Raw genomic sequence first — 41,160 nt, forward strand, 5'->3', positions numbered from 1 at the left:
GTGTCGTAGGCGTGCCGGGTCCGGAGCCGGCGCGGCCGGCCGCGCAGCACCTCACGGAAGGTCGCGGCGGAGCCGACGACGACGGTCGCGAGCATCAGGATCTGGATCCACACAGGACTACCTCCGTACGGTTCTCCCTGCGGCGGTGCGTCCTGCAACCCGCCGATGACCAGGATCCGCCCGGCCCGCGGGAGCGGACAGAGGCAGGAAGGACAGCGGTCCACCAATTCCTGCCACGGCGTTCGGCGGCGACCGGCCCACCCGTTGGAGGGGGTCGGGCCGCGACCGGATCCGACAGGATGGCGCCGGGAAGGCCCGTGGCTCACGTCACATCGAGGGCTCGACGTCACTGCGAGGGTCGTGGAGGACCGGATGGCGAACAAGATCGACGGAAGCGCGATCGACCAGCTGCTGCAGACCGCCGTGCAGGACGGCGCGGTGCCGCACGTGGCCGCGATCGCGGCCGACCGGGACGGGATCATCTACGAGGGCGGCGCCGGCCCGCGGACGGTCGGCGAACCCGGCGACGTCGACACCGGAACCCAGTTCCGGATCATGTCGATGACCAAGATCATCGCCACCACGGTGGCGCTGCAGCAGGTGGAGCGGGGCGCGCTGGAGCTCGACGCCCCGGTCGACACCTACCTGCCCGAGTTCGCCGACCTGCAGGTGCTGGAGAGCGTCGACGGCGACACCCCGAAGCTGCGGCCGGCCGGGGCCCGGGCGACGGTGAAGAACCTCATCACCCACACCAGCGGCCTGGGCTACTGGTTCTTCAACGAGAAGCTCGCGCGCTTCGAGCAGGTCACCGGGACGCCCAACGTGCTCGGCGGCGCCGGGGCGTTCGGCGCCCCGCTGCTCGCCGACCCGGGCACCACCTTCGAGTACGGCATCAACACCGACTGGCTCGGCCGGGTCGTCGAGAAGGTCACCGGCAAGGGCCTGGACGTGCTGGTCAAGGAGGGCGTCACCGGCCCGCTCGGGATGAACGACACGATGTTCCTGCTCGACGACGGCCGCAAGGCCAACGCCGTGACCGTGCACGTCCCGGCCGAGGGCGGCGGCTGGGCGTCGGCGGGGGAGCTGCTCCCGCAGGAACCGGAGTGGTGGGCGGGCGGCCACGGCCTCTACTCCACCCCGCGCGACTACATCCGGTTCGAGCGCGCCCTGCTGCGCGGCGGCGAGCTGGACGGCGAGCGGATCCTGTCCCAGGAGACGGTGGACGCCGCGTTCACCAACCAGATCGGCGACCTCGACTTCCCGGCCGAGATCCCGACCGCCGACCCGCCGATCACCGCGACCTTCGCGCCCGGCCCCGGGTTCAAGTGGGGCTACGGGCTGCTGCTCAACACCGCCGACGTCCCGGGTGCCCGCCGGGCCGGCACCGGGGCCTGGGCGGGGCTGTTCAACACCCACTTCTGGGTCGACCGCAGCACCGGCGTCTGCGCCTCGATCTACACCAACTCGCTGCCCTTCATCGAGGAGGGCGCGCTCACCCTCTACGGGAACTTCGAGGGCGCCCTCTACGCGGCCCTGCGGTAGCGCCGCACGTCCCGGCCGCCCCCGGATCCCGGTCCGGGGGCGGCCGTGGTGTGTCCGGACCGTCCCGGCGCGCTTCCGGCGGACGCGTCCCGGCGCCGTTAAGGTTGCGCCGCACAGCGCCCGGCAGGACCGGGCCCGGTACGAACGGGGTGGGGAAGATGGAGTCGCGGTCGCAACCGGCCGTCCGGGGGACGGGGCAGCTCTCCCCGCGCAGGGACCCGGCGGGAGGATCGGTGCTGAGCCCGGCCCCGGTGACCGCCTTCGCCAGCCGCGGGACGCTGATCGGCAACGGCCTGACCTGGATGGCGGCCTGGAGCCTGCGGCTCGCGCTGATCGCGGTCGGGTTCGTGCTCATCGGCTACGTGATCGGCAGCTTCTGGGTGGTCGCCTGGCCGGTGCTGCTGGCCATCCTGCTCACCACGGTGCTGCGCCCGCCGGCCGCCTGGCTGATCCGGCACAAGGTGCCGCCGGCGCTGGCGTCGATCATCGTGCTGCTGGTCGGGATCGGCGCGATCACCGGGCTGTTCGTCGCGATCGCGCCGTCGGTCGTCGGACAGTCCCAGCAGATCGTCGACGGCGTGATCGCCGGCCTGGCGCAGATCCAGGAGTGGATCTCCGGGCCGCCGCTCAACCTCGGCGAGGGCCAGATCGGCGATCTCGTCGCCCAGGTCACCACGCAGCTGCAGCAGAGCGCCAGCGCGATCGCCGGCGGCGTGCTCACCGGCGTCTCGACGATCGCGTCCGGTCTGCTGGCGATCGTGCTCGCGCTGGTCCTGACGTTCTTCTTCGTCAAGGACGGCCCGCGCTTCCTGCCCTGGCTCACCTCGATCACCGGCCGCACCGCGGGCGGGCACCTGACCGAGGTGCTGTCCCGGATGTGGGCGGTGCTCGGCGGGTTCATCCGGGTGCAGGCGCTGGTCAGCCTGATCGACGCCGTGTTCATCGGCATCGGGCTGGTGCTGCTGAGCGTGCCGCTGGCGCTGCCGCTGGCGATCCTGACCTTCCTCGGCGGGTTCATCCCGATCGTCGGTGCGTTCGTCGCCGGCGCGCTCGCCGTGCTGATCGCCCTGGTCACCCAGGGCTTCACCACCGCGGTGCTGGTGCTGATCCTGATCATCGTGGTGCAGCAGGTCGAGGGCAACGTGCTGCAGCCCTTCCTGCAGGGGCAGAGCCTCAAGCTGCACGGCGCGGTCGTGCTGCTCGCGGTGACCGCGGGCGGCTCGCTCGGCGGCATCGCCGGGGCGTTCCTCGCCGTGCCGGTCGCCGCCGTCGCCGCCGTGATGCTGCGCTACCTGGGGGAGCAGATCGACCGGCACGACCAGCGCTTCGCCGAGCACACCGCCGAGCACGCCGCTGGGTCCACCGACGGTGCTGCTGCGGTCGGGGCCGCCGAACGCCCCGCGCTCGGCGCTGCTGCCGAGTCCGCCGACGGGGCTGCCGGTGAGTCCGCTGGCAGTGCTGCTGGCGGCGCTGCTGACGGGTCCACCGAGAACGGCGCTGCTGACGGGCCTGCTGACGGGCCTGCTGACGGGTCCGCCGAGGACGGGTCTGCCGAGGGGCCCGCCGGGGACGCGGCGGGCCGGAACGGCTCGGCCGGGGAACCGGACGACGGGGACACCGCCGGAGCGGCCGGGAAGGCGCGCCCGGGCACCGACGGCTGATCCGGCTAGGACCCGGTCGCCGCGCGCACGGCTCCCGGCCGCGGTCGCCCGGACCGCGCCGGGCCGGCCCCGGTCAGCGCCGCCCGGGGAGCCGGTCGATCCCCAGCACCCGGTCCATCAGCCGGAACCGGTAGGTCACCCACAGCACCACGAACCAGGACGCCAGCGCCGGGAGCACCACCAGGAACACCGGCCACGCGGCCCCGGTCAACCCGAAGTACGACGACAGCGCCGGGGTGAACAGCACCCCGGCGAACACGACGGTCAGCGCGAGCACCAGCCAGGCCGGTCGCCGGTCGGTGACCGGGCGGGTCCAGGCCGCCAGGAACCGGTGCGGCGGCCGCAGGAACAGGATGAGCCCGAACGAGGCGAGGCCGATGAACGTCGACAGCCCGGTCTGGGCGCCGATGGTGGCGGCCGCCTCGGCGAAGCCGGTGTCCTCGCCGTAGGTGAGCCCGGTGTAGCTCTGGAACTCCGCCAGCACCTGGGCCGGCGTCCGGCCGCTGCTGAAGCCCTTGAGGATCTGCTGGTAGAGCGCGGTGTAGACGACGGTGCCGATCCCGGCGGTGACGACGGCGGCCGGGATGACGAACCGGCCCAGGCTGCCGAGCAGGTTCGGGTCCGGCTCGTCGGGTTTCGCCCACATGGTCAGGAAGAACGTCGGCACCCCCACCGTCAGCAGGGTCAGCCCGACCTGGGTCGGCGAGTAGGGGAAGCCGAGCCCGAGCATGGTGACGGCGAGGATGACCAGGCCCTGGGTGGCGACCCGGGACAGGAACACGTACATTGACAGCGCGATGCCGTCGATGATCCGCCTGCCCTCGGCGCGGGCCGGCAGCAGTGCCGAGAACGAGTCGTCGACCAGCACGATGTCGGCGACGTCGCGGGTGACCGGCGATCCGCTGCGCATCGCGACGCCCACGTGGGCGCCCTTCAGCGCGCGGGCGTCGTTCACGCCGTCGCCGAGCATCGCCACGTAGCTGCCGCGGCGGCGCAGCGCGGCGACGATCCGCTCCTTCTGCTCGGGGGCGACGCGGCCGAACACCGACGTGCGGGCGACCAGACGCTCCAGTCCGGCGTCGTCGAGCTCGTCGAGCTCCGGCCCGGCGACCGGCTCGCCCGGTTCGAGACCGGCCTGCACGGCCAGCGCGGCCACCGTGCGCGGATCGTCCCCGGACAGCACCGCGACCCGCACCCCGTTCTCCCGGAACCGGGCGATGCTGTCGACGACCTCGGGACGCAGCTCGTCGGCCAGCGCGACCAGCGCGACCGGCTCCAGCCGGGGCAGCGACGGGCGCCCGTCGGCGGCCCGCAACCCGGCACCCGGGTCGGCGGCGCGGGCGAACAGCAGCACGCGCAGGCCGCGCCCGGTGCGGGCGGTCACCGCGTCCGCGGGCAGCGCGGTCTCCAGCTGCGGGGCCAGCGCGCCGGGCGCGCCGAGCACCCAGGCGCCGTCCTCGGTGACCTGCCCCGACCAGCGCAGCGACGAGGTGAACGCGATCTCGTCGCGCAGCTCCCACGGGCTCCCCGGGAGCGCCCCGGCCAGCGCGGCCGAGGTGAGGTTCGGATCGGAGACCGCCGCCGCGAACCGGGCCAGCGGCTGCTCCGGATCGGCCGGGCCGAGCGGTGCGAGCTCCTCGAGGCGCAGCGCCCCGGTGGTGAGCGTGCCGGTCTTGTCGGTGCACACGACGTCGACGTGGGTCACCGACTCGACGGCGTTCACCTGCTGCACCAGCGCCCCCTGCCCGGCGATCCGGGCGGCACCGCGGGTGTAGGCGACCGCGATCAGGAAGAACAGGCCGTAGGGCACCAGCCCGGACAGCACCGCGGTGATCTGGACGACCCGCAGCAGCGAGAAGCCCTCCAGGAACGCCTGCGCCAGGATCGCGCCGCTCATCAGCACGACCAGCGCCATCGTCAGGCGGACCACGAAGTCGATCCGGCGCTGCAGCGGGGTGGCGTCGGTGGTGGCGCGGCGGGCGTCCAGGGTGAGCCGGCCCGCGTAGGAGTCGGCGCCGACGCCGTCGGCCCGCTGCCGCGCCTCCCCGGCGATGCAGTGGCTGCCGGAGCGCAGCACGTCACCGACCGCCTTCGGGACCGGCTCGGACTCACCGGTCAGCAGCGACTCGTCGGCCTCCGCGTGCCCGGCCAGCACCGGCCCGTCGACGACGATCTGGTCACCCGCCCGGACCACCAGGATGTCGCCCGCGACGACGTCGGTGGCCGGGATCCGGATCTCGTCACCGTCCCGGACGACGGCGACGTCGGCCTCGTCGAGCAGCTGCAGGTTGTCGAGCTGGCGCTTCGCCCTCGCCTCCTGGACCGCGCCCACCACCGCGTTGATCAGGCCGAGGCCGACGCTGATCAGCGCGTCGTTGTACCGGCCCAGTACCAGCAGGATCGCGCCGATCGAGAACAGGATCGAGTTGTAGAACGAGAAGACGTTCGTCCGCAGGATCGAGGTGTAGCTGCGCGAGCCGCCGGTCACCGGGGAGTTGACCCGCCCGGCTCGGCGCTGCTCGGCGACCTGTGCGGCGCTGAGACCGCGCTCCTGCGACGTGCCTACCGTGCCGGTTGCCATCGACGTCCCCCGGGTGCTGTGCGACCGGCCGATCATGGCACCCGGCGCTGTGCGTGAGCTGGGAGGTGTCCTGTCGGGCCGGCCCGCCCCGCGCCGGGTCGGGGGCGGTGGCTCGACGGAGGCGGGCCGGCCCGGGCGACCCGGCCCGGAGGAGGATCGCGGGTCGCCGCACCCAGCGTCCGTCGGCCGGTGCGCCGCACCCAGGGGCGAAGGTCCCCCGCGGTCGTGCGCGACGGAACATCCGGTGCGGACGTACTGTTGTACGGGGCGAACCCGAGACAGGAGGCCGTGAGATGACCGAGACCGCGATCCTGGCAGGCGGCTGCTTCTGGGGAGTGCAGGAGCTGCTCCGCAAGCGGCCGGGCGTCGTCTCCACCCGGGTCGGCTACTCCGGCGACCCGAACACGCCGAACGCGACGTACCGCCGGCACGGCGACCACGCCGAGGCCGTCGAGATCGTCTTCGACCCGGAGCAGATCAGCTACCGGGAGATCCTGGAGTTCTTCTTCCAGATCCACGACCCGTCGACGAAGGACCGGCAGGGCAACGACATCGGCCGCAGCTACCGCTCGGCGATCTTCTACACCGACGACGAGCAGCGCCGGGTCGCCCTGGACACGATCGCCGACGTCGACGCCTCCGGGCTGTGGCCCGGGCGGGCGAGCACCGACGTCGAGCCGGCCGGCGACTTCTGGGAGGCCGAGCCGGAGCACCAGGACTACCTGCAGAAGTACCCGTACGGCTACACCTGCCACTTCCCGCGGCCGAACTGGGTGCTGCCGCGGCGGGCGGCGAGCACGAGCTGACGCTCCCACCACACGGCCGGGCCCCGGGGGACATCCCCCGGGGCCCGTTCCGTTGCCGGTCCCGTTGCGGTGCGCCGGATCAGCGGCCCTCGACTCAGTGGCCCTCGACTCAGTGGCCCTCGACTCAGCGGCCCTCGACGTGGCCGAGCACGACGTTCCCGGGATCGCGGACGACGCCGTCCCCGCCGACCGAGCCGATCCGGACGCCGCCGAAGTCGCGGACCTCGCCGCGCTCGTCGGCGATGCCGATCCGCACGCCGGAGTAGTCGACGACGACGGTGCCGGAGCTGGTGGATGCGGTCATGGTGTCCTCCCGGTGGCTGGTGGTGCGCTCAGCCTGCGCGCACCGGTGCCGCCCGGCCAGGGCGGAACGGCCCGGGCCGTCCGGCGCGGGCCGGAGGTCCCGCGCCGCACGGGCCGTCGGGCCGCTGTGCCGCGCCGCCGGACCGGCCACGGTGGCCGGGAACCACACGGACGGGAGCGCCATGAACGGCGACGACGACGACGACGGCGGGCGGCGTCCGCGCGCGCGGGCCGGGAACGAGATCGCCGTCGGCTGGGACGGCTCGCCCGGCGCCCACGCGGCACTCGCACTGGTGCACCGGGTGCTGCCCGGCCGTCCCGTCGTGACCGTCACGGTCGGCGACGCACCCGGCCCGGACGATCCCGCCGTCGTGCGCCGGGTGATCGTCCCGGCCCCGCCCGCCGTGCCCGGGCGGATCGGGCGGGCGGTGGCGGTCGCGCTGGTCGAGGGCGCGGACGGCTGCGACCTGCTGGTGCTCGGGGCCCGCTCGACCGGGCGGGCCGACCTGCTCGGGAGCACGGCGTCGGCGGTCGTCGAGCACGCCGGGATCCCGGTGCTGGTCGCGCCCGTCCCGCCCGGCACCGGCGGCGGTTTCGTGCCCGCCGAGACCCGCACGGCCGTCACCGACCTGCCGCACCCGCGGACCGCCCCCGGCGCCGCGCCCGGCGGCACCGGCCCGGTGGTGGTCGGCGTCGACGGGTCGGCCTCCGGCCGGGCCGCGCTGCGCTGGGCGGTGGCCGAGGCGGCCCGGACCGGGCGGACGGTCCGGGCGGTCCGGGTCTGGGACCCGGCGCCGCTGCCGGTGGACGCGCCGCTCGCCGGGCTGCGGTCCGCGGAACGGGCCGCGCTGGCCGCCGACGTGGCCGGCGGTCCGGTCGTCGCCGAGCTCCGGGAGGGGCCGGTGGCCGCCGAGCTGTGCCGGGCTGCCGACGCCGCCGCGATGCTCGTCGTCGGCAGCCACGGCCGCGGACGGCTCGGCCGGATGCTGCTCGGCTCGGTCAGCGCCGCCTGCCTGCAGCACGCCCGCTGCCCGGTCGTCGTGCTGACCCCCGCCGCGGCCGGTGCGGATCCGGCCGCCGACCGGCCGGCGGCCGCGGCACCGGCGGGCTGACCCGATCCGCTGTGCACCGTTTCACCAGTGATCCTCGTCCCGACCGGCTGTCGTGGCAGCGCATCGCGGGTACTTCTCGGTGCACCGGCCACCACCGTGGGTCGTGACGGACCGGCGGACCAGGAGATCCCGGCGAGGAGAAGCGATGCGTACAGCGGACGACCACGGGCGGTCCGGGGCGCGCCCGGCGCCCGGCCCGGCCGACCGGCTGCGGCGCAGCGCCGCCCGCTGGGAGGACCTGCTCTCGGTCGGTCTGGGCCTGCTGGTCGCGATCGGCCTGGTGCTGGCCTGGCTGGTCGGGACGGCGGCGTACGGGGCCGTCGCCGAGCGCGGCGCCGCGGAGCACTCGGAGCGGGCGGCGACCGAGGCTGTGATCACCGAGCGGGCCGCGCCGATCGGCGACCTGCAGGCCGGGATGCAGGCCGTGACCGTCCGGTGGACCGCGCCGGACGGGACCGAGCGGACCGACCGGACGTCCACCCCCGGCCTGCACGAGGTCGGCGACCGGATCACCGTCTGGGTCGGCCCCGGCGGGACGCTGACCACGCCACCGGCCACCGCGGAGGACGCCGTCACGGTCGGTTTCGGCGCCGGTTTCATGACCGTCCTGCTGTGGGGGGTGCTCGTGCTGGGCGCCGGGTTCCTCGCCTTCCGCTGGACCGCGGGCCGATTCGCCCGCGCCTGGGAGCTGGACTGGGCCGGCGTCGAACCGCAGTGGACCGGTCGCCGCGCCGGCTGACCGCCGGCGGCGGCCCCGGTGCGCCGCGCCGGCCGGGGGTTCCCGGCCCGCGAAATGTCAGGCTGATTGACGCTCCGAGCGGCCGCGGATAGCGTCCGCGGTTCGTGGACCCGAGCCCCCGGATCAGCGCCCCGACCGCCCGGCTCGCCAATCTCGACCTGAACCTGCTCGTCTCGCTCCGTGAGCTGCTGCGCGAGCGCAACGTCACCCGCGCCGCCGCCCGGATCGGGATCTCGCAGCCCGCCGCCAGCGCCGCGCTGTCCCGGCTGCGCAGGCACTTCGACGACGAGCTGCTCGCCCGCCGCCCCGGCGGCTACGTGCTCACCCCGCTCGCGTCCCAGCTGGTCGACCAGGTCGAGGGCGTCTGCTCGGCGGCGGAGCGGCTGTTCGACACCGGGCACCGGTTCGACCCGGCGACGGCCCGGCGCGGCTTCACCCTGCTCGTCGCCGACTACACGGTCGCCGTGCTCGGCCCGGCCCTGTCCTCGGCGCTGGCCGCCCGGGCGCCCGGGGTGGAGCTGCGCCTGCGCCTGGTGCGCGAGTCGTTCTCCGCCGACATCGGGGAGACCATCCGGCTGATCGACGGCATGATCGCCCCGCACGCGGTCCGGTTCGAGCGGCCCGAGCTGCACTCCACCGGGCTGTTCTCGGACCGCTGGGTGTGCGTCGTCGACCGCGGCCACCCCAGCGCCGCGGCCGGCGAGCTCACCCTCGACGAGCTCGCCGCGATGCCGTGGGTGGTGCCGTTCGCGCCGGACCGGGGCATGTCCGCCGCCGCGCCGATGACCCGGCAGCTGAACCGGCTCGGGCTCGAACCGGACATCCGGGTCCGGGTCGAGAGCTACCTGTCGGTGCCCTACCTGGTGGCCGGCACCGACCGGGTGGCACTGCTGCAGGAGCGGCTCGCCCGCCAGGTCGCCGACCGGCTCGGGCTGGCCGTGCTGGACTGCCCCGGCGAGCCGGGACCGATCGCCGAGCGGCTCTGGTGGCACACCGATCTCGACGCCGACCCGGCCCACCGCTGGCTCCGCGACGTCGTCGTCGAGATCGCGGCAGACGTCGGGACGCCCCGCTGAGCAGGAACTATTCGTCCGGTCGATGATCCGCAGGCGGAAGCTCTATTTCCGGAGCCCCGCGTGCCGTGCCTAGCGTGTGAGCCATGCCTCATCCGCTGACCGACCTGCCGGTGCGCACCGTCGTCCGGGACGCCCCGGTCCGCGCCGGCGATCCGGCGGAGCACGCCGTGACCACCGACGTCTGCGTGGTCGGCTCCGGCATCGCCGGACTGTCGGCAGCCGTCGAGTCGGCCCGGCTGGGCCGGCGGGTGGTGCTGGTCGACGCCGCGCCGGTGCTCGGCGGGCAGATGGTCAACTCGCTGATCGGGCTGTTCTGCGGGGCGTTCGGGAACGCGCCGGAGCACCGCAGGCTGACCCACGGGATCCTGGACGGGATCTTCACCGACCTGGAGGCCGCCGGCGACCTGTTCTACCGGGTCGGGCACACGGTGACGGTCGGCTACGACGAGGTCCGGCTCGGCCGCTGGGTGGAGGACACCGTCCGCGAGCACGGCATCCGGGTGCTCACCAACGCCACCCTCACCGGGGTCGAGCGGGACGGCGACCGGCTGCAGGCCGCCCGGTTCGCCACCCGGTACGGCTCGGTCGAGGTCCGCGCGTCCGGCTTCGTCGACGCCAGCGGGGACGCCGCGCTGTGCTGGTCGGCCGGGCTGGCCTGCCGGCTGCCGGAACGCGAGATCTACGGCAGCCAGCAGCTCGTCGTCGAACACCTGGACACCGACGCCGCACCCGAGCCCGCCGAGCTCGCCGGGCGGGTCGCGGCGAAGGCCGCCGAGTACGGGCTGCGGCGCCGCGACGGCCTGGCGTTCTACTTCCCCGGGCGGGGGACCGCGGTGCTCAACATGACCCACATCGAGGCGCCGCTGGACCCGGTCGCGGCGGCCGACGCGCAGCTGGAGGGCAAGGCGCAGGCCGACCGGGTCGTCGGGTTCCTGCGGGCCGAGTTCCCGGAGGTGTTCGGCAAGGCCACGGTGCGCTCCTACGGCCTGCCCGGGCGGCGGCAGACCCGCTGGCTGGCCGCGGCCCACCAGCTGACCGTGGACGAGGTGCGGGCGGGCACCCGCTTCCCGGACTCGGTCGCCCGCACCGCCTGGCCGATCGAGCTGCACGACACCCCGGACGGCTACGTCTGGGAGACCTTCGGCCCCGACCACCTGCACTACGTGCCGCTGCGCTCGATGACCCCGCCGGACGCGTCGAACGTGCTCGCCGCGGGCCGCTGCGTCGACGGCGACGCGGCGGCGCTGTCCAGCGTGCGGGTGATGGGGCCGTGCGCGGCGATGGGGCACGCCGCCGCGCACGCACTCGACCTGGCGGGCCCGGACGGCAGCGTGCACGACGTGGACGCCGCCGAGCTCACCGGCCGCATCCGGGAGAACGTCGACGACTGATCCGGCCCCACCGTCCCACCACGAGGAGACCGGCAACGATGCCCAGTCCCAGCACGAGCGAACCCACCGCGGCAGGTGCGGCGTGATCCTCACCGACGACGAGCGCAGGATGCGTGACGGCGCGGACGGCCCGGCCGTCGCCGCGGCGATGGACCTGCTGATCCGGTACGCGGCCGCGCTGGCCGCCGAGCGGCTGTGCACGGTGCGCAACGTCGCCGGGACGACCACCCAGCCGTCGCCGCTGAAGGCCCGGCTGGTCGCCGAGGGTGGCTGGGACCGGGCGTTCTCGGTGATCAACCTGGACGCCGACGAGACACTGCCGATCCCGCCGATGGCGGTCCCGACCTGCCAGCTGCAGCAGGGGTTCGGGCCGGACTCGGCGGGCGTCGTGCCGTACCCGGCGGAGTTCGTCGCGCTGCAGAGCGACGCCGAGGTGTTCTACGGCGGGCGCGGCGTCTCGGTGCTCGCCACCTGCACCCCGTACCAGGTGGGGAACCTGCCGGTGCGCGGCGAGCACTGCGCGTGGATGGAGTCGTCCGCGGTGGTCTACGCGAACGCGGTGCTGGGCGCGCGCACCAACTGCGAGGGCACCGCGTCGACCGGCGCGGCGAGCCTCACCGGCCGGGTGCCCTGCTGGGGCAACCACCACGACGAGCACCGGCGCGGCACCCACCTGGTCCGGGTGGACACCCCGGTCGCGACGTTCCTGGACTGGGGCCTGCTCGGGTACTTCACCGGCGACGCGGTGCAGGAGGCCCGGCCGGTCGTCACCGGGGACCACGCGCTGCCCGACCTGACCGATCTCAAGCACTTCGGGGCGGCCGCGGCGTCGTCCGGCGGGGTGGAGATGTACCACGTACCGGGCGTCACCCCGGAGGCGCCGACCACCGGGGCCGCGTTCGGCGGTGCGGGCGTCCCGGAGCCGATCGTCTACGGCGCAGCGGAACGCCGGGCGACCTACGAGCGGCTCAACGACCAGGGCGGCAGCGAGGACGTCGACTTCGTGCTGCTCGGCTGCCCGCACGCCTCGCTGGACCAGATCCGCGACGCCGCCCGCGCGCTCGACGGCCGCCGGCTGCACCCGGGCACCGAGCTGTGGATCATGGCGCCGCGTGCGCTGGCCGCCGTCGCCGAGCGGTCCGGCTACACCGCGGTGATCGAACGCGCCGGCGGGCGGGTGCTCACCGACTCCTGCCCGGCGATGTCGCGGGCCGCGCCGGAGGGCACCCGGGTGTTCGCGACCGACTCCGCCAAGCAGGCCCACTACCTGCCCGCGATCCTCGGGATCGAGGCCTGGTTCGGCAGCACCGCCGAGTGCGTGGACGCCGCCGTCACCGGCCGCTGGCGGGGTGAGCTGCGGTGAGCGCGGCGCGGACGGTGCTGCGCGGGCGGACCGTGGTGCCCGGCGTCGTCGAGGGCGAGGCGCTGGTGTCGGCCGACACGATCTCCGGCTGGGGCGGCATCGATCCGGCGACCGGCACGATCATCGAGGCCCGGCATCCGCTGGCCGGGGTGTGCTTCACCGGCCGGATCCTGGTGTTCCCCGGGGCGAAGGGCTCCTCGGGCTGGTCCGGCTTCTTCCAGACGACCCGGCTGCTCGGCACCGGGCCGCTCGGGATGATCTTCACCGTCACCACCACGAAGGCCGCGCTCGGCGCCGTCGTCACCCGGGTCCCGGCACTCGCCGACCCGGACGGTGACCCGGTCCGGCTGCTGCGCACCGGCGACCTGATCCGGCTGGACGCGACCGCCGGGACCGTCGAGCTGCTGAACCGGACGGTCCCCGGATGACGCTCCCCACCACCCACGGAGGTACCCCGATGGCACGCACCACCACCGGCCGGCTGGCCGCCGCGCTGCTCGCCGCGGGGCTGGTGCTCGCCGGCTGCGGCGGGTCCGGCGGCGACGGGGGCGCCGACGGCCCTGATGAGATCACCTTCCTGAACATCCTGCCGATGGAGTCGCTCGGCTACGCGGCCGAGATGGTCGCCGACACGAACGGCCACTTCGCCGAGCACGGGCTGGAGGTGAACTTCGAGGCCACCCAGGGCTCCGCGCCCGCCATCCAGACGCTGCTGGCCGGATCCGCCGAGATCTCCCGGATCGGCGACATCGAGACGATGGTCGCGGCGGGGGAGCGGGGTGCGCCGCTGGTCGCGATCGGCTCGGTGGTGCACCGCGGCCCGATCCGGATGATCTCCGCGGAGCGCGCGCCGGTCACCGCGGCTTCCGACTTCGCCGGGAAGCTGGTCGGCACGCCGTCCGAGGGCGGCACCAGCTCCATCACCCTGGACCTGGTCGCGGGCTCGGCCGGGATCCCGGCCGAGGACGTCCGCCGGCAGGTCGTCGGGCTCAGCCCGGGCGTCTTCGAGCTGGTGCAGGCCGGCCGGGTGGACGCCTTCATCGTCTCCCTCGACACCGCGATGGTGCTCGACGCCACCCGGCCCGAGGCCGTCGTCTACGACCCGAACGACGCGATCTCCGCCGGCTCCCAGGTGTACGCGACGTCCGCCGCGATGCTGGACGACCCGGCCGAGAAGGACAAGCTGCGCCGCTACCTGGCCGCGATCGCCGACGCCACCCGCTTCATCACCGAGGACGAGGCGAACGGGTTCGCCGAGACCATGCGGCTGATCGGCTCCGCGTACCAGGTGCCCGCGCTGGCCGACCCGCAGGTGGCGACGGCCGCGCTGTCCGCCTACGTCGAGTCCTACAACGCCGGCGACGGGCCCACGGGGATCTCCCCGCAGCGCTGGCAGGCGACCTACGACGAGATCGCCGGGATCGGTCAGCTCCCGGCCGGCCTGGACCCGGCCGACTGGCTGGACGGCTCCGTCGCCGCGGCGGAGGCCACACCGTGACCACCACCGGGAGCGCTCGCCCCGAGGAGGAGAGGGACATGACGCAGGAGACGGCACCGCGTGCGGCGGGGGACCTCGCGTCCCGGGCGGTCGGGATCCGGGTGTCCGGAGTGGACAAGATCTACCCGACCCGCCGCGGCGAGGTGCACGCGCTGTCCGGGATCGACCTCGACGTCGGCCGCGGCGAGTTCGTGTCGCTGGTCGGCCGGTCGGGCTGCGGGAAGACGACGCTGCTGCGCATCCTGTCCGGCCTGCTGGCGCCCTCGGCCGGCACCGTCGAGGCGGGCGGCCGCCCGGCGTGGGTGGCCGGTCGCCGCGACGACGCCGTGTTCGCCGAGTTCGGCCTGGTCTTCCAGGAGGCGAACCTGTTCCCGTGGTTCACCGTCGCCGAGAACGTGGGCCTCCCGCTGAAGCTGCGCGGGGCCGGACGTGCGGCCCGGCGGGCCCGCGCGCTGGAGCTGTGCGCGACGGTCGGGCTGTCCGGGTTCGAGGACTCCTACCCACGCGAGCTCTCCGGCGGGATGCGGCAGCGGGCGGCGATCGCGCGGGCGCTGGCCTGCGACCCGTCGGTGCTGCTGATGGACGAGCCGTTCGGCGCGCTGGACGCGCTGACCAGGGACCGGATGAACCTGGAGCTGCAGCAGATCCACGCGGTGTCCGGGGCGACCGTGGTGTTCGTGACGCACTCGATCCCGGAGGCGGTGTTCCTCGCCGACCGGGTGGTGCTGCTGACGCCCCGCCCCGGACGGATCCGGTCGATCGTGCCGGTGGGACTGCCCCGGCCGCGGTCGGCCGGTGTGGAGTCGCAGCCGGAGTTCGGGGAGATCGTCGCGGAGCTGCGGCGCGAGCTGGACCGGGAGGACTGAGGCGCGATGACGACGGTCGAGCGGGGTGGGCAGGTGCAGGCGGGGCCGCCGGGGGCGGCCGGCCCGGGCGCCGACGGTGGCGCGGGACCGGACGGGGAGTCGGTGTGGATGCGCCGGCTGCCGTGGGTCTCCGGGCCGCTGATGCTGGTGCTGCTGCTCGGCGGCTGGCAGTTCGCGGTGTCCGTGGTCGGCGTCTCGGAGTTCATCCTGCCCGCCCCGGCCGCGGTGGCCTCGGCACTGGTGCAGCTGTTCTCCGGCCCGGAGATCTGGGGGCACGTGGGGATCACGCTGTTCGAGGTCCTCGCCGGGTTCGGGATCGCGCTGGTCGCCGGTGTGACGGTCGGGGCGGTGCTCGGCCGCGTGGTCTGGCTGCAGCGCGCCGTCCAGCCTGCGCTGGTGGCGTTGCAGGTCGTGCCCAAGGTCGCGTTCGTGCCGATCTTCGTCATCTGGTTCGGGTTCGGCCCGACCTCGAAGATCATCATGGCCGCGCTGCTGGCGTTCTTCCCGATCATGCTCAACGTGATGCTGGGCGTCCGCTCCGTGGAGCGGGGGCACCGCGACGTGATGCGCGGTCTGGGTGCGGGCCGCTGGGCGACGTTCCGGAACCTGGAGCTGCCCTCCACGTTGCCCTACGTCTTCGCCGGCGCCGAGGTGGCGATCGTGTTCTCGGTGATCGGCGCGATCGTCGGGGAGTACCTCGGCGGTAGTGCGGGCCTGGGCTTCCTGGTCGTCTCCAGCCTGAACGCCCTGGATGCACCGCGGCTGTTCGCGGTGATCGTGTTGCTCGCGGTGCTGGGCTCGTTGCTCTACCTCGCGGTGACGACGGCCAAGCGGCTGGTCATCCCGTGGCACGAGTCGGTCTCCACCGGCGTGTGACCGCGCACCCCGCGCCGGCGCCGGCGCGGGCTACAGCCAGGCATCGACGAAGAGCCGGACGGCCAGCCCGAGACCGGCGGCGGCGATCGCGATCCGCAGTGCCCGGGTGGGCAGCCGGCGCGCCAGCGGCGGACCGAGCCGGGCGCCCAGCAGCAGGCCCGCCGCGAGGGCCGGCACGGCCGCCCAGGCGACGTCGCCGAACACCGCGAACCCGACGGCGGCGACCGCGTTCGCAGCCCAGCTCAGGACGTTCTTCAGGCCGTTCGCCCGCAGCAGCGTGGTGCCCGGCAGCGTGGCGAGCAGCGCCAGCATCAACACCCCGGCGGCCGCGCCGAAGTAGCCGGCGTAGACCGCGACCGCGAACACCCCGGCGGCGACGCCCGGGCCGGGTTCGCGGGGCTCGGCCGGGCGCGGTGGCCGCAGCAGCAGTGCTGCCGCACCGCCGACCAGGAACGGCACGATCCGCTCGAAGCCGCCCTCCGGGGTGAGCAGCAGCAGCCCGGCCCCGGTCGCGCCGCCGAGCAGCGCCGGAACGACCCAGCGCCGGATCTGGGGCCCGGCCCCGCGCAGCTCCGGGCGCGACCCGGCGACCGAGCCCACGCCCTGGAACAGCATGCAGACCGTGTTCGTGACGTTCGCGGTCGTCGCCGGGAGCCCGACGGCGAGCAGCGCGGGATAGGAGAACAGCGAGGCCAGCCCGGCGACCGCGCCGGTCAGGCCCGCGCCGATCCCGGCGACGAACAGCAGGAGCACCTGGGCGGCGGTCACCGGCCGGGGCGGGGGAGCGGTACGACGTCGACGATGTGTCGATCATATCGAGATGCATCGCAACGGCGCCGGTACCCCGACCGGGTGACGAGCCGGTCGCGGCAGAGGTCACAATGAACCTGTCGGTTCGACGGGACGGAGAGCGGGATGGCGGGTCTGCGCAGGTCGGGGGCCGCGATCGCACTGCTGGCGCTGGCCGCGGGTTGTTCCGCTCCCGCCCCCGCGCCGAGCGCCGTCCCGAACATCGCCGCGGCTCCGCAGCCGGCGATCGCCCCGGGGGAGATCGCCGCACCGGCCGCGCCGGATCCGGCCGCGCCGGCCGGCCCGTGCACCGGCGACACGCTCGACGTCTCCGCCACCCCGGTCCGCCCGGACGGCGACGCGGGCGTGCAGGAGCTGGTCTTCCGCAACACCGGTCCCGCGGCCTGCGTGCTCGACGGCTATCCGGGCGTCTCCTTCGTGGCCGGCAACGAGGGGACCCCGGTCGGTGCGCGCGCCGCGATCGACGGGCCCCGTGCCCAGGTCCGCCTCGAACCCGGGCGGGCCGCCACCGCGACGCTGCGCGTCACCGCCACCGAGAGCTACCCGGCGGGCGACTGCGACCCCCGGGAGGTCCGCGGGATCCGGGTCGCGCCGCCCGGGGGGACCGGTGGCCGCTTCGTGCCGCGGCCCGGCCCGGTGTGTGCGGCCGAGCCGGATCCGCCGCAGGCCACCGTCGCGTCGGTGGTCGCGCGCTGAGTCGCCGGAGTCTCGCCCCGCGGCCGTCGCGCTGAACCCGGGCGGACCCGGCCCGGCCGGACGCACCGGCGCCGGTCAGGGCCCGCTCAGGCGACGGACCCCTGCCGGGAGCGGGCGGCCCGCAGGGCCCGCCCCCACCACACGAGCTGATCGGTGAGCACCCGCGCGGCCTCCGCGGCGGAACCGTCGTCGGTGAGGCCGCCGCCGTCGTCGAACAGGGTCCAGAAGTCGTGCAGGCTGACCGAGTCCCGTACCGGGGCGCCGTGCAGCTCGACGAACACCGTCCGCAGGTGCTCGACCGCCCGGACGCCGCCGGAGCGTCCCCCGTAGCTGACGAACCCGACCGGCTTGGCGGCCCATTCGGCGTGGAAGGCGTCGATCGCGATCTTCAGCCCGGCCGGATAGGAGTGGTTGTACTCCGGGGTGACCACGGCGAACGCGTCCGCGCCGGCCAGCCGGGCACCCAGGCCGGGATCGGGGTCGCGATCCATCCGCGGTGCGAGATCGGACCCGAGCAGGTCCACGACGTCGACGACGACGTCGTCCCGCCCGCCGGCGGTGTCGGCGAACCAGCGGGCGACGGTGGGCCCGGCCCGGCCGGTGCGCACGCTGCCGATGATGACGGCGACCCGGACGGGATCGTCGGTGCCGGTCCCGGTGCCTGCCGTGCTGTTCGAGGTCAGGGTCATGACTGCTCCCGCAGGGATTCGGCGGGTGGGCTCTCCACCCGGCGCCGACGACGCTAGGAGCTGTAGCTCACTACAGGTCGAGGGTCGGGGCGGGGCTCAGGCCGGCGCGTGCAGGGCGAACCAGAGCTCGGCCCGCACCCCGGGGGAGTCGAGGTCGCGGCCCAGCAGTGCGCCGGCCTTCTCGATCCGGGAGCGCAGCGTGTGCCGGTGCACGCCCAGCCGGGCCGCGGCCGGATCCCACTGCCCGTGGTGGGCGAGCCACTCGCGCAGCGAGGCGACCAGGTCGCCGCGGCGCTCGGTGTCGTGCCGCACCAGCGGGGCGAGCACCGACTCGGCGAACGCGGCCGCGTCCTCCGGGATCACCAGCGCGGACAGGCCGCTGCCGGCCAGGTCGGAGAACCGGATCACCGCGCGGTCCCGGCGTTCGGCGGCGTCCAGCGCCCGCCCCGCCTCCCGCAGCGCCCGGCCGAGGTGGGTGACCGGCGCCGGATCGGAGATCCCGGCCCGCACCCCGCGGACCCGGGCGGCGAGGCTCAGCACGGGCTCCACCGCGTCCGCACCGACGATCGTGGCGACCTGCCCGTCCAGCTCGGCGTGGAACCCGACCGACGCCCGTTCGAGCGCGTCGACCAGCACGTCCAGCCGGCCCGCGGCGGGCCGCCCGCCGAGCGCGATCGCGACCAGGTCGCCGTCGGGCAGCGCGCCCCAGGTGTCGGCGAGGACCCGGTCGGCGCCGCAGTCGGGCAGCGTGGCGAGGCTGCGCAGCACCGCGGTGCGCAGCCGCTGCTCGGCCCGCCCGGCCGCGGCGGTGCGCGCGTGCGCCAGGGTCAGCACCGACACCGCCGAGCCGATCACCTGCCGGTCGACCGGGCTGAACTGCCGGTTCCGTCCGACCACGAGCACCGCCGGGCCGATCAGCCGGACCGGCTGCAGCACGACCTGCCCGTCACCGGCGGACACGGTCACGCTGGACGGGCCGGAGTGCTCGCGGACCCGGGCGATCTCGCCGGCCAGTGCGACCGCCCGCCGGGACGCCTGGCGCGGCGCGGCGTGCCGGACCCGGTCGTCGGCGTCGGAGACCAGCACCCACGCCTCCAGGCGTTCCGCGAGCCGGTCCAGCACCCGGCCGGTGCTCTCGGCACGGTCGTCCCCGAGCGCGGCCGCGGTGAGCGCCCGCTGGGCCTCGTCGGTGCGCACCACCTCGGCGTACCGTTCGGCCGCGCGGGCCTCGGTGACCGCCCTGGTCAGCGCCAGGAACGGGGTGCGCTCGGGCACCTCGATCAGCGGCAGCCCCTCGTGCTCGCAGGCCGCGGCGACCGCCGGGAGGTGCTCGTCGTGCCCCAGCCCGGTGCCGAACCCGAGCGCCGCGAGCCCGTGCGCGGCGACCCGCCGGACGTAGGCGGCCGGATCGGCGGCCGGCCCCAGGCCGGTGGTGAGCAGCAGCTCGCCGCCGTCGAGGTACGGGGTGGGATCGGACAGCTCCGACGAGTGCACCCAGGAGATACGACGATCCAGATCCGCGGCGGGACACGCGGGCCGCAGACCGAGGCTGCGGTCGGTACACAGATCCCGCAGCGTGACCGGCACGGGTCCCCCTGACATGTTGGAGTGTCGCGAACGCTGAACTAGACGATCAGGACACTACCGCGACCCGGTGTCGTGGATCACGCTGTCCGGCACGGATCGTCGTCGAAGGGAAGTTCGAGCGTGACCACCACCGCGCCGCGTTACGTCGGGACGAGCCTGCCCCGCAAGGAGGACCCGGCACTGCTGACCGGCCGGGCGACCTGGACCGACGACATCAGCCCGCCGGGGACGCTGCACCTGGCCGTCGTCCGCAGCCCGTTCCCGCACGCGAAGATCGTGTCGATCGACACCGCCGCCGCGCGCGAGCAGGAGGGCGTCCGGGCCGTCTACACCGCCGAGGACGTCGACCACGAGTTCCTCGCCGGCATCCCCTGCGGCTGGCCGGTCACCGAGGACATCAAGATCCCCGACCACCGCCCGCTGGCCCGCGAGGAGGTCAACCACGTCGGCGACGGCGTCGCCGTGGTCCTCGCCACCAGCGCGCGCGCCGCCCGGGACGCCGCCGACCTGGTCGAGGTCGAGTACGACGAGCTGCCCGCCGTCGTCGACATGGCCGACGCGCTGGCCGACGACGCCCCGCTGGTGCACACCGAGCTGGGCACCAACCACTGCTACACCTGGCCGCTCGCCACCGGCGACGTCGACGCCGCGTTCGCCGAGGCCGACGTCGTGGTCTCCGGGCGGTACCTGCAGCAGCGGGTGATCGCCTCGCCGATGGAGCCGCGCGCCGTGGTCTGCGTGCCGGACCAGGTCGGCGGCGGGTTCACCGTCTACACCGCCACCCAGGTCCCGCACTTCGTCCGCGACATCCTGGCCGCGGTCACCGGGATCGCCGACACCAAGATCCGGGTGATCGCCCCGGACGTCGGCGGCGGCTTCGGCGCCAAGCTCAACGTCTACGCCGAGGAGTTCCTCGCGCTCGTCCTCGCCCGCAAGCTCGGCGCGCCGGTCAAGTGGACCGAGACCCGCTCCGAGCACCACCAGGCCACCACGCACGGCCGCGGGCAGATCCAGGACATCTCGGTCGCCGCCACCTCCGACGGCAAGATCCTCGGGATGAAGATCGAGCTGCTCGCCGACATGGGCGCCTACCTGCAGCTCCTCACCCCGGGCATCGCCGTGTTCGGCGCCTTCACCTTCTGCGGGCTCTACGACTTCGGCAGCTACTCCTTCACCTGCCGCGGCGTGTTCACCAACCTCACCCCGACCGACGCCTACCGCGGCGCCGGCCGCTCCGAGGCCGCCTACGGCCACGAGCGGATCATGGACGACCTGGCCCGCGAGCTGGGCATGGACGCCGCCGAGGTGCGGCTGCGCAACCTGCACCCCAAGTTCGACGAGCCGCGCACCGTCCCGTCCGGCGTCCAGTACGACTCCGGCGACTACGAGACCTGCATGCGCAAGGCGATGGAGCTCGTCGACTACGAGAAGCTGCGCGAGGAGCAGCGGACCCGGCGCGAGTCCGGCGACGCCGTGCAGATCGGCATCGGCTTCGGCAACTTCACCGAGTCCGGCGGCCTGTCGCCGTCCAAGGTGGCGGCCGGGGTGCGGCTGCAGTCCGGCGGCTGGGAGCAGGCCACCGTCCGGATGACGACCAGCGGCAAGGTCGAGGTCGTCACCGGCACCTCGCCGCACGGGCAGGGCCACGAGACCGCCTGGTCGCAGATCGTCGCCGACCAGCTCGGCGTGCACCCCGACGACGTCGAGGTGCTGCACGGCGACACCCTGATCGCGCCGTTCGGGCGCGACACCTACGGCTCGCGCAGCCTCGCCGTCGGCGGCACCGCCGTGCACCTGGCCGCCGGGAAGGTGCTGGACAAGGCGATGCTGATCGCCGCGCACCTGCTGGAGGCCGACGAGAAGGACCTCGAGTTCGAGGCCGGCCGGTTCCAGGTCGCCGGCACCGCCGGCCCGTCGGTGACCATCCAGGAGGTCGCCGGGGCCGCCTCGCTGGCCGCGAACCTGCCCGACGGCATGGAGCCCAACCTGACCGCCGACTCGGCGTTCGACCCGCCGAACTTCACCTGGCCGTTCGGCACGCACGTCTGCGTGACCGAGGTCGACACCGAGACCGGCTTCACCCGGATCCGCCGCTACGTCGCCGTCGACGACTGCGGCGTCGTGGTGAACCCGACGATCGTCGAGGGCCAGCTGCACGGCGGCATCGCCCAGGGCATCGGCCAGGCGCTCTACGAGCACGCCACGTTCGACGACGCCGGCAACCCGACCGCGGGCAACCTGGCGTCCTACACCGTGCCCGCGGCGACCGACCTGCCGCACTTCGAGCTGGAGCAGACCGTCACGCCGTCGCCGACGAACCCGATGGGGGTCAAGGGGATCGGCGAGTCCGGCGCGATCGGCTCGTCCCCGGCGGTGGTGAACGCGGTGATCGACGCCGTCGCGCACCTCGGGGTCACCCACGTCGACATGCCCGCGACGCCGCAGGCCGTCTGGCGGGCGATCAAGCAGGCGAGCGAGCAGACTGCCTGAACCCGTAAGGAGGAGGCCGGACATGGTGGCCATCAACTGCGACATGGGCGAGTCGTTCTCGATCTACCACTGCGGCGACGACGAGGGGCTGATGCCCTACGTGACCGTCGCCAACGTGGCGTGCGGGTTCCACGCGTCCGATCCCCGGGTGATGACCCGGACCGTGAAACTCGCCAAGCGGCACGGGGTCAGGGTCGGCGCGCACCCGTCACTGCCCGACCGCGAGGGCTTCGGCCGGCGTGAGATGAAGATGGACCGGGAGGAGCTGACCGCCGCCGTCGTGTACCAGATCGGCGCGCTGTCGGGCTTCCTGCGCGCCGAGGGCATGGACCTCAACCACGTGAAGGTGCACGGGTCGCTCTACGGGATGTCCTCCCGTGACCCGGAGGTGGCGCAGGCGATCGCGGACGCCGCGGACGTCTTCGGCGCACCCCTGATGGGGATGGTCGGCACCGTGCACGAGCAGGTGTGGGGCGACCGCGCCGCCGGGTTCATCGCCGAGTACTACGCCGATCTCGACTACCGCGACGACGGCTCGCTGATCATCACCCGGGAGCACCAGGCGTTCGACCCGGTGCGGTCCGCGGAGCGCGCGCTGCGCGCGGTCACCGAGGGGAAGGCGACCTCGGAGAACGGCAAGGAGCTCACCGTGCGCGCCGACTCGGTGTGCGTGCACTCCGACACCCCGAACGCGGTGGAGCTGGCCGAGGCCGTCCACGCCGCGCTGAAATCCCACCTGAACTGAGGAGTTCGTACGTGCCCCGTCATGAGGTCGTCTCCCCGATCCCCGGCGTCTTCTACCGCCGTCCCGACCCGGACAGCCCGCCGTTCGCCGAGGACGGCAGCACCGTCACCGACGACCAGGCCGTCGGCCTGGTCGAGGTCATGAAGTCGTTCCACCAGATCCCGGCCGGCGTGTCCGGCACGCTCGTCGAGTTCCTGGTCGGCGACGAGGACGAGGTGGACGCCGGCCAGCCGGTGGCGGTCGTCGAGATCGGCTGAGGGGTCCCGGATGAGAAAGCTGCTCGTCGCCAACCGCGGCGAGATCGCCGTCCGCATCATCAGAGCCGCCCGCGACCTGGGGATATCCACGGTCGCGGTGGCCTCCAAGGCGGACGGCGACGCGCTGCACACCCGGCTGGCCGACACCTCGGTCGAGATCGGCCCGTCGCCGGCGTCGAGGTCCTACCTGGTCACCGACGCCATCCTGGCCGCGGCGAAGGAGACCGGGGCGGACGCCGTGCACCCCGGCTACGGCTTCCTGTCCGAGCGGGCGTCGTTCGCGACGGCCGTCGCCGACGCCGGGCTGACCTTCGTCGGCCCGGCCGGCTCGGTGATCGAGCGGATGGGCGACAAGGTCGCCGCCCGCGAGGTCGCCCGGGCCGCCGGGGTCCCGACGGTGCCCGGCACCCCCGGCGGCGTCGCCGACGCCGACGCGGCGGTCGAGGCGGCCCGCGAGACCGGCTACCCGGTGATGCTCAAGGCCGCCGCCGGCGGCGGCGGGCGCGGCATCCGGGTGGTGCAGGACGAGGCCGGCCTGCGCAGCGCGTTCGGGCAGGCGTCCACCGAGGCCCAGAAGGCGTTCGGCGACGGCACCATGTACCTGGAGCGGTTCGTCGAGCGCGCCCGGCACGTCGAGGTCCAGGTGCTCGGCGACGGCTCCGACGCGGTGCACCTGTTCGAGCGGGAGTGCTCGCTGCAGCGGCGCCGGCAGAAGGTCGTCGAGGAGGCGGTGTCCCCGGGCATCTCCGCGGCCACCCGGGACGCCATGACGACCGCCGCGGTCGACCTGTGCCGGGAGGTCGGCTACACCTCGGCGGGCACCGTCGAGTTCCTGGTCGACGACACGACGGGGGAGTTCTTCTTCATCGAGATGAACACCCGGATCCAGGTCGAGCACCCGACGACCGAGCTGGTCACCGGGATCGACCTGGTCGCCGAGCAGCTGCGGATCGCCGCCGGCGAGCCGCTGCGGTTCAGCCAGGACCGGATCGAGCGGCGCGGGCACGCCATCGAGTACCGGGTCAACGCCGAGGACCCCACCAAGGACTTCATGCCCCAGCCCGGCCCGGTCGGCCGGATCACCCTGCCCGCCGGGCCGTGGGTGCGCTGCGACACCTGGCTCGAACCCGACGCGGCCGTCCCGCCCTACTACGACTCGCTGCTGGCCAAGGTCGTCGTGTGGGGCATCGACCGCGACGAGGCGCTGGCCCGGTCCCGCCGCGCGCTGGACGAGTTCACCGTCGCCGGCATCCCGACCACCGTCGGGCTGCTCCGCGAGCTCGTCGACGAGCCGTGGGTCGGCGCGGCCGACTTCCACACCGGGACCCTCGAACAGTGGCTGGCCGAACGGAAGGAGACCTGATGAGCGCCCGCTACAGCTGGGGCGGCGACGAGTTCGTGTTCGTCGAGCTGGCCGAGGAGATGAGCCTGCAGGCCAACTTCAAGGCCGTCGCGATCACCAACCTGCTGCAGGAGGAACGGCCGGACGGGATCCTGGAGATCTGCCCGGCGAACGCGTCCTACCAGGTGCGCTACGACCCCGACGTGCTGGAGCCGCACGGGTTCCTGACCCACCTCAAGGAGCTCGAGGCGCGGGTCGGCGACGCGCTGGGCGTCACCCTGAACTGCCGGGTCGTCGAGATCCCGGTGCTCTACCAGGACCCGTGGACCACCGAGACGCTGCTGCGCTTCCGGGACCGCCACCAGGACCCGGACGCCACCGACATCGAGTACGCGGCCCGCATCAACGGCTACGCCGGTGTCGACGAGTTCATCGCCGCGCACTCCGGCTCCCCGTGGTTCACCTCGATGGTCGGGTTCGTCGCCGGGCTGCCGTTCAAGTACCAGATGGTGCCCCGCGAGCGGCAGATCGTCGTCCCCAAGTACCTGCGGCCGCGCACCGACACCCCGAAGCAGACCGTCGGCTACGGCGGCTGCTTCTCCTGCATCTACTCGGTGCGCGGGGCGGGCGGCTACCAGATGTTCGGCATCACCCCGGCCCCGATCTACGACCCGCGCCAGACCAAGCCGGACTTCACCGAGCACAAGGTGTTCATGCGGCCCGGTGACATGGTCAAGTTCCGGCCGATCGACCGGGACGAGTACGACGACGCCGAGGCGAAGGCCGAGGCGGGGGAGTACCGCATCACCACCCGGCCGGTCGAGTTCGACCTGCAGCCGTTCCTGGACGACCCGGACGGCTACAACAAGCGCCTGCTGGAGGTCCTGACGTGAGCGCGACGACGTCGATCGAGGTCCGCAAGCCCGGCCTGTCCACCACGGTGCAGGACGGCGGCCGGTCGGGCTACTACCACCTGGGCATCCCGCCGTCGGGCGCGCTGGACCAGTACTCGCTCGCCGCGGCGAACGCCCTGGTCGGCAACTCACCCGACGACGCCGTGCTCGAGATCGTCTACATGGGCCCGGAGCTGCGCTTCACCGGCCCGGCCGTGGTCGCCGTGACCGGTGCGGCGATCGCGCCGCGGGTGAACGGGGAGACCCGGCCGCAGTGGGAGTCGTTCGCCGTCGCCGAGGGCGACGTGCTCGACTTCGACTACCTCAAGTCCGGTGCGCGGGCCTACCTGGCCGTGTCCGGCGGCCTGGACACCCGGGTCGACCTGGGCAGCCGCTCCACCTACGTGATCGGCTCGCTGGGCGGGGTGGACGGCCGCCCGATCGCCGAGGGCGACGTGCTGCCGATCGGCTCCGGCGGGTCCGGGCGGGCCGGCCTGGTGGTGCCCGAGGACCTGCGGACGTCGACGTCCAAGGACGTCGAGGTGCGCGTCGTGATGGGCCTCTACGACCACCGGCTCACCGACGCCGGCCGGGCCACCTTCCTGGACACCACCTGGACGCTGACCCCGGTCGCGGACCGGATGGGCTTCCGCTACGCCGGTGGGCAGCTGGAGACGGTCGACCGGGAGCCGCCGTTCGGGGCCGGGCAGGACCCGTCGAACATCGTGGACTCGCCGTACCCGATCGGCTCCATCCAGGTGCCGGGCGGCGTGGAGCCGATCATCCTGCACCGCGACGCGGTGTCCGGCGGCGGCTACATGATGGTGGCGACGGTGATCTCCGGGGATCTCGACGTGGTCGCCCAGTCGGCGCCGCGGACCCGCACCCGGTTCGTCGAGGTCGACCTGGAGACCGCGCTGGGGCTGCGCGCCGAGCGGAAGGACCGCCTCGCCCGGCTGTACGCGGCGCTGACCTGACGGTCCCGGTTCCGCCGGACCGAGGTATGTGACTCACCCGTCCGGGGTGGCCGAACGCGATCATCTGGTCCAGACTCGACGCTCGGTCGTACCGGAACATCGCGGGGAGGCGGTCGGCGCACCATGGGCAGGCACCGGAGCACGGCGGGCACGAGCCTGGCCCGGAGGATCCTCGCGGTCGCGATCCCCGCGATCGGCGCGGTCGCGCTCGCCGCGGCCGTGGTGCTCGGGTCCGGGCCGGACCGGCCCGCCGACCGTGCCCCGGAGCCGGACACGTCCGCGCCCGAGCCCGGCACGACCGCAGGCACCCCCGACGGGATCCCGGCCGCGCCCGACGCCACGGGTGCACCGGGTCCCGCGCTCGCCGCCGGGGAGGCGGCCGGCGCCGCCGCGACCGCGCCGGCCGCCGTGGGCCGGGGCGCCGGGGGATCCGCAGCGGGTCCGGCCGGCTCGGGTACTGCCGGCTCGGGTTCTGCCGGCTCGGGTTCTGCGGACGCGGGCGCCGGGGGATCCGGCGGGTCGGGATCCGGCTCGGGTACTGGCCCTGCCGGTCCGGCCGGCTCGGGCTCTGCCGGCTCGGGCGCTGCCGGTTCGGATCCGGCTGGGCCGGGCTCGGCAGGTACCGGCCCGGCCGGTTCGGGCCCCGCCGGTCCGGCGGGCTCGGGCTCTGCCGGCACGGGCTCTGCCGGCACGGGCTCTGCCGGCACGGGCCCTGCCGGTACGGATCCTGGCGGCTCGGGCCCTGCGGCCGTGGGGCCCGCCGGTTCGGGTCCTGCGGGCGCCGATCCTGCGGGTCCCGATCCGGCGGACTCGGGCCCTGCCGGCCCAGGCTCTGCCGGCCCGGGTGCGGGCCCCGCCGCACCGGGCCGCGACCGCACACCCCCGCCGGCGCCGCAGCCCCGGACCGAACCCGCCCCGGTCGTCCCGCAGCAGCGCTCGGCCGACCCGGCACCATCGCGCAGCGCCACCCCACCCGGCAGCGCACCCCGTCAGCGCGCCGACCGCCCCGGCCGGGACACCCGCGACGAGGTCCGGCAGAAGGTCCGCGGCGCGGGCGAGAGCGGCGCCCTGCTCCGGCTCCGGCTGAAGCTGCAGGAGTCCGCGGAGCTCGACGTGCGGGTCCCCGGCCCGGCGCTCTCGCTGATCCCGGACTGACCCCCGGCCGGGCAGCGCACCCACCCGTTCGGCGCATGACCGCGGCGCACCCCGCCCGTCATCGTGATCAGCATGATTGATCCGATCGGCCGTACTGATTGCTCCTGATGGCGCCACGCCATCGCCTGCCCGAGTCCCACGGCGCCGCTCCCCGGGCCGGGCACACCCGGCCGCGCCGCGGCCCGGGCCGTCCCGGACCGTGGCGGACGGTCCTGTACGGCGGGATCCCGCTGCTGCTGGTGACGGTCGCCGTCGTCGCGAGCCTGCTCACCGGCCGCGCCGCACCGGCCGACGAGCGGATCGGGGACAGCGTGCCGATCCCGACGTTCGCCGACCGGCCCCCGGCCGTCGCGGACGGCCCGGAGCCGACACCGGGCCCGTCCCGGACGGCCCCGCCCCGCACCACGGCCCCGCGCGGCGCGGTGCCCGGCCAGGCGATCCTGGCCGGCGATCCGGCCGCCCGCGCCGCCGGCGACGCCGTCCGCGCGGTCACCGTGCGGGCCGCCGCCGAGGAGCGTGCGGCGGAGCAGGCCCGCCAGGAACGGGAACGGGCCGCGCAGCAGCGCCGGGCCGCCGAGGAGGAGCTCCGCCGGGAACGGGCCCGGACCGCGGCGGAGCCATCCCCACCCGCCGGACCGGTCCCGGCCGAGCCCGATCCGCCCGTCCCCACCGAGCCCGAGCCGGCACCGCCCGCCCCGGCCGGGCCCGAACCGGCGGAGCCGCCCGGCCCGGGCTCCGACCGGCTCGCGCCGACCGGCGACGGCCCCGCGAACCCGCCGGGGGAGCAGCCCGGGACCACCGGAGAGTGACCAGCCATCCGGGCGGTCGCGGTCCGGCCGCGCGCCCGCCATCATCGACGGATCCGTTGAGCTGTTCGGACCAGCCGGAGGGGCGCTGATGGGCGGACGTCACCGCGCGCGGCGGGTACGCCGCGCCCCGACCCGCCGCGCGCTGCTCGAGGCGCTGCCGGTCGTCGTCGCGGCGGCCGCGGCGGTGGTCGCCCTGGTCGCGGTCGTCGTCGGCAGCGGGCTGCTCACCGGTGGCGGCGCCCCCGCGCTCACCCAGGGGGCGGGCGTCGGGGCCCCGGCCGTGCTGGCCCCCCGTGCGGCACCGGTGCTGCACCTGCCCGCCACCGACGCGGTCGCCACGGCCGCCGGTGACGCGGTCCGTGCCGCGGCCCGGCAGGACAGCCGCGGGCCCGCCGCGACCGCCGGCTGCGACCTCGACGGCCCACCCCGGTTCGACGACCCGGCCGATCCGCACCGGATCACCAACCGCGACTGCGGCTACCTCGACGAGCGGGGCCGGGAGCGCTCGCACGATCCGTGGATCGACGGTCAGCTCCTCGACGCGACCGGAAACTGAACCGGAGCCGATCCGGTGTTTCGCCCCGGACCGTTCGGGATACGGAGTCGGGGACGGGAGGCGATCACGATGACCGGACGGCATCGAACACCCACCACACCGGGCCACCGCGCCCTGCTCGGCACGGTCCCGCTGCTCGGCGGAGCCGGCGTCGCCGCAGGTCTGCTGGCCGGTGCCGCACCGGGGGACACCCCGGCGCCCGCCCCGGCCGCGGCGACCCTGCCGGTGGCCGAGGCCGAGATCGAGCCCGCCGCGGAACCGGCCGGCACGGCCGCGGCACCGGTCACCGGGACCGGCACCGCGGGCCCCGGCGCCCTCCCGGGCCGCGGCGAGCTGCTGATGGACGCGGTCGCGGGCGCCCGCGACGCGACGCAGGCCCGGCAGTCGATGGACGCGCAGGCCGCCGCCGAGGTGAGCACCGTGGCCGAACAGCTGCGCGCCCAGGCCGAGGAGCGGGCCGCCCAGGCCCGCGCCGCCGGTGACGCCGAGTTCGCCGCCTACCACGAGGCGCAGGCCGAGCAGCAGCGGTCGGCCGGCTCGTCCCGGCCGGTCGTCCCGGCGCCGCTGGACGCCGACCGCACCGGCGATCCCGTCGCGGACCCGGGTGCCACCTGCACGTCGTCGGACCTGCTGCGGCTCGGGCCGGTCGCGCTGGCCGGGCCGGACGATCCGGACTGCGAGCTGGACCCGTGGGTCGCCGGTCAGGTCGAGGACAGCCTGGACCGGATGCGCTGAGGCGCTACTCCAGCACGGTCAGCCCGAGCGCGGCGCAGATCGCCGCGGCCTGACCGGGCGAGACGACCGCGCCGCGCAGCTCCCGCGGGGTGTCCGGGGTGATCTCGCCCAGGTCGCTGGTGCGCAGGTCGGCCTGGTCCAGCCGGGCCGCCCGCAGCACGGTCCCGCGCAGCCGGCACCGGTCGAAGACCACCGTCCGCAGGTCGGCACCGGACAGATCGGCCTCGGACAGGTCGCACCCGCTGACCCGCAGCCCGCGCAGCGCGAGATCGCCGAGATCGGCGATCTGCAGGTTGCACCCGGACAGCACGAACGACGCGGCGAGCCCGCGCACGCCGCGCAGCACGGCACCGATCATCCGGCACCCCTCGAAGCGGGTGTCCCCGAGCAGCGCGCCGGCGAACCGCGCGCCCGACAGGTCCACCCCGTCCAGCACGGCGTCGGTCAGGTCCGCCTCCCGCAGGTCGGCCCCGGCCAGCGAGGTCCCCGAGATCCGGGCCCGGTCCAATCGCGCACCGCGCAGGTCCGCCCCGGCCAGCGAGCCGCCGCGCAGCTGCAGCCCGGCCAGGTCGACCTCCCGCAGATCGCCCTCCGGCAGGTCGGGATCGTGCACCGGCTCCCCGGACCGGACGGCGGCGATGAGTGTCTCGGCGGTCGTCACCCCGGCAGCCTGGCACGGCCCACCGACCGGTCCGGCGCTCAGGTCGCCGGTGGCGCGTCCGGCCCGACCGGGAAGCAGCGGACCGGCTGGGCGTTCGCCGGGTCGAGCGCGTTGGTGATGTGCTGCAGGGTGACCGGGTCGAACGCGACCGCGACGTGCTCGGCCAGGTTCGCCGGGCAGCCCTCCTGCAGCACGATGTTCGTCGCGCCGTCCATCAGCCCGGAGGTGTACGGGACGACCAGCTCGTCGTACCGGGTCAGGATCATCGTGTAGGTGACGCCGTCCACCCGCGGCCCGCCACCGGAGTTCAGCTCGGTCAGGAAGTCCGATCCGCGCAGGAACTGCCGGCACGAGGCGCACAGCGGATCCAGCACCAGCCCGATCGCCGGGCCGAGCCCGAGCTGCTGCCCGGTGCGGTTGAGGAACGCCAGCCCGGCGGTGTTCGTGCCGTCCCACAGCGGGGTGAGACCGACGTAGCGGTCGACGACCTCGGCCCCGCCGAGGAACTTCACCCAGTGGTTCGGCATCAGCGAGCCCTCGGAGTGGCCGACGACGTCGACCTTCTCCGCGCCGGTCGCGTCCAGCACCCGGTCGACGAACCCGGCCAGCTCCCGCGCGCTGTCCTCCATCGGCGCCAGCCCACCGACCTGGGTCAGCGGCGGCGGGGCCAGCGGATTGCGGCCGTAGGTCAGCGAGAACACGCAGTGCCCGCGCGCGGCGAGCTGCGGAGCGACGTAGGCCCAGTTGTTCGCCTGGTTCGCCGACAGCCCGTGCACCAGCACCACCGGGTTCGGGTGCTCCGCGGTCGGCGTGCAGGTCCAGTCGTTGGAGCCCGGCGGCGGCGGATCGATCAGGTCCGTCAGCGGGTCGGTCAGCCGGCCGGGAGGCTGTGCGGGCGCCGCCGGGGCGGCCTGCGCGGGGGTCACCATCGCCGTGCCGACCACCAGGGTCGCCAGCGCGATCGACGCGATCGCACCCCATCGCCGCCGGTTCATCGCTGCCGCCTCCTCGCGTCCGGTGTTACCGGTGGGTACAACGACCGGTGACGGGAAGGGATGCGCGCTGCTCCGGACGGGTGGCCGGATACGACACCCGCGGCACCGGCCACACCCGGCGTGGCTGGGTTACGCTGTGCCGGTGACGTCCTCCACCGCGCCCGCGGTCCCGGCCCCGACCTGGGCGGAAGCCGTGCGGTACGCGGCGGGCAGCATGGCGGTCGACGGGCTGGAGATCGACCGGGACGGGCAGGCCCTGCTCGACGCGGTCGCCCGCGAGGAGCTGACCGTCGACGAGGCGGTCGGGCAGGTGCTCGCCCGCTACCGGTGAGCCTCGATCCGTACCTCGATCTCGAGCACGGCGTCCTCCGCAACCGGCTCGGCATCACCGACGCGGCCGAGCTCGCCGCGGTCGAACGGCGCATCTCGGCCCTGCGCATCGCCGGGATCGAACGCTCCCCGGTGCCCGGCGGCTACGACCTGGCGCATCTGCAGCACGTGCACTGGCGGATCTTCTCCGACGTCTACCCCTGGGCCGGCACCCTCCGCACGGTCACCCTGGCCCGCAGCGGCCGCCCGTTCTGCGCGCCGGAGCTGATCCGCCACACCGCCGACGGGATCTTCGCCCGGCTCGCCGCCGGGGGCCCCTGGCGCGGCCGGGACCGCGCCGCGGTGCTCGACGGTCTCACCACCCTGCTCGCCGAGCTGAACGACCTGCACCCGTTCCGCGAGGGCAACGGCCGCGCCCAGCGGACCTTCCTGGGGCAGCTCGCCCGGGAGGCCGGCCGGCCGCTGTCCTGGGACGGCCAGGACCCGGTCACCGCCGCGGCCGCCGCCCGGGCCGCCGCGGCCGGGGACCGGGCACCGCTGCGCGCACTGCTCGACCGCGCTCTCGCGCCCTGAGCTCACCGCCGGTCCGGCTCGAACACCCCGTCCCGCAGCTCCGGCACCGCGGTCCCGGCGTCCAGCTCCGCGGCCACCTCGACGTCGTCGCCGAACCCGATGGCGGCCAGCTCCCGCCCGCTCGCGCAGCCGTGCAGCATCCCGGCCGGGTCGGCGAGCACCGGCCCGGCCGCGGCGGCCGCCGCGGCCGCCTCGGGGGAGCAGCCGTCGGCGGGCAGCGCCGCGATCAGCGCCCCCGCGCCCCACAGGTCCTCCACGGCCGGGCGCAGCGACCCGTCCGGCCACCGCTCGCCCGCGGCGACCACGGTGATCCGCAGGCCGCGCTCCAGCAGCGGACGGATCCGGTCCGCGGCGGCCGCCCGGTTCCGCAGCGACACCCCGAGCACCGGCCCGCGCGCCGCGGCGGCGATCGCGGAACCGTTGGGCGAGGGCAGCACCAGCCGCTGCAGCCCGGCCGCGGCCCGGACGGTGCCGGGGGACAGGCTGACCTCGCCCGGCCCGGCCGCCGAGCGCGGGACGGCCAGGGTCGCCCGGTGCGCCCGCGCGAGATCCGTCGCGCGCCCGTCGCGCCACCGGCACGGGACGACCGGCACGCCGCGGTCCGCCGCGACCGACAGCGTCGTGCTGAAGCTCAGCACGTCCACGACCACCAGCAGGTCGCCGGCGGTGGCGGCGGCGCCGACCGGCCCCCAGTCGAACCGGATCCGGTGGCCGTCCTGGCCGTGCACGCCGGACATCGCTGGTCCCCCCGACGGAGTGGTGCGTACCGGCGCCCGGACGCGACGATCTGGACCCTATCGGAACGAAACGCTCGTCCCGGACGCTGTCGCGATGGGCAACGACCAGACCTTCGTCAAGGCGCTGGGCCGGGCGGACGTGCTCGCCGTCGGCTTCGGCGCGATGATCGGCTTCGGCTGGGTCGTGCTGGCCGGCGAGTGGGTGAGCGGTGCCGGGACCGCGGGTGCCGCGCTCGCCTTCGTGCTCGGCGGGTCGGTGATGGCCGTCGTCGGGCTCACCTACGCCGAGCTGGTGTCGGCGCTGCCGAAGGCCGGCGGCGAGCACCACTACGTGCTGCGCGCGCTGGGATCGCGCTGGGCGTTCGTCGCGTCCTGGGCGATGGTGCTCGGCTACCTGTCGGTCGTCGCGTTCGAGGCCGTCGCGCTGCCCGAGACGGCGCTGTACCTGTTCCCCGATCTCAACGCCGGCCTGCTGTGGACGGTCGCCGGCTACGACGTGTTCGCCACCTGGGCGCTGGTCGGGATCGTCGGCGCCGTCGTCATCACCTGGCTGAACTACGTGGGGATCCGGCCGGCCGCCGTCGCCCAGACGATCGCGGTCGCGTTCCTGGTGGGCGTCGGGATCGTGATGCTGACCGGCACCGTCGTCGGCGGCAGCGCCGCGACCGCGGAGCCCTGGTTCACCGGCGGGTTCGCCGGGATCCTCGGGGTGCTGGTGGCGGTGCCGTTCCTGTTCGTCGGCTTCGACGTCATCCCGCAGTCCGCCGAGGAGATCGACCTGCCCGAGCGGCACATCGGACGGCTGCTGGTGGTGTCGGTGCTGATGGCGATCGCGTTCTACGTGGTCATCGTGGTCGGGACCGGGTTCGCACTCGGCGACGACGCGCTGGGCGGCTCCCAGCTCGCCGCCGCCGACGCCATGGGTGTCCTGTGGGGGCATCCGGCGTTCGGGACGCTGCTCGTGCTCGGCGGCATCGCCGGCATCCTGACCAGCTGGAACGCCTTCCTGATCGGGGCGAGCAGGCTGGTCTACGCGATGGCGGCGTCCGGCATGCTGCCGCGCTGGTTCGCGTTCGTGCACCCGCGGTTCCGCACGCCGACGCACGCGATCCTGTTCATCGGCGGGCTGTCGGTGCTCGCGCCGCTGTTCGGCGACAACATGCTGACCTGGCTGGTGAACGCGGGCGGCCTCACCATCACGATGGGCTTCACCATGGTCGCGGTGACCTTCCTGGTGCTGCGCCGCCGCGAGCCCGGGCTGGTGCGGCCGTTCCGGGTGCGCGGCGGCCCGGTGATCGGGACGACCGCCGCCGTGGCGAGCCTGGTGCTGCTGTCGCTCTACCTGCCCGGGATGCCGGCCGCGCTCGGCCTGCCGGAGTGGACGATCGTCGGCACCTGGTGGCTCGCCGGGCTCTACTTCCTGACCCGCTTCCCGGAGACCGGCCCTGGCCCCGACGCCGAGAGCCGCCTCGTCGCCGCGACCGGCCGCTGATCCGCCACCGCCCCGCGCGGCCCGCGCCGTCCGCACGGGATCGCTGCGTCCGCACGGGATCGGATCCCGTGCGAACCGGACGAACCCGTGCGAACCCGGGTGAAGCGCCGCGCCCCCGATGTGACCTTCGGCGGGCGGGGTGCGACCGCGGGCCGGTGGGGCCACCATTCCGCTATGGCCGTTGACACCCCCACCGGCGTCCGCTCGCCCGGCACCACCCCCGCCGACGCGACCACCGCCCCCGTCACCGTCTCGTTCACCCGCCGCGCCGATCCCGGGCACGCCACCGAGATGGTCGCCTGGATCCGCTCCGGGCTGCTGCTGGCCGAGGGCTTCCCCGGCTTCCTCGGCGGCGGCTGGGTCCGCACCCGCGGCGGGTCCGACGAGTGGCACATGCTCGCCCGCTTCGACTCCCCGGACTCGCTGGCCGGCTGGGAGGCCAGCCCGGAACGCCGCTGGTGGCTGGGCTCCGCGCAGGGCCTCGCCGAGATGACCCGCGCCGAGCGCCGCACCGGCATCGAGGGCTGGTTCGACACCCCCGAGCAGGTCGAGGCCGTCGGCCCGGTGCAGGCCGGCCCGCCGCGCTGGAAGCAGGCGACCACCATCTGGCTGGCGTTCTTCCCGCTGAACCTGCTCGCCACCGTCACCCTGGGCGCGCTGATCGCGGACTGGCCGGTGGTGCCGCGCACGGCGGTGCTGACCCTCGTGCTGACCCCGCTGATGGTGTACCTGATCCTGCCCCGGATCACCCGGCTGCTCGGCTGGTGGCTGCACGGCCGACGGTTCCGGGACCGGCACCTCAGCCCCGCCGGCTGACCCGGCACATCCGCCCGGCTGATCATCCACGGGGGCCCCCGGACCGTCCGTTGCGCGGTCGCTACCGTCGTTCGGTGCTCACCTCGGAACCGACGGTCGCGGAACGGGAGCCGGTCGACACCGCACGTGACCGCCTCCGCCTGCGCTGGGCGGGCGGGCTCGGCCTGCTCGCCTTCGTGCTGGCCGTCGCCGTGCCGTTCCTCCCGGTGATCCAGCACGAGAACACGATCGTCTGGCCGTCGCCGTCCACCGGCACCGCCGACGTCAACGCCCCGCTGGTCGCGCTGCGCCCGGAGTCGATGTCGGTCACCGTGCCGGCCGAGGCGATCCGCAGCCTGGACGCGCGCACCCCCGGCCCGGCGACCGTGGTGTCCACGGTGCCGCCCGAGTCGCCGGAGGGCGCCCGCTCCGGGATGTCGCTGTCGGTCTCCGACGGCAGGCTGCTGCTGGTCAACCGTGGGCAGGAGCTGGTGGCGGCGCCACTGCGGGACGGCCCGACGCAGGTGCGGATCACCTCCGACGCCCGGTCCAGCACCGTCGATCTCGGCTCCGGGGCGCAGACCTTCGAGGGCGACCTGCGGCCGCAGTCGGTCGGCGTCTACTCCGATCTGGACGCCGACCTCGATCCGCTCGCCGACACCGCCGTCCGGATCAGCCCGGACACCCGCTTCGACACCAGCCCGTCGGTCTGGAAGACGGCGGCGACCGTCGTGGCGAGCGTCGCGCTGGTCGGCTCGCTGCTCGCACTCGCCGGGGTGGACCGCCGGCTCGGCCGCAGCCCGCACCGGGCCGGGCGGGAGGCCGTCGGCGGACTCGCCGGGCGGTGGCCGCCGCGGCTGCGCCGCTGGTGGTCCCGGGCCCGTCCACGCCCGGTCGATCTCGTGGTCACCGCGGTGCTGTTCGTCTGGATGGCGATCGGCGGCCAGACCTCCGACGACGGCTTCACCCTCGGCATCGTCCGGGACGTCCCGAGCTCGGGCTACGTCGGCAACTACTACCGCTGGTACGACGCCGCCGAGGCGCCCTTCGGCTGGTTCTACGATCTCTACGCGCTCTGGGTGCAGGTCTCGGACTCGCTGCTGTGGCTGCGGCTGCCGTCGGTGCTGATGGGCATCACCGCGTGGTGGCTGGTGTCGCGCGGCCTGCTGCCCCGGCTGGGCAGGCAGGCCCGCCGCTCGCACGCCGCGACCTGGGCCGCCGCCGCGGTGTTCCTGGCGTTCTGGATGGCCTACAACTCCGGTCTGCGCCCGGAACCGGTGGTCGTGGTGTGCTCGCTGCTCGCGCTGGTGTGCGTCGAGCGGGCGGTCGCCCTGCAGCGGCTGCTGCCGCTCGCGCTCGGCCTGTTCGCCGCGTCGATGGCGGTCGGCGCGAACCCGGCCGGGCTGATCGCCGTCGCCCCGTTCCTGGCCGCGGTCCGGCCGCTGTGGCGGCTGCTCAGCAGCCGGGTGCGGGCGTTCGGCCCGGTCCCGGTGCTCGCCCCGCTGCTCGCCGCGGGCACCGCGATCCTGATGATCGCCTGGGCGGACCAGAGCTGGGCCGCGGTCATCGAGTCCACCCGGATCCGCTCCGACATCGGCCCGGACTGGCCCTGGTACACCGAGATCGAGAACCGCTACGCGCCGCTGTTCGCCGGCACCGCGGACGGCTCGATCGCCCGCCGCTTCCCGATCCTGCTGGTCATGCTGTGCACGCTGGCCTGCGTCGCGGTGCTGATCCGCCGCTCCCGGATCCCGGGCGCCGCGCTCGGCCCCGCGCAGCGGCTGATCGGCAGCACGATCATCTCGTTCCTGATCTTCGCGATGACGCCGACGAAGTGGACCCACCACTTCGGCGACCTGGTCGGGCTCGGCGCCGGGATGGTCGCGCTGGCCGCGATCGCGACCGGATCGGACGCGCTGCGGTCGCTGCGCAACCGGCTCGCCTTCCTCTCGGCCGCGTTCCTGGTCGCCGCGCTCAGCGCCGCCGGGCCGAACACCTGGTGGTACACCAACAACTGGGGCGTCCCGTGGGCCGACGAGCAGCTGATGCTCGGCGGTTTCGAGGTCTCCACGGTGCTGCTGTTCGCGGCGCTGCTGCTGGCCGCCGGCGCCGGCGTCGAACACCTGCGCGGCATCCGCGAGGAACGCCATCCCGACCAGCTCGCCGGGCTGGAACGCGCGATCGGCCGGCTGCCGCTGGTCGGCCGCTGGTGGCGGGCCCGGGACTGGCGGCGGGACGCCTCGGCGGCACTGGCCGCCACCCGCAGGCTGCGGCTCACCTCCGCCCCGCTCGCCGTGCTCTGCGGGATGCTCGTGACGTTCAACCTGTGGTCGATGACCGCGGCGATGCAGAACCAGGCGGGCTCCTGGTCGATGGGCGCCGACGCGCTGACCCACCCGTTCGGCGGCTCCTGCGGGCTGGCCAGCCAGGTCTACGCCGAACGCAGACCGGCCGACGGCGTGCTCACCCCGGCACCGGAACCGAGCGGGATGGCCCCGCCCGCCAACCCCGATCTGCTCCCGACCGTCGCCCCGCCGCCCCCGCCGGGGGAGGCGACCGCCACCCCGGCCCCGCTGCCGCCCGGTGTCGTGCCGCCGAACAGCCCGGACGCGGAGCTGCTCAACCCGACCAGCGGCGGATCCGGGTTCCGCCGCGACGGGCTCCCGCCGACCGGCGGCGGCACCGGCGTCTCCGGGTTCGAGTACGTGCTGTCCGGCGGGCTGGGCAGCGACGCGGCCCCGGCGTTCGGCAGCTTCGACCCGTCCGGCCAGAACACCGGCACCCTGCGCACGCCGTGGGCCGAGCTCACCGCGGACCAGCGGGCCGGCACGACCCCCCTGGTGGTGACGGCGGCCGGCCGGCTCGGCGGCGGCAACCGGCTGACGATCCAGTACGCGACCCGGCTCGACGACGGCCGGGTCCGGATCGTGGAGCAGACCACCCTCGACGACGGCCGCGGCGAGGAGATGCCGTGGCGGGAGCTGCGGTTCGACCTCCCGGAGGCCGCCCGCAGCGCCACCGAGGTGCGGATGGTGGTGCAGGACAACTCGGTCGGCGCCGACGGCTGGCTGGCCGTCGCGCCACTGCGCGCCCCGCAGCTCGCCCCGCTCTCCACCGTGGTCGCGGACCAGCCGATGTTCCTGGAGTACCCGGTGTCGCTGGCCAGCCCCTGCCTGCGCCCGTTCGCCACCTCGGGCGGGATCGCCGAGATCCCGGCGTACCGGCTGCAGGCCGACGGCAGCCGGATGCGGTCCGACGGCGAGGGCTGGTCCAGCCCGCAGGCCGGAGGCCCGCTCGGCTGGATCACCGTGATCGGCAAGCAGAACGAGCTGCCCACCTACCTGGAGGGCGACCCCGCCCGGGACTGGGGCAAGGTGCAGTCGATCCAGCCGTACCGGCCCGGCGCCGTCGGTCCCACGCTGGAGCGCACCGACCGGTTGCGCGCCGGGACCTACAGCTCGGGGCCGCTCCCGGAGCCGCCGCCGGGCATCCCGTCGCCGAGCCGCTGACCCGGCGCCGGCCGGGCCCGGTCCGGGCTCCCGGCCGCCGCCGGCCCGGTCACGGCCGTCGCCCGGCCAGCCGGAGGATCTCGCCGGCGACCAGGTCCGGCTCGGTGACCGGGACCAGATGCCCGGACCGCAGCGCGAGCACGTGCCGGCGTTCCGGCCCGAGCGCGGCGCGGACGGCGTGCGCGGCGTTGAGCGCGGCCCGGACCCGGCGGCCGGTCCCGGTCGCCGCCGTCCCGGAGATGACGGTGACCGGGACGGCGCCGGTGTCCGGCGGGTCGGCGCGCAGCGCGCGCAGGTCGGTCACGGTGGACGCGGCCTCGGCGAGATGACCGGCGACGCCGGCCGGGGAGAGCCACTCGGCGCGCAGGTCCGCGGCCGCGTCGGCGGGCAGCCCGCGCCGCATCGGCGCCGACGCCCGGCGGAGCAGGCCGGTCCGGGCCAGCGCCGGCAGCAGCGCCGCGGTGATCCGCTCCTGCACCGCGAACGCCCGGGTGAAGTACAGCTCGCAGCCCTCGTCGGTCGGGTCGACCAGGACCAGCCCGGCCACCCGCTCCGGGCGGGCGGCCACGGCGACCCGCGCCACCGGGCCGCCCCAGCTGTGCCCGGCGAGCAGGTAGCGGTCGGCGCCGATCCGGTCGAGGACGTCGTTCAGGTCCATCGCGAGCCGGTGCAGGATCCGCGGGCCCGGATCGGGGGCGCTGCGGCCCAGCCCGGACCGGTCGTACACGACGACCGGGGCACGCCCGGCGATCGCGCGCTGCACCGCGGCCCAGGACGACCGGGTGGCCCCCATCCCGGCTTCCAGGACGACCGTCGGCATCCCGGGCGGACCGGGTGTGCGCTGCAGGAACAGCGTGCGGCCGTCCCGGGTGCGGACGTGGCCCGGTGTGCCCTGGGAGTGCGGCACCGCTGTCGCCCGGCCGGTCAGCCGCTGAACCGGACCGCGGGGGCGGGGCGCCGGTCCGGATCGGCCCCGGCCCCGGACCCGGCCTCGGCGGATCCGGATCCGGACGCGGACGCCGGATCGGGTGCGGAGCCGAACGGGGTGGCCGGCGCGAACGGCCCGCCGGGCGCAGCCTGCCCGGCACCGCCCTCCCCGCCGGACACCGCAGGCTCGGCCCCGGAGTCGGGCCCGGTGTCAGGCGCGGTGTCAGGCCCGGTGTCGGCCCCGGTGCCGGGGACCGGATCGGCCGCCGCCTGCCCACCCCGCCGGTACGCCTCGACGACGCCGGACGGGATCCGCCCGCGTTCGGAGACCGCGTAGCCGTGCTCCCGGGCCCAGACCCGGACCGCCCGGTTCTGCTCGCGGACCGCCGGGTCCCCGTCCGCGCCCGGACGCGGCCCCGCCGGTGCTCTCGATGCCGGCTGCGCCGTCGGTGCCGCCCCCGCCGCGCGACGGGCGCGCGGGGCACCGGCCGGGCGGGCGGCGGCGAGGAAGGGCGCCAGCTCCTCCCGGAGCCTGCGGGCGTTCCCGGCGCTCAGGTCGATCTCGAACCGGATCCCGTCGAGCCCGAAATCGAGGGTCTCGTCCGCATCGCCGCCGGTGATGTCGTCGACGAGCCGGGTCGTCTCGACCTTCGCCACTGCTGTTCCTCTCGCGTCGCCGGTCCGGGAGCCCGGTGGTCGGCACGAGCATAACGATGCGTGACCGGGCGACGGGCCGGACGGACGCGCCGCTCAGCAGCCCCCGCCGCCGTCACCCCCGCCGCCACCGCCGCCGTCACCGCCGGAGCAGCCCCCGCCGGCGAACGAGCCGCCGCCGTCACCGGCGCCGGAACCCGCGTAGCCCGCGGAACGGGCCCGGGGCCGCCCCGGGCGGGACGCCAGCCGCGCGCCGAGGGCCGCCACACCCGTCAGGGCGAGGCCGACCAGTACGAGTACACCGACCACCACGAGAACGTTCACGATGCTCTCCTCCCGGACGCGAGCTGGGTCACACTGCGAGTGCACCCGACGATAGGGCGGCGGGGGAGCGGCGGAGCCGGACTTGAGCAGTTCTTGAGGCCGGTACCGGCGCGTCTGCGGCACGATGTGGCCGTGCGCATCACGATCGACGATCTCAGCGGCCCGGCGGTCCTCGACCTCCTCGCCGATCATCTCGCCGACATGCACGCGCAGGGCCCGCCGGAGAGCACCCACGCGCTGGACGTGGCCGCGCTGCGCGATCCGGCCGTCACCGTCTGGGCCTGCCACGACGACACCGGGGCGCTGCTCGGCTGCGCGGCACTGAAGGAGCTCGCCGACGACGACGGCGAGATCAAGTCGATGCGGACCGCGCCGTGGGCGACCGGCCGCGGCGTCGGCGCCGGCCTGGTCCGGCACGTCGTCGGTGAGGCCCGCCGGCGCGGCTACCGGACGCTGCACCTGGAGACCGGCTCGACCGCGTACTTCGCGCCCGCCCGGCGGCTCTACCAGCGGCACGGGTTCGTGCCGTGCCCGCCGTTCGCGGACTACCCGGAGGACCCGAACAGCGTGCACATGCGCCTGGACCTGCCCGGGTGATCAGCGATCGG

40 protein-coding genes are annotated in these 41,160 nt (G+C 75.2%); 29 read left to right on the plus strand and 11 right to left on the minus strand.

Features of this window, described 5'->3' with window-relative positions; genetic code table 11:
• Nucleotides 1–372: 372 nt before the first annotated feature.
• Complete coding sequence (locus ABD160_RS00825; RefSeq protein ID WP_344017558.1) at nucleotides 373–1,542, plus strand: serine hydrolase domain-containing protein; 1,170 nt, start codon at nucleotides 373–375, stop codon at nucleotides 1,540–1,542.
• A 233-nt stretch (nucleotides 1,543–1,775) separates the two neighbouring features.
• Nucleotides 1,776–3,203 (plus strand): AI-2E family transporter, encoded by a 1,428-nt coding sequence (locus ABD160_RS00830; RefSeq protein WP_344017559.1) that lies wholly within the window; start codon nucleotides 1,776–1,778, stop codon nucleotides 3,201–3,203.
• Between the two features lie 73 nt (nucleotides 3,204–3,276).
• On the opposite strand, the gene ABD160_RS00835 is transcribed toward ABD160_RS00830, so the two are convergent.
• Nucleotides 3,277–5,784 (minus strand): HAD-IC family P-type ATPase, encoded by a 2,508-nt coding sequence (locus ABD160_RS00835; protein WP_344017560.1) that lies wholly within the window; start codon nucleotides 5,782–5,784, stop codon nucleotides 3,277–3,279.
• Between the two features lie 293 nt (nucleotides 5,785–6,077).
• Here ABD160_RS00835 and msrA point away from each other — a divergent pair, with 293 nt between their 5' ends.
• Nucleotides 6,078–6,590 carry a peptide-methionine (S)-S-oxide reductase MsrA gene (gene msrA / locus ABD160_RS00840; RefSeq protein WP_344017562.1) on the plus strand — a complete coding sequence of 171 codons (513 nt, stop codon included), beginning with the start codon at nucleotides 6,078–6,080 and terminating at the stop codon, nucleotides 6,588–6,590.
• A 124-nt stretch (nucleotides 6,591–6,714) separates the two neighbouring features.
• Here msrA and ABD160_RS00845 read toward each other — a convergent pair whose 3' ends face one another.
• A complete protein-coding gene (locus ABD160_RS00845) occupies nucleotides 6,715–6,894 on the minus strand; it encodes a hypothetical protein (RefSeq protein ID WP_344017563.1) in 180 nt (59 codons plus the stop codon).
• Between the two features lie 181 nt (nucleotides 6,895–7,075).
• On the opposite strand from ABD160_RS00845, the gene ABD160_RS00850 reads away from it, so the two are divergent.
• The 9 genes from ABD160_RS00850 (at nucleotide 7,076) to ABD160_RS00890 (ending at nucleotide 15,814) form a co-directional block, all read left to right on the plus strand.
• A complete protein-coding gene (locus ABD160_RS00850; protein ID WP_344017564.1) occupies nucleotides 7,076–8,005 on the plus strand; it encodes a universal stress protein in 930 nt (309 codons plus the stop codon).
• A gap of 145 nt (nucleotides 8,006–8,150) precedes the next feature.
• Complete coding sequence (locus ABD160_RS00855; RefSeq protein WP_344017565.1) at nucleotides 8,151–8,744, plus strand: Rv1733c family protein; 594 nt, start codon at nucleotides 8,151–8,153, stop codon at nucleotides 8,742–8,744.
• Between the two features lie 104 nt (nucleotides 8,745–8,848).
• On the plus strand, nucleotides 8,849–9,820 hold the full coding sequence (locus ABD160_RS00860) for a LysR family transcriptional regulator (protein ID WP_344017566.1): 972 nt from the start codon (nucleotides 8,849–8,851) through the stop codon (nucleotides 9,818–9,820).
• A gap of 83 nt (nucleotides 9,821–9,903) precedes the next feature.
• The gene (locus tag ABD160_RS00865; protein ID WP_344017567.1) at nucleotides 9,904–11,211 is read left to right on the plus strand and encodes an FAD-dependent oxidoreductase; all 1,308 of its coding nucleotides are present in this window, start codon (nucleotides 9,904–9,906) and stop codon (nucleotides 11,209–11,211) included.
• 82 nt (nucleotides 11,212–11,293) lie between these two features.
• Nucleotides 11,294–12,574, plus strand: a complete 1,281-nt coding sequence (locus tag ABD160_RS00870; protein ID WP_344017568.1) for an aconitase X — start codon at nucleotides 11,294–11,296, stop codon at nucleotides 12,572–12,574.
• Nucleotides 12,571–13,002 (plus strand): aconitase X swivel domain-containing protein, encoded by a 432-nt coding sequence (locus tag ABD160_RS00875; protein ID WP_344017570.1) that lies wholly within the window; start codon nucleotides 12,571–12,573, stop codon nucleotides 13,000–13,002. Before ABD160_RS00870 ends, ABD160_RS00875 begins: the two co-directional genes overlap by 4 nt.
• 29 nt (nucleotides 13,003–13,031) lie before the next feature.
• On the plus strand, nucleotides 13,032–14,072 hold the full coding sequence (locus tag ABD160_RS00880; RefSeq protein WP_344017571.1) for an ABC transporter substrate-binding protein: 1,041 nt from the start codon (nucleotides 13,032–13,034) through the stop codon (nucleotides 14,070–14,072).
• 38 nt (nucleotides 14,073–14,110) lie between these two features.
• Nucleotides 14,111–14,938 carry an ABC transporter ATP-binding protein gene (locus tag ABD160_RS00885; protein WP_344017572.1) on the plus strand — a complete coding sequence of 276 codons (828 nt, stop codon included), beginning with the start codon at nucleotides 14,111–14,113 and terminating at the stop codon, nucleotides 14,936–14,938.
• 6 nt (nucleotides 14,939–14,944) lie between these two features.
• Nucleotides 14,945–15,814 carry an ABC transporter permease gene (locus ABD160_RS00890; RefSeq protein WP_344017573.1) on the plus strand — a complete coding sequence of 290 codons (870 nt, stop codon included), beginning with the start codon at nucleotides 14,945–14,947 and terminating at the stop codon, nucleotides 15,812–15,814.
• Between the two features lie 30 nt (nucleotides 15,815–15,844).
• Here the strand turns inward: ABD160_RS00890 and ABD160_RS00895 are convergent, their stop codons facing one another.
• A complete protein-coding gene (locus ABD160_RS00895; RefSeq protein WP_344017574.1) occupies nucleotides 15,845–16,582 on the minus strand; it encodes a sulfite exporter TauE/SafE family protein in 738 nt (245 codons plus the stop codon).
• Nucleotides 16,583–16,729: 147 nt separating this feature from the next.
• On the opposite strand from ABD160_RS00895, the gene ABD160_RS00900 reads away from it, so the two are divergent.
• Nucleotides 16,730–17,320: a DUF4232 domain-containing protein gene (locus tag ABD160_RS00900; RefSeq protein WP_344017576.1), complete on the plus strand. Its 591-nt coding sequence runs from the start codon at nucleotides 16,730–16,732 to the stop codon at nucleotides 17,318–17,320.
• Nucleotides 17,321–17,406: 86 nt separating this feature from the next.
• On the opposite strand, the gene ABD160_RS00905 is transcribed toward ABD160_RS00900, so the two are convergent.
• On the minus strand, nucleotides 17,407–18,009 hold the full coding sequence (locus ABD160_RS00905) for an NADPH-dependent FMN reductase (protein ID WP_344017577.1): 603 nt from the start codon (nucleotides 18,007–18,009) through the stop codon (nucleotides 17,407–17,409).
• Between the two features lie 96 nt (nucleotides 18,010–18,105).
• Entirely contained in the window at nucleotides 18,106–19,611 is a 1,506-nt protein-coding gene (locus tag ABD160_RS00910) for a PucR family transcriptional regulator (RefSeq protein WP_344017578.1), read from the minus strand.
• Nucleotides 19,612–19,716: 105 nt separating this feature from the next.
• Between ABD160_RS00910 and ABD160_RS00915 the strand changes: the two genes are divergently transcribed.
• The 10 genes from ABD160_RS00915 to ABD160_RS00960 all read left to right on the plus strand — a co-directional run bounded on the left by ABD160_RS00915 (nucleotide 19,717) and on the right by ABD160_RS00960 (nucleotide 29,555).
• Nucleotides 19,717–22,086, plus strand: coding sequence for a xanthine dehydrogenase family protein molybdopterin-binding subunit (locus ABD160_RS00915; RefSeq protein WP_344017579.1), 2,370 nt, complete (start codon nucleotides 19,717–19,719; stop codon nucleotides 22,084–22,086).
• 22 nt (nucleotides 22,087–22,108) lie between these two features.
• Nucleotides 22,109–22,831 (plus strand): LamB/YcsF family protein, encoded by a 723-nt coding sequence (locus tag ABD160_RS00920; RefSeq protein WP_344017580.1) that lies wholly within the window; start codon nucleotides 22,109–22,111, stop codon nucleotides 22,829–22,831.
• An 11-nt stretch (nucleotides 22,832–22,842) separates the two neighbouring features.
• Nucleotides 22,843–23,088, plus strand: a complete 246-nt coding sequence (locus ABD160_RS00925; RefSeq protein ID WP_344017581.1) for an acetyl-CoA carboxylase — start codon at nucleotides 22,843–22,845, stop codon at nucleotides 23,086–23,088.
• Nucleotides 23,089–23,098: 10 nt separating this feature from the next.
• Nucleotides 23,099–24,451, plus strand: a complete 1,353-nt coding sequence (locus ABD160_RS00930; RefSeq protein ID WP_344017582.1) for an acetyl-CoA carboxylase biotin carboxylase subunit — start codon at nucleotides 23,099–23,101, stop codon at nucleotides 24,449–24,451.
• The gene (locus ABD160_RS00935; protein WP_344017583.1) at nucleotides 24,451–25,323 is read left to right on the plus strand and encodes a 5-oxoprolinase subunit B family protein; all 873 of its coding nucleotides are present in this window, start codon (nucleotides 24,451–24,453) and stop codon (nucleotides 25,321–25,323) included. The genes ABD160_RS00930 and ABD160_RS00935 overlap by 1 nt, the downstream gene beginning before the upstream one ends.
• Nucleotides 25,320–26,300, plus strand: coding sequence for a 5-oxoprolinase subunit C family protein (locus ABD160_RS00940; RefSeq protein ID WP_344017584.1), 981 nt, complete (start codon nucleotides 25,320–25,322; stop codon nucleotides 26,298–26,300). The genes ABD160_RS00935 and ABD160_RS00940 overlap by 4 nt, the downstream gene beginning before the upstream one ends.
• 750 nt (nucleotides 26,301–27,050) lie before the next feature.
• Complete coding sequence (locus tag ABD160_RS00945) at nucleotides 27,051–27,455, plus strand: hypothetical protein (protein WP_344017585.1); 405 nt, start codon at nucleotides 27,051–27,053, stop codon at nucleotides 27,453–27,455.
• Between the two features lie 107 nt (nucleotides 27,456–27,562).
• Nucleotides 27,563–28,264: a hypothetical protein gene (locus ABD160_RS00950; protein WP_344017586.1), complete on the plus strand. Its 702-nt coding sequence runs from the start codon at nucleotides 27,563–27,565 to the stop codon at nucleotides 28,262–28,264.
• Between the two features lie 88 nt (nucleotides 28,265–28,352).
• Nucleotides 28,353–28,820, plus strand: a complete 468-nt coding sequence (locus tag ABD160_RS00955) for a hypothetical protein (protein WP_344017587.1) — start codon at nucleotides 28,353–28,355, stop codon at nucleotides 28,818–28,820.
• A gap of 69 nt (nucleotides 28,821–28,889) precedes the next feature.
• Complete coding sequence (locus ABD160_RS00960; protein WP_344017589.1) at nucleotides 28,890–29,555, plus strand: hypothetical protein; 666 nt, start codon at nucleotides 28,890–28,892, stop codon at nucleotides 29,553–29,555.
• 4 nt (nucleotides 29,556–29,559) lie between these two features.
• On the opposite strand, the gene ABD160_RS00965 is transcribed toward ABD160_RS00960, so the two are convergent.
• Together ABD160_RS00965 and ABD160_RS00970 are read right to left on the minus strand one after the other, a co-directional pair.
• A complete protein-coding gene (locus ABD160_RS00965; RefSeq protein WP_344017590.1) occupies nucleotides 29,560–30,216 on the minus strand; it encodes a pentapeptide repeat-containing protein in 657 nt (218 codons plus the stop codon).
• Between the two features lie 38 nt (nucleotides 30,217–30,254).
• Nucleotides 30,255–31,211, minus strand: coding sequence for an esterase/lipase family protein (locus ABD160_RS00970; RefSeq protein ID WP_344017591.1), 957 nt, complete (start codon nucleotides 31,209–31,211; stop codon nucleotides 30,255–30,257).
• A gap of 142 nt (nucleotides 31,212–31,353) precedes the next feature.
• On the opposite strand from ABD160_RS00970, the gene ABD160_RS00975 reads away from it, so the two are divergent.
• The gene (locus ABD160_RS00975) at nucleotides 31,354–31,542 is read left to right on the plus strand and encodes an antitoxin VbhA family protein (protein WP_344017593.1); all 189 of its coding nucleotides are present in this window, start codon (nucleotides 31,354–31,356) and stop codon (nucleotides 31,540–31,542) included.
• The gene (locus ABD160_RS00980; RefSeq protein WP_344017594.1) at nucleotides 31,539–32,114 is read left to right on the plus strand and encodes a Fic/DOC family protein; all 576 of its coding nucleotides are present in this window, start codon (nucleotides 31,539–31,541) and stop codon (nucleotides 32,112–32,114) included. Before ABD160_RS00975 ends, ABD160_RS00980 begins: the two co-directional genes overlap by 4 nt.
• Nucleotides 32,115–32,116: 2 nt before the next feature.
• Here ABD160_RS00980 and ABD160_RS00985 read toward each other — a convergent pair whose 3' ends face one another.
• The gene (locus ABD160_RS00985) at nucleotides 32,117–32,851 is read right to left on the minus strand and encodes a 2-phosphosulfolactate phosphatase (protein WP_344017595.1); all 735 of its coding nucleotides are present in this window, start codon (nucleotides 32,849–32,851) and stop codon (nucleotides 32,117–32,119) included.
• Between the two features lie 94 nt (nucleotides 32,852–32,945).
• Between ABD160_RS00985 and ABD160_RS00990 the strand changes: the two genes are divergently transcribed.
• The 3 genes from ABD160_RS00990 to ABD160_RS01000 all read left to right on the plus strand — a co-directional run bounded on the left by ABD160_RS00990 (nucleotide 32,946) and on the right by ABD160_RS01000 (nucleotide 38,647).
• On the plus strand, nucleotides 32,946–34,343 hold the full coding sequence (locus ABD160_RS00990) for an APC family permease (protein ID WP_344017596.1): 1,398 nt from the start codon (nucleotides 32,946–32,948) through the stop codon (nucleotides 34,341–34,343).
• Between the two features lie 174 nt (nucleotides 34,344–34,517).
• On the plus strand, nucleotides 34,518–35,159 hold the full coding sequence (locus ABD160_RS00995; RefSeq protein ID WP_344017597.1) for an antibiotic biosynthesis monooxygenase: 642 nt from the start codon (nucleotides 34,518–34,520) through the stop codon (nucleotides 35,157–35,159).
• A gap of 74 nt (nucleotides 35,160–35,233) precedes the next feature.
• Nucleotides 35,234–38,647 (plus strand): arabinosyltransferase domain-containing protein, encoded by a 3,414-nt coding sequence (locus ABD160_RS01000; protein WP_344017598.1) that lies wholly within the window; start codon nucleotides 35,234–35,236, stop codon nucleotides 38,645–38,647.
• A 49-nt stretch (nucleotides 38,648–38,696) separates the two neighbouring features.
• Here ABD160_RS01000 and ABD160_RS01005 read toward each other — a convergent pair whose 3' ends face one another.
• The 3 genes from ABD160_RS01005 to ABD160_RS01015 all read right to left on the minus strand — a co-directional run bounded on the left by ABD160_RS01005 (nucleotide 38,697) and on the right by ABD160_RS01015 (nucleotide 40,552).
• Nucleotides 38,697–39,554, minus strand: coding sequence for an alpha/beta fold hydrolase (locus ABD160_RS01005; protein ID WP_344017599.1), 858 nt, complete (start codon nucleotides 39,552–39,554; stop codon nucleotides 38,697–38,699).
• Nucleotides 39,555–39,571: 17 nt separating this feature from the next.
• On the minus strand, nucleotides 39,572–40,231 hold the full coding sequence (locus ABD160_RS01010) for a histone-like nucleoid-structuring protein Lsr2 (protein ID WP_344017600.1): 660 nt from the start codon (nucleotides 40,229–40,231) through the stop codon (nucleotides 39,572–39,574).
• A gap of 93 nt (nucleotides 40,232–40,324) precedes the next feature.
• Complete coding sequence (locus ABD160_RS01015; protein ID WP_344017601.1) at nucleotides 40,325–40,552, minus strand: hypothetical protein; 228 nt, start codon at nucleotides 40,550–40,552, stop codon at nucleotides 40,325–40,327.
• 132 nt (nucleotides 40,553–40,684) lie between these two features.
• Here ABD160_RS01015 and ABD160_RS01020 point away from each other — a divergent pair, with 132 nt between their 5' ends.
• Nucleotides 40,685–41,149 carry a GNAT family N-acetyltransferase gene (locus ABD160_RS01020; RefSeq protein ID WP_344017602.1) on the plus strand — a complete coding sequence of 155 codons (465 nt, stop codon included), beginning with the start codon at nucleotides 40,685–40,687 and terminating at the stop codon, nucleotides 41,147–41,149.
• The last annotated feature ends 11 nt before the right edge of the window (nucleotides 41,150–41,160 follow it).

The organism is Pseudonocardia kongjuensis, assembly GCF_039526905.1.
Lineage (GTDB): Bacteria > Actinomycetota > Actinomycetes > Mycobacteriales > Pseudonocardiaceae > Pseudonocardia > Pseudonocardia kongjuensis.

Excerpts from the sequence above, each read along its gene's own strand:
- ABD160_RS00985 (WP_344017595.1), bottom strand. The coding sequence starts at position 32,851 with ATGTCCGGCGTGCACGGCCAGGACGGCCACCGGATCCGGTTCGACTGG.
- ABD160_RS00905 (WP_344017577.1), bottom strand. The coding sequence starts at position 18,009 with ATGACCCTGACCTCGAACAGCACGGCAGGCACCGGGACCGGCACCGAC.
- ABD160_RS00855 (WP_344017565.1), top strand. The coding sequence starts at position 8,151 with ATGCGTACAGCGGACGACCACGGGCGGTCCGGGGCGCGCCCGGCGCCC.
- ABD160_RS00850 (WP_344017564.1), top strand. The coding sequence starts at position 7,076 with ATGAACGGCGACGACGACGACGACGGCGGGCGGCGTCCGCGCGCGCGG.
- ABD160_RS00950 (WP_344017586.1), top strand. The coding sequence starts at position 27,563 with ATGGCGCCACGCCATCGCCTGCCCGAGTCCCACGGCGCCGCTCCCCGG.
- ABD160_RS00990 (WP_344017596.1), top strand. The coding sequence starts at position 32,946 with ATGGGCAACGACCAGACCTTCGTCAAGGCGCTGGGCCGGGCGGACGTG.
- ABD160_RS00935 (WP_344017583.1), top strand. The coding sequence starts at position 24,451 with ATGAGCGCCCGCTACAGCTGGGGCGGCGACGAGTTCGTGTTCGTCGAG.
- ABD160_RS00970 (WP_344017591.1), bottom strand. The coding sequence starts at position 31,211 with ATGAACCGGCGGCGATGGGGTGCGATCGCGTCGATCGCGCTGGCGACC.
- ABD160_RS00920 (WP_344017580.1), top strand. The coding sequence starts at position 22,109 with ATGGTGGCCATCAACTGCGACATGGGCGAGTCGTTCTCGATCTACCAC.
- ABD160_RS00845 (WP_344017563.1), bottom strand. The coding sequence starts at position 6,894 with ATGACCGCATCCACCAGCTCCGGCACCGTCGTCGTCGACTACTCCGGC.
- ABD160_RS00890 (WP_344017573.1), top strand. The coding sequence starts at position 14,945 with ATGACGACGGTCGAGCGGGGTGGGCAGGTGCAGGCGGGGCCGCCGGGG.
- ABD160_RS00960 (WP_344017589.1), top strand. The coding sequence starts at position 28,890 with ATGACCGGACGGCATCGAACACCCACCACACCGGGCCACCGCGCCCTG.
- msrA (WP_344017562.1), top strand. The coding sequence starts at position 6,078 with ATGACCGAGACCGCGATCCTGGCAGGCGGCTGCTTCTGGGGAGTGCAG.
- ABD160_RS00885 (WP_344017572.1), top strand. The coding sequence starts at position 14,111 with ATGACGCAGGAGACGGCACCGCGTGCGGCGGGGGACCTCGCGTCCCGG.
- ABD160_RS00930 (WP_344017582.1), top strand. The coding sequence starts at position 23,099 with ATGAGAAAGCTGCTCGTCGCCAACCGCGGCGAGATCGCCGTCCGCATC.
- ABD160_RS00910 (WP_344017578.1), bottom strand. The coding sequence starts at position 19,611 with ATGTCAGGGGGACCCGTGCCGGTCACGCTGCGGGATCTGTGTACCGAC.
- ABD160_RS00865 (WP_344017567.1), top strand. The coding sequence starts at position 9,904 with ATGCCTCATCCGCTGACCGACCTGCCGGTGCGCACCGTCGTCCGGGAC.
- ABD160_RS00825 (WP_344017558.1), top strand. The coding sequence starts at position 373 with ATGGCGAACAAGATCGACGGAAGCGCGATCGACCAGCTGCTGCAGACC.
- ABD160_RS00900 (WP_344017576.1), top strand. The coding sequence starts at position 16,730 with ATGGCGGGTCTGCGCAGGTCGGGGGCCGCGATCGCACTGCTGGCGCTG.
- ABD160_RS00955 (WP_344017587.1), top strand. The coding sequence starts at position 28,353 with ATGGGCGGACGTCACCGCGCGCGGCGGGTACGCCGCGCCCCGACCCGC.
- ABD160_RS00995 (WP_344017597.1), top strand. The coding sequence starts at position 34,518 with ATGGCCGTTGACACCCCCACCGGCGTCCGCTCGCCCGGCACCACCCCC.
- ABD160_RS00880 (WP_344017571.1), top strand. The coding sequence starts at position 13,032 with ATGGCACGCACCACCACCGGCCGGCTGGCCGCCGCGCTGCTCGCCGCG.
- ABD160_RS00835 (WP_344017560.1), bottom strand. The coding sequence starts at position 5,784 with ATGGCAACCGGCACGGTAGGCACGTCGCAGGAGCGCGGTCTCAGCGCC.